The organism is Enterobacter sp. BNK-22 (genome assembly GCF_048684805.1).
Classification (GTDB): Bacteria; Pseudomonadota; Gammaproteobacteria; order Enterobacterales; family Enterobacteriaceae; genus Enterobacter; species Enterobacter quasiroggenkampii.
This window is the reverse complement of the sequence record NZ_JBLQTT010000001.1, coordinates 2632815-2690485: the sequence shown is the minus strand read 5'-3', so window position 1 is coordinate 2690485 and position 57671 is coordinate 2632815. Positions and strand designations below refer to the sequence as shown.

Here is a 57671-nt window from a genome sequence, read left to right as displayed (position 1 = left end):
CACCACCGATGCCCACGCCGCCGGACAGGTGAACGTTTTTACCGATCTGCGCACAGGAACCGACAGTTGCCCAGGTGTCGACCATGGTACCTTCGTCAACGTAGGCACCGATGTTCACGTAGGATGGCATCAGCACGGTATTACGTGCGATGAAGGCGCCCTGGCGCACTGCCGCAGGCGGTACCACGCGGAAACCTTCTTTCTGGAAACGCGCTTCGTCGTAGTCAGCGAACTTCATTGGCACTTTATCGAAGTAGCGGCTTTCTGCTCCGTCGATAACCTGGTTATCGTTGATGCGGAAAGAGAGCAGCACGGCTTTCTTCAGCCATTGATGAGTGACCCACTGACCGTCGATTTTTTCTGCCACGCGCAGCGCGCCGGAATCCAGCAGGGAAATCACCTGGTTTACCGCTTCACGGGTCACGGTATCCACATTTGCCGGGGTAATCTCGGCGCGACGCTCAAAAGCGGACTCAATAACGTTCTGTAACTGCTGCATTGTTTACTCTTTCCATTTCACTAAAAAACATATCACCCTTTATCGTTTGGATTGAGGGCTGCTGTCAACCGTTGTTGCACTTCAAGCTGCAGGTCATTATTAAGGGCACGCCGGTCGGCGGTGGCGATTATAAATAAATCTTCTACTCGCTCGCCAATGGTTGTAATTCGGGCTCCATGAAGCGAAATTCCCAGATCGGCAAAAACCTGGCCGACGCGGGCGAGCAGCCCCGGCTGGTCGAGCGCGATCAGCTCAAGGAACGATTTACGATCGGTGTGGGTTGGCAGGAAATTGACCTCGGTATCCACGGTGAAGTGGCGCAATTTCGCCGGCTGGCGACGCGGCTGCGGGGGTTGCCAGCTGCGCTGGGTGATCGCCTGCTCCAGACCAAAACGTATCCCTTCATGCCTGTCCGACGACAGCGGGCTGCCGTCCGGCTCCAGCACAATAAAGGTGTCCATTGCCATGCCGTCGCGGGTGGTGAAAATCTGCGCATCGTGCACGCTCAGGTTACGCCTGTCCAGCTCGGCGCAGACCGCAGCAAACAGATAAGGGCGGTCCGGGCTCCAGATGAAAATCTCCGTCCCGCCGCGGGTGGCCTGCGGGCTCAGCAGGATCATCGGCTGGGACAGATCGTGCTTGAGCAGATGCCGCGCGTGCCACGCAAGCTGGTTTGGGCTGTGGCGGACAAAATAGTTGGCGCGGCAGCGGGCCCAAATCTGATGTAACGCCTCTTCATCAATGTTATCCATCCGCAGCAGCGCCAGCGCCTGCAGCTGGTGGTGACGCACGCGCTCGCGCATATCCGGCGTGTTCTGCATCCCGCGACGCAGCTGTTTTTCGGTGGCGAAGTACAGCTCGCGCAGCAGGCTTTGCTTCCAGCTGTTCCACAGGGTTTCGTTGGTGGCGCAGATATCGGCCACCGTCAGGCAGACCAGATAGCGCAGGCGGTTTTCCGTCTGGATCTCTTCGGCGAACTGTTTTATGACTTCCGGGTCCTGAATGTCACGGCGCTGGGCGGTGACCGACATCAGCAGGTGATGGCGCACCAGCCAGGCCACCAGCTGCGTTTCACGTGAGTTCAGGCCGTGCAGCTCGGCAAATTTCAGCACGTCCTGCGCGCCGAGCACCGAGTGGTCGCCGCCGCGACCTTTGGCGATGTCGTGGAACAGGGCGGCAATCAGGATCAGCTCCGGATGGGTCAGGCGCGGCCACAGCTCGACGCACAGCGGGTGGCGGGAGCGCGTCTCTTCTTTCGCAAAGCTTTCCAGCTTAAGCATCACGCGGATCGTGTGTTCATCCACCGTGTAGGCGTGGAACAGATCGAACTGCATCTGCCCGACGATGTGCGACCACTGCGGCATATAGGCCCACAGCACGCTGTGACGGTGCATCGGCAGCAGGCCTCGGCTGACGGCGCCCGGGTGGCGGAGCATGCTCAGGAACAGCGAACGGGCTTCCGGGATATAGCACAGCGGCTCCGTCAAATGGCGGCGCGCGTGGCGCAGATGGCGCAGGGTGGTGGAGTAGATCCCGGTGATGGTACTGTTGCGCACCATGGTATAGAACATCCGCAGAATCGCTTCCGGCTCGCGGATAAACAGCGTTTCGTCGCGCAGATCGATAAGCGTGCCGCGCAGCTGGAATTCGTCATCAATCGGGCGCGGCTTTTCGTCGGCCGTCAGGGCCAGAATGGCCTCGTCGAACAGCTGCAACAGCATCTGGTTCAGCTCGGTCACCCGGCGGGTTACGCGGAAGAAATCCTTCATCATGTGCTCAACCGGCTCGTTACCCTCGCCCTGGTAATTCAGGCGCTGCGCCACGCTGAGCTGGCGGTCAAACAGCAAACGGTTATCGTAGCGCGTAACTTCCAGATGCAGGGCAAAGCGGATGCGCCAGAGCAGGTGCAGACACTCGTTGAGCTCGTTACGCTCCGCCTCGGTTAAAAAGCCGAAGCCAACCATTTCGTCCAGCGAGGTGGCGCCAAAATGGCGGCGGGCGACCCACTGTAGCGTGTGGATGTCGCGCAGGCCGCCGGGGCTGCTTTTAATATCGGGTTCAAGGTTATAGCTGGTGCCGTGGTAGCGCTGGTGGCGCTGGTTTTGCTCCTCGACTTTCGCGGCAAAGAACTTTTCTGACGGCCAGAAGCCGTCGCTGAAGATGTGTTTTTGCAGCTCCAGGAACAGCGCGACGTCGCCAATCAGCAGGCGGGTTTCAATCAGGTTGGTGGCGACGGTCAGGTCCGACAGCCCTTCCAGCAGACACTCTTCCAGGGTACGCACGCTGTGGCCGACTTCCAGTTTTACGTCCCAGAGCAGGGTCAGCAGCTCGCCGATTTTTTGCGCCTGTTCGTCCGGCAGCTTTTTGCGGCTTAAGATCAGGAGATCGATATCGGAAAGCGGATGCAGCTCACCGCGGCCATAGCCTCCGACGGCAACCAGCGCAACATCGCTGATTTGTCCAAATCCGTAATCGATCCACAGGCGCTGCAGCAGCTGGTCGATAAATTCGGTGCGCGCCTCAATCAGCTGTTCTGCTGATATGCCCGCATCAAATGCGCTGCCCAGCCAGCGGTGAAAGACATCCATGTGCGCCTTGATGCCGGCACAGGTCAGCTCGTGCTGCGGCCAGACGCCCGGGTTATCGGGCTGGTCGGGGAGGGTGGGAAGGGCTGTGTTAGCATACTGTTCGGGTAAAAGATTACTCATCGTGCGCCACCCATAAGAAAAAGCTATAGCCATTAAAAAAGCCGGCATTTGCCGGCTTTTTTATCATTCGTCGTGCGTCAGTATCGCCGGGATGGTGTCATCCTTGCGCAACGTCATAATTTCGCAGCCGTTGTCTGTTACCACAATAGTATGCTCGTACTGCGCAGACAAGCTTCTGTCTTTGGTTTTCACCGTCCAGCCGTCTTTCATGGTACGGATGCGGTAATCACCCGCGTTGACCATTGGCTCAATGGTAAAGGTCATGCCTTTTTGCAGCACCACGCCGCCGTCATCGGCATCATAGTGCAGAACCTGCGGCTCTTCGTGGAAGACGCGGCCAATGCCGTGACCGCAGTACTCGCGTACCACGGAGAACCCTTCTGCTTCGACAAATTTCTGGATTGCCGCGCCGATGGTGCGCAGGCGAATACCCGGTTTCACCATTTTCAGCGCCAGGTAGAGGCTTTCCTGGGTAACTTTGCACAGACGCTCGCCAAGAATGGTCGGCTTGCCAACGATGAACATTTTTGAGGTGTCACCGTGGTACTCGTCTTTAATGACGGTCACGTCGATGTTAACGATGTCGCCGTCTTTCAGCAGTTTTTCATCGTCCGGAATACCGTGACACACCACTTCATTAATAGAGATGCAGACGGATTTCGGGAAACCGTGGTAGCCGAGGCAGGCGGAAACCGCGTGTTGCTCGTTCACGATATAGTCGTTACAGATGCGGTCCAGTTCACCGGTGCTGACGCCCGGCTTCACGAACGGCTCGATCATTTCCAGCACTTCCGCGGCCAGACGACCGGCGATGCGCATCTTTTCAATTTCTTCAGGTGTCTTAATAGAGATAGCCATGTAATCTGTCCATCGGTGTCGATTTTTTCGACAATACTAGTCTAAGTGTCGTCAATGGTATCAGTCAGGCACGCTTCGTGCCAAATTGAGAATCATTAACAGCACACTCCGCCAACAACTGTTGGTTTCTGGTCGTGTTTTGTGGTATAAAGCGCGCCGGACTTCCGATCCATCTCAGATACACAGGCTGGACGGGAGCGACAAATCTCACTTTGTGTAACAACACACACGTATCGGCACATATTCCGGGGTGCCCTTCGGGGTCGGTAATATGGGATACGTGGAGGCATAACCCCAACTTTCAATATAGAGGTTTTAAACATGGCAACTGTTTCCATGCGCGACATGCTCAAGGCTGGTGTTCACTTTGGTCACCAGACCCGTTACTGGAACCCGAAAATGAAGCCTTTCATCTTCGGCGCACGTAACAAAGTTCACATCATCAACCTTGAGAAAACGGTACCAATGTTCAACGAAGCCCTGGCTGAGCTGAACAAGATCGCTTCCCGTAAAGGTAAGATTCTGTTCGTTGGTACTAAGCGCGCTGCAAGCGAAGCTGTGAAAGATGCTGCTAACAGCTGCGACCAGTTCTTCGTGAACCATCGCTGGTTGGGCGGCATGCTGACCAACTGGAAAACTGTTCGTCAGTCCATCAAGCGCCTGAAAGATCTGGAAACCCAGTCTCAGGACGGTACTTTCGACAAGCTGACTAAGAAAGAAGCGCTGATGCGCACTCGTGAACTGGACAAGCTGGAAAACAGCCTGGGCGGTATCAAAGATATGGGCGGCCTGCCAGACGCGCTGTTCGTAATCGATGCAGACCACGAGCACATCGCAATCAAAGAAGCTAACAACCTGGGTATCCCGGTATTCGCTATCGTTGATACCAACTCCGATCCGGACGGTGTTGACTTCGTTATCCCGGGTAACGACGACGCAATCCGTGCTGTTAGCCTGTACCTGAGCGCTGTAGCTGCTACCGTTCGTGAAGGCCGTTCCCAGGATCTGGCTTCTCAGGCGGAAGAAAGCTTCGTAGAAGCTGAATAATAAGGTTTTACCCCTTATTAGTACCGTGTATGAATAGGGGCCCATTACCGGCCCCTTTTTTCAATTTACACTGTTTGGCCCCCGGCCGGGCAGTTCACATCTCCCGAGGATTTAAGAATGGCTGAAATTACCGCATCCCTGGTAAAAGAGCTGCGCGAGCGTACTGGCGCAGGCATGATGGATTGCAAAAAAGCGCTGACTGAAGCGAACGGCGACATCGAGCTGGCAATCGAAAACATGCGTAAATCCGGTGCGATCAAAGCAGCTAAAAAAGCAGGCAACGTTGCTGCTGACGGCGTGATCATCACTAAAATCGACGGCACCTACGGCATCATTCTGGAAGTTAACTGCCAGACTGACTTCGTTGCTAAAGATGGTGGTTTCCAGGCATTTGCTAACAAAGTTCTGGACGCAGCGGTTGCTGGCAAAATCACTGACGTTGAAGTTCTGAAAGCACAGTTCGAAGAAGAACGTGTTGCGCTGGTTGCTAAAATCGGTGAGAACATCAACATCCGTCGCGTTGCTTCTCTGGAAGGCGACGTTCTGGGCTCTTACCAGCACGGTGCACGTATCGGTGTTCTGGTTGCGGCTAAAGGCGCTGACGAAGAGCTGGTTAAACAGCTGGCTATGCACATCGCTGCAAGCAAGCCAGAATTCGTTAAGCCAGAAGACGTGTCTGCTGAAGTGGTAGAGAAAGAGTACCAGGTTCAGCTGGACATCGCGATGCAGTCTGGTAAACCAAAAGAAATCGCAGAGAAAATGGTTGAAGGCCGCATGAAGAAATTCACCGGCGAAGTTTCTCTGACTGGCCAGCCATTCGTTATGGATCCAAGCAAGTCTGTTGCTCAGCTGCTGAAAGAGCACAACGCTGACGTAACTGGCTTCATCCGCTTCGAAGTGGGCGAAGGCATCGAGAAAGTTGAGACTGACTTCGCAGCAGAAGTTGCTGCAATGTCCAAGCAGTCTTAATGATTGAAAAGGAGCCGCCTGAGGGCGGCTTCTTTTTGTCACCCGTCACAGGAAATCAGACAGGCTCCAGTATCGCTGTACTGATTTGCGGCATATCATGTCGCCAGAATTAACCCCCATCTTAATCGTTGACAGTCTCAGGAAAGAAACATGGCTACCAATGCAAAACCCGTGTACAAACGCATTCTGCTTAAGCTGAGTGGCGAAGCGCTGCAGGGATCGGAAGGCTTCGGTATTGACGCAAGCATCCTTGATCGCATGGCACAGGAAATCAAAGAACTGGTCGAACTGGGCATCCAGGTTGGCGTGGTCATTGGCGGTGGCAACCTTTTCCGTGGTGCTGGTCTGGCGAAAGCGGGGATGAACCGCGTTGTGGGCGACCACATGGGTATGCTGGCAACCGTGATGAATGGCCTGGCGATGCGCGATGCGCTCCATCGCGCCTATGTGAACGCCCGCCTGATGTCCGCGATCCCCCTGAATGGCGTATGCGATAATTACAGCTGGGCAGAAGCTATCAGCCTGCTGCGCAACAACCGCGTGGTGATCCTCTCCGCCGGTACGGGTAACCCGTTCTTTACGACCGATTCCGCTGCCTGCCTGCGCGGTATCGAGATCGAAGCTGATGTGGTACTGAAAGCGACCAAAGTCGATGGCGTGTTTACTGCCGACCCGGCAAAAGATCCGTCTGCAACCATGTACGATCAGCTGAGCTACAGCGAAGTGCTGGATAAAGAGCTGAAAGTGATGGATCTTGCCGCCTTCACGCTGGCTCGTGACCACAAACTGCCGATCCGTGTCTTCAACATGAACAAACCTGGCGCACTGCGTCGCGTGGTCATGGGCGAAAAAGAAGGCACTTTGATCACGGAATAATTTCCGTTGACGATAAATACAGGTAAGATTCCGCTTTATTTTGTAGTGGTATCTTACCCGGGCGCGCCTTTGGCGTTGTCATGAATTAAACGCGACTATACTTAGCACACCTGTAGCGCTGTGCTGGCGGATAGTCTGCCTGAGACAAGTTTTCAAGGATTCGTAACGTGATTAACGACATCAGAAAAGATGCTGAAGTACGCATGGAAAAATGCGTAGAAGCGTTCAAAACCCAAATCAGCAAAATCCGTACTGGCCGTGCTTCCCCAAGCCTGCTGGATGGCATCATCGTCGAGTACTACGGTACGCCAACCCCTCTGCGTCAGCTGGCGAGCGTGACGGTAGAAGATACCCGTACGCTGAAAATCAACGTATTCGATCGTTCTATGGGCCCGGCGGTTGAGAAAGCGATCATGGCGTCTGACCTCGGTCTGAACCCAAGCTCTGCGGGTGCTGACATCCGCGTTCCACTGCCACCGCTGACCGAAGAGCGTCGTAAAGACCTGATCAAAGTGGTGCGTGGCGAAGCTGAGCAGGGTCGTGTCTCCGTGCGTAACGTTCGCCGCGACGCGAACGATAAAGTCAAAGCGCTGCTGAAAGAAAAAGAGATCAGTGAAGATGACGATCGTCGTTCCCAGGACGACATTCAGAAAATGACTGACGCTGCCATCAAGAAAATTGATGCGGCGCTGGCAGATAAAGAAGCGGAACTGATGCAGTTCTGATTTCTGTCGTACACTGATAAACGCCGTTCAGAGAGACTTAGGGTCTTGCTGGCGGCGTTTTGCTTTTATCTGGTCTAACTTTTCGGGCATCTCATGAAGCATTTAACACTCCTCGGCTCAACCGGCTCTATCGGTTGCAGTACTCTCGACGTCGTTCGCCATAATCCTGAACTTTACACCGTGACAGCGCTGGTGGCCGGTAAGAATGTGCAGCGAATGGTTGAGCAGTGCCTGGAGTTTACGCCCCGCTATGCGGTGATGGATGACGAAGAGAGCGCGCGCCTGCTGAAAGCACAGTTGCTTGAGAAGGGCAGCGTAACCGAGGTGCTGAGTGGTCAACAGGCGGCCTGCGAGATGGCGGCGCTGGATGACGTGGATCAGGTGATGGCGGCCATCGTCGGGGCGGCAGGATTATTGCCGACGCTTGCCGCGATTGATGCCGGTAAGGACGTTCTGCTGGCCAATAAAGAGTCGCTGGTGACATGCGGACGCTTGTTTATGGAGGCGGTGAAGCAGCACGGGGCGCGTCTTTTGCCCGTCGACAGCGAGCACAACGCGATTTTTCAGAGTTTACCGCAACCTTTTCAACAGAACCTGGGGTACGCTGACCTGGAGCAGAATGGCGTCGTGTCTATTCTGCTTACCGGGTCTGGTGGCCCGTTCCGTGAAACGCCACTGTCTGAACTGCGTGCCATGACGCCGGATCAGGCGTGCCGTCATCCGAACTGGTCGATGGGGCGTAAAATCTCCGTTGACTCTGCCACCATGATGAACAAAGGTCTGGAATACATTGAAGCGCGCTGGCTGTTCAATGCGTCAGCGAAACAGATGGAAGTACTGATTCACCCACAATCGGTGATTCATTCGATGGTGCGTTATCAGGATGGCAGCGTGCTGGCGCAGTTGGGCGAACCGGATATGCGTACGCCAATTGCCCATTCCATGGCGTGGCCGAATCGAGTGAAGTCCGGCGTGAAGCCGCTTGATTTCTGCAAGCTAAGTTCCCTGACGTTCAGTGAGCCAGACTACGACCGTTACCCTTGTCTGAAGCTTGCGATGACGGCCTTTGACCAGGGGCAGGCGGCGACAACGGCACTGAATGCAGCCAATGAAATTACCGTTGAAGCATTTCTGAATCAGCAAATTCGTTTTACCGATATCGCGGCGTTGAATTTAGCGGTACTGGAGATGATGGATTTGCGCGAACCACAGAGCGTGGAAGAGGTGCTGGCGGTGGATGCAGCTGCGCGTAATATTGCGCGCCAACAGGTGACACGTCTCGCAAGCTGGTGATAAAGCAACCACTAGTCGTCGTGCTATTTGTTAGCGTTGGGCTTCAGTGATATAGTCTGCGCCACCTGATCGCAGGTATTTGACTTTACGTGGTCAGGTGAGCCGTGGTTTTACACGGCTTTTTTATGTATCGGCTTCAGTATTCCTGAGTACCGTTAAATCCTTTTCAGGGACAAAAAACGCGTTATGTTGTCTGCGAATCAACCAATAAGCGAAAACTTGCCAGCGCATGGCTGCCGTCATGTAGCAATCATTATGGATGGCAATGGCCGCTGGGCGAAAAGACAAGGGAAAATACGAGCCTTTGGGCATAAAGCTGGGGCGAAATCTGTTCGCCGCGCCGTTTCTTTTGCCGCCAATAACGGCATTGATGCGTTAACGCTCTATGCTTTTAGCAGTGAAAACTGGAATCGACCACTGCAGGAAGTGACTGCGTTGATGGAATTGTTTGTGTGGGCGCTAGACAGCGAAGTAAAAAGCCTGCACCGCCACAACGTCCGCCTGCGTATCATTGGCGATACCAGTCGTTTTAACTCACGTTTGCAGGAACGGATTCGCAAAGCAGAAGCGCTGACGGAAAATAATACCGGACTGACGCTGAATATTGCGGCGAATTACGGCGGACGCTGGGATATTATCCAGGGCGTTCGGCATCTGGCCGAACAGGTTCAGGAAGGGCTGTTGAGACCCGACCAAATTGATGAAGAGGCGCTGAGCAAGCAAATCTGCATGAATGAACAGGCACCTGTGGATTTGGTAATTAGGACAGGGGGGAACATCGCATAAGTAACTTTTTGATATGGCAAATTGCCTATGCTGAACTTTACTTTACGGATGTTCTTTGGCCCGATTTTGATGAACAAGACTTTGAAGGTGCGCTGCATGCCTTTGCCAATCGAGAGCGTCGTTTCGGCGGCACCGAGCCTGGTGGCGATAACGCCTGATGGGGGTAGCTTTTGCTGAAGTATCGCCTGATTTCCGCTTTTGTATTAATACCCATTGTCATTGCGGCGCTGTTTTTACTGCCCCCGGTGGGATTCGCTATTGTTACGCTGGTGGTGTGCATGCTCGCCGCGTGGGAATGGGGACAGTTTAGCGGCTTTACCTCGCGCACGCAGCGAGTATGGCTTGCGGTACTGTGTGGCTTTATTCTGGCCATAATGCTGTTTACGTTGCCTGAATATCATCATGATATTCATCAGCCCCTGGTGGCCGGTTCCTTGTGGATATCGTTGGCCTGGTGGGTGGCCGCGCTGTTGCTGGTGCTGTTTTATCCCGGCTCCGCGGCGTTATGGCGTCATTCAAAAGTGCTGCGACTGATTTTTGGTTTGCTCACCATTATTCCTTTTTTCTGGGGTATGGTTGCGCTGCGCGCCTGGCACTACGACGAAAACCACTACAGCGGTGCGATCTGGCTGCTTTATGTGATGATTCTCGTCTGGGGGGCTGACTCCGGGGCCTATATGTTTGGTAAACTGTTTGGCAAACATAAGCTGGCGCCGAAGGTTTCTCCGGGCAAAACCTGGCAAGGATTCATCGGCGGTTTGTTTACGGCCGCGATCATCTCCTGGGGCTACGGCGTCTGGGCGAATCTTGAAGTGGCACCGTCAATACTGCTGGTGTGCTCGATTTTTGCTGCGCTTGCCTCCGTGCTCGGTGATTTAACCGAAAGTATGTTCAAGCGTGAAGCAGGGATTAAGGACAGTGGACACCTGATTCCAGGGCATGGCGGTATACTGGATCGCATTGATAGCCTGACAGCGGCTGTTCCCGTGTTTGCGTGTTTGCTTTTACTGGTATTCGGGACGATTTAACGGAAGGTTTTATGCTGAGCATTCTCTGGAATCTGGCGGCGTTCATAGTTGCACTGGGTGTACTGATTACCGTGCATGAATTTGGCCATTTCTGGGTTGCTCGCCGCTGTGGTGTGCGCGTAGAGCGGTTTTCCATCGGTTTTGGTAAATCACTCTGGACGCGCACCGATCGCCACGGCACGGAATTTGTCATCGCCCTTATCCCGCTGGGCGGCTACGTCAAAATGCTCGACGAACGCGTCGAGCCTGTCGCGCCTGAGCTGCGACACAGCGCATTCAACAATAAAACCGTTGGACAACGCGCCGCCATCATCGCTGCCGGACCGGTAGCCAACTTCATCTTTGCGATTTTCGCTTACTGGCTGGTGTTTATCATCGGCGTCCCTGGCGTACGTCCGGTTGTCGGTGAAATTGCCCCCAACTCCATCGCGGCGAGTGCGCAAATTACATCCGGGATGGAACTTAAAGCGATTGATGGTATCGAAACCCCTGATTGGGATGCCGTGCGACTGCAGCTGGTTGCTAAAATTGGCGATCCGCAGACCACCATCAGCGTATCGCCGTTTGGGTCAGACGCCCGTCAGGACAAAGTGCTCGATTTACGTCACTGGCGTTTCGAGCCGGACAAAGAGGATCCCGTCGCTGCGCTGGGCATTCGTCCACGCGGCGCACAGATCGAGCCGGTATTAGCCGAAGTCCAGGCCAACTCGGCGGCGAGCAAAGCGGGTTTGCAAGCAGGCGACAGGATCGTTAAAGTCGATGGTCAACCATTAACAGAGTGGATGACCTTTGTTACTCTGGTGCGCGATAATCCGGGTACGTCTCTCGCGCTGGAAGTTGAAAGGCAGGGCAGTCCGCTTTCGCTGACGCTGATCCCGGATACGAAGTCGGTCGGCAAGAAGGCAGAAGGGTTTGCAGGCGTTGTGCCAAAAGTGATCCCGCTGCCAGATGAGTACAAGACAATACGCCAGTATGGGCCGTTCAGCGCCATCCTTGAAGCCACGGATAAAACATGGCAACTGATGAAGCTGACGGTCAACATGTTGGGGAAATTGATAACCGGTGATGTGAAACTGAACAACCTCAGTGGGCCAATTTCGATTGCTCAGGGGGCTGGGATGTCAGCGGAATTCGGGGTGATTTACTATCTCATGTTCCTCGCGCTCATTAGCGTGAACCTTGGGATAATCAACCTGTTCCCGCTTCCCGTTTTAGACGGGGGTCATCTGCTGTTTTTAGCGATTGAAAAGCTAAAAGGCGGACCGGTATCCGAGCGAGTTCAAGACTTTAGTTATCGCATTGGCTCGATTTTGCTGGTGCTGTTAATGGGGCTTGCACTTTTCAATGATTTCTCTCGGTTGTAAGAGAGTTAGTTAGGAAGAACGCATAATAACGATGGCGATGAAAAAGTTGCTCATAGCGTCGCTGCTGTTTAGCAGCGCCACCGTATACGGTGCTGACGGGTTCGTAGTGAAAGACATTCATTTCGAAGGCCTTCAGCGTGTCGCCGTTGGTGCGGCCCTCCTCAGTATGCCTGTGCGCCCCGGCGATACGGTTAATGATGATGATATCAGTAACACCATCCGTGCTCTGTTTGCCACCGGCAACTTCGAGGATGTCCGCGTCCTGCGCGATGGTGATACGCTGCTGGTACAGGTAAAAGAACGTCCAACGATCGCCAGTATCACTTTCTCCGGCAACAAGTCGGTGAAAGATGACATGCTCAAGCAAAACCTTGAAGCATCCGGTGTTCGTGTGGGGGAGTCTCTGGACCGCACAACCCTTTCAGACATTGAAAAAGGTCTGGAAGACTTCTACTACAGCGTCGGTAAATACAGCGCCAGCGTGAAAGCGGTTGTTACTCCGCTGCCACGTAACCGTGTTGACCTGAAGCTGGTCTTCCAGGAAGGTGTTTCTGCGAAGATCCAGCAGATCAACATTGTCGGCAACCACGCGTTCAGCACCGACGAACTGATCTCCACCTTCCAGCTGCGCGATGAAGTGCCATGGTGGAACGTGGTAGGCGATCGCAAATACCAGAAACAGAAACTGGCGGGCGACCTTGAAACCCTGCGCAGCTACTATCTGGATCGTGGTTACGCGCGTTTCAATATCGACTCGACTCAGGTGAGTCTGACGCCGGACAAGAAAGGCATCTACATTACGATCAACATCACTGAAGGCGATCAGTACAAGCTTTCGGGTGTTGAGGTAAGTGGTAACCTGGCGGGGCATTCTGCTGAAATCGAATCGCTGACCAAAATTCAGCCAGGCGATCTCTATAGCGGTTCCAAGGTCACCAAAATGGAAGACAGCATTAAGAAGCTGCTCGGCCGTTATGGTTATGCCTATCCGCGCGTACAGACTCAGCCGGAAATCAATGACGCGGATAAAACCGTTAAGCTGCACGTGAATGTTGACGCGGGTAACCGTTTCTACGTGCGTAAGATCCGCTTCGTCGGTAACGACACCTCCAAAGACTCCGTTCTGCGTCGCGAAATGCGTCAGATGGAAGGCGCATGGTTAGGTAGCGATCTCGTTGATCAGGGTAAAGAGCGTCTGAACCGTCTGGGCTATTTTGAAACGGTGGACACCGACACCCAGCGCGTACCGGGCAGCCCGGATCAGGTTGATGTCGTTTATAAAGTGAAAGAGCGTAACACCGGTAGCTTCAACTTCGGTGTGGGCTACGGTACCGAAAGCGGCGTCAGCTTCCAGGTCGGCGTGCAGCAGGATAACTGGCTGGGTACGGGTTACTCTGTCGGAATTAACGGTACCAAAAACGACTACCAGACTTACTCTGAGTTCTCTGTAACGAACCCATACTTCACCGTTGACGGTGTGAGCCTGGGCGGTCGTATCTTCTATAACGACTTTAAAGCAGACGATGCGGATCTGTCCTCGTACACCAACAAGAGTTACGGTGTGGACGGTACGCTTGGCTTCCCGATCAACGAATACAACACCCTGCGTGCGGGCTTAGGTTACGTGCATAACGACCTGTCCAATATGCAACCGCAGGTGGCGATGTGGCGTTATCTGGATTCTATTGGCCAGTCAGCGAGCACCACCAGCGATAATAACGGTTTTGCGGCGGATGACTTCACCTTCAACTACGGCTGGACCTATAACCGTCTCGACCGTGGCTACTTCCCAACGGAAGGTTCTCGCGTCAACCTGAACGGTAAAGTCACCGTGCCGGGCTCCGATAACGAGTTCTATAAGGTGACGCTGGATACCGCGTCCTACTTCCCGATCGATGACGATCATAAGTGGGTGGTTCTGGGACGTACCCGCTGGGGCTATGGTGATGGTTTAGGCGGCAAAGAACTGCCGTTCTATGAAAACTTCTATGCCGGTGGTTCCAGCACCGTACGTGGCTTCCAGTCCAACAACATTGGTCCGAAAGCGGTTTACTACGGCGGGAACGACAAGGATAACTGCGATAAATCCGCTACAGATGCAAACGGTAATAAAAATGTCTGTAGCTCCGATGACGCAGTCGGCGGTAATGCTATGGCCGTTGCCAGCCTGGAGTTCATCACTCCAACGCCGTTTATCAGCGATAAATACGCGAACTCCGTCCGTACGTCCTTCTTCTGGGATGCGGGCACGGTGTGGGATACCAACTGGCAGAATACGGCCCAGATGCGTGCGGCAGGTGTTCCTGACTACAGCGATCCGAGCAATATTCGCATGTCTGCCGGTATCGCATTACAATGGATGTCACCGCTGGGGCCGTTGGTCTTCTCTTACGCCCAGCCGTTTAAGAAATATGATGGAGATAAGTCGGAGCAATTCCAGTTTAACATTGGTAAAACCTGGTAATAATCCGCAGCAAAGGAATGCGTTGGCAGTGTAGCGCTGACAACTGGCGATCGGTAAAACGATCGCCTTGCCACGCAAAGAACGGTACCTTCTGGTGCCAATGGGATGGTAAGGAGTTAATTGTGAAAAAGTGGTTATTAGCTGCAGGTCTCGGTTTAGCGATGGCAACTTCTGCTCAGGCAGCAGACAAAATTGCAATCGTCAACATGGGTAATTTGTTCCAGCAGGTTGCACAGAAAACAGGTGTTTCTGCGACTCTGGAAAACGAATTCAAAGGCCGTGCAAGCGAACTGCAGGGTATGGAAAATGATCTTCAGTCCAAAATGCAGCGTCTGCAGCGTGATGGTTCTACCATGAAAGCAAGCGACCGCAGCAAGCTGGAAAAAGACGTAATGGCTCAGCGCCAGACGTTCTCCCAGAAAGCGCAGGCTTTCGAGCAGGATCGTCAGCGTCGTTCTAACGAAGAACGCGGCAAGCTGGTGACTCGCATTCAGACCGCTGTTAAAGCAGTGGCTGCCGATCAGAGCATCGATCTGGTTGTTGATGCGAACGCCGTTGCTTTCAACAGCAAAGATGTTAAAGACATCACTGCTGATGTTCTGAAACAGGTTAAATAAGTAATGCCTTCAATTCGACTGGCTGATTTAGCTCAGCAGTTGGATGCAGAATTACACGGTGATGGCGATATCGTCATCACCGCTGTTGCGTCCATGCAATCTGCTAAAGCTGGCACGATTACCTTCATGGTAAGCCCTAAGTACCGTGAGCAACTGGCTCAATGCCAGGCGTCAGCTGTTGTTCTGACGCAGGACGATCTTCCATTTGCCACTGTAAGCGCGCTGGTAGTGAAAAACCCCTACCTGACGTATGCACGCATGGCTCAAATTCTTGATACCACGCCGCAACCGGCCCAGAACATTGCTGCCAGCGCAGCGATTGATGAGACGGCCAGGCTGGGTAACAACGTCGCCGTTGGGGCGAATGCGGTTATCGAATCCGGCGTTGTGCTGGGCGATAACGTCGTCATTGGCCCAGGCTGCTTCGTTGGGAAAAATACGAAAATCGGCGCGGGGACCCGTTTGTGGGCCAATGTGTCCGTTTATCATGACGTGGAAATTGGCGAAAACTGCCTCGTTCAGTCCAGCACCGTGATTGGTTCTGATGGCTTTGGTTACGCCAACGATCGCGGTAACTGGGTGAAGATCCCGCAGCTTGGTCGCGTCATTATTGGCGATCGCGTGGAGATCGGCGCCTGTACCACCATTGACCGTGGCGCGCTTGACGACACGATCATTGGCAATGGTGTTATCATCGATAACCAGTGCCAGATTGCGCATAACGTTGTGATTGGCGACAATACCGCGGTTGCAGGTGGCGTCATCATGGCGGGCAGCCTGAAAATTGGCCGTTATTGCATGATTGGCGGTGCGAGCGTGATTAATGGCCATATGGAAATTTGCGACAAGGTGACCGTGACGGGAATGGGCATGGTAATGCGTCCTATCACTGAACCTGGCGTCTATTCGTCCGGCATTCCGCTTCAGCCCAACAAGGTATGGCGTAAAACAGCAGCTCTGGTGATGAACATTGATGATATGAGCAAGCGCCTCAAGTCTCTTGAGCGTAAGATCGATCAACAAGACTAAGCGTCATCCGTTGAACGCTATTTTTCCCGGCCTGTCGGCTTTCTAATAAACCGGCAGGCCGTGTTATTATTGTTATCAGTACATTTTGACAGGAAGAGTATTTTGACTACTGACACTCATACTCTGCATATTGAAGAGATTTTAGAACTTCTGCCGCACCGCTACCCGTTTCTGCTGGTAGACCGTGTGCTGGATTTTGAAGAAGGTCGTTTTCTGCGCGCAGTGAAAAATGTTTCCGTGAACGAGCCGTTCTTCCAGGGGCACTTCCCTGGTAAGCCTATCTTCCCGGGTGTGTTGATTCTGGAAGCGATGGCTCAGGCTACCGGTATTCTGGCGTTCAAAAGCGTCGGTAAACTGGAGCCAGGTGAGCTGTATTACTTCGCGGGTATTGATGAAGCGCGCTTTAAGCGCCCTGTCGTGCCTGGTGATCAGATGATCATGGAAGTCACTTTTGAAAAAACGCGTCGTGGCCTGACTCGCTTCAAAGGCGTAGCGCTGGTTGACGGCAAAGTTGTTTGCGAAGCGACGATGATGTGTGCTCGTAGCCGGGAGTCCTGATACGTGATTGATAAATCCGCCTTTATTCATCCTACCGCGATTGTGGAAACCGGTGCCATCATTGGTGCTAACGTCCACATTGGCCCGTTTTGTATTGTTGGACCCCATGTCGAAATTGGTGAGGGTACAGTACTGAAATCTCACGTTGTCGTGAATGGTCACACGACCATTGGCTGCAATAACGAGATCTATCAGTTCGCCTCCATCGGCGAAGTTAACCAGGATCTGAAATATGCTGGTGAGTCGACCCGTCTGGAAATTGGCGATCGTAACCGTATTCGCGAAAGCGTCACCATTCATCGTGGAACAGTACAGGGTGGTGGGTTGACGAAGGTGGGCAGCGATAACCTGTTTATGGTGAATGCGCATATCGCGCACGACTGTACCGTGGGTGACCGCTGTATTCTTGCCAACAACGCCACGCTGGCAGGACACGTATCGGTTGATGACTTCGCCATCATTGGTGGCATGACCGCAGTCCATCAGTTCTGCATCATTGGTGCGCACGTGATGGTCGGTGGATGCTCCGGTGTGGCGCAGGACGTCCCACCGTATGTGATTGCGCAGGGCAACCATGCCACGCCGTTTGGTGTGAACATCGAAGGCCTCAAGCGTCGTGGCTTTAGTCGCGAAGCGATTACTGCCATCCGCAACGCGTACAAACTGCTGTATCGCAGCGGTAAAACGCTGGAAGAGGCGAAGCCGGAAATTGCCGAACTGGCGAAAAAGCACCCGGAAGTGGACGCGTTCATGGAGTTCTTTGACCGTTCAACAAGGGGTCTGATTCGTTAATGGTCGACAGTCGTCCGCTTACGATAGCCCTGGTCGCCGGAGAAACCTCCGGCGATATTCTTGGTGCAGGTCTCATCCGTGCGCTTAAGGCGCGTGTACCCAATGCTCGCTTTGTCGGCGTTGCTGGCCCGCTGATGCAGGCTGAAGGCTGTGAAGCCTGGTACGAAATGGAAGAGCTGGCCGTGATGGGTATCGTTGAGGTGCTGGGACGGCTGCGCCGTTTGCTGCACATTCGTGCCGATCTCACCCGCCGCTTTACCGAACTCAAACCCGATGTGTTTGTCGGTATCGATGCACCTGATTTCAATATTACCCTCGAAGGGAACCTGAAAAAGCAGGGCATTAAAACCATTCACTACGTCAGTCCGTCCGTCTGGGCGTGGCGACAGAAACGCGTTTTCAAAATCGGACGGTCCACCCACCTGGTGCTGGCTTTCCTGCCTTTCGAAAAAGCGTTTTACGACAGATTTAATGTTCCGTGCCGTTTTATCGGTCATACCATGGCGGATGCAATGCCACTGGATCCGGATAAAAACGCGGCGCGCGACATGCTGGGCATTCCCCATGATGTGCACTGTCTGGCCTTGCTGCCGGGCAGCCGTGGCGCAGAAGTGGAGATGCTGAGCGCTGATTTCCTCAAGACAGCGCAAATTCTTCGCCAGACGTACCCCGATCTCGAAGTGGTCGTGCCGCTGGTGAATGCCAAACGCCGCGAGCAGTTTGAGCGCATCAAAGCAGACGTCGCCCCGGATCTTCACGTCCGTCTTCTGGACGGGCAAGGGCGGGAAGCAATGTATGCGAGCGATGCCGCACTGCTGGCCTCCGGCACGGCGGCGCTGGAATGTATGCTGGCGAAATGCCCGATGGTGGTCGGTTATCGCATGAAGCCGTTTACCTTCTGGCTGGCAAAACGTCTGGTGAAAACGGATTATGTCTCCCTGCCAAACCTGCTTGCCGGGCGCGAGTTGGTGAAAGAGCTGCTGCAGGATGAGTGCCAGCCGCAGGCGCTTGCGGAGGCGCTGCTGCCGCTGCTGGCCAACGGTAAAACCAGCCACCAGATGCACGATACCTTCCGCGAACTGCATCAACTGATCCGCTGTCATGCTGATGAGCAAGCGGCCGATGCGGTGCTGGAGTTAGCAAAATGATGGAATTTGTTTATCCTCACACCCACCTTGTGGCGGGCGTGGATGAAGTGGGTCGTGGTCCGTTAGTGGGAGCCGTGGTGACCGCTGCGGTGATCCTCGACCCGGCTCGGCCGATCGTCGGGCTGAACGACTCTAAAAAATTGTCTGAAAAGCGCCGGCTAGCGCTGTTTAGTGAGATTCAGGAGAAAGCGCTGGCCTGGAGCCTCGGGCGCGCTGAACCGCATGAGATAGACGAGCTGAATATTTTGCACGCCACGATGCTGGCGATGCAGCGTGCGGTAGCGGGGCTGAAAATCGCCCCTGAATATGTCCTGATTGACGGCAACCGCTGTCCGGCACTGCCCATGCCTTCAATGGCAGTGGTCAAAGGCGATAGCCGGGTCGCAGAAATTAGCGCAGCTTCTATTATTGCCAAAGTGACACGCGACGCCGAAATGGCTGCGCTGGACCTCACTTACCCTCAGTATGGTTTCGCCCAGCATAAGGGATATCCCACACCTTTCCACCTGGAGAGGCTGGCTGAACATGGCGCAACCGAACACCATCGGCGCAGTTTTGGCCCGGTAAAACGCGCCCTGGGACGGGTGTCCTGAATCATTACGCAAGCAATTAAGTAACGCGGAATCTGAAGATGGCTGAACCACGTTTCGTACACCTGCGGGTGCATAGCGACTACTCCATGATCGATGGGCTGGCGAAGACCGGGCCGCTGGTAAAAAAGGCGGCCTCTCTTGGCATGCCCGCGCTGGCGATCACCGATTTTACCAACCTGTGTGGCCTGGTGAAGTTCTACGGAACGGCGCACGGCGCGGGGATGAAGCCCATCGTCGGTGCAGATTTTCATGTGCAGAGCGATCTCATCGGCGATGAAATGACGCAAATCTCCGTGCTGGCGATGAACAACACGGGTTATCAAAACCTCACCCTGCTTATCTCAAAAGCCTATCAGCGCGGCTATGGCGCGCTGGGGCCGTGGATCGACCGTGACTGGCTGGCCGAGCTGAACGAAGGGCTGCTGCTGATATCGGGTGGCCGTATGGGTGACGTCGGCAAATGTCTGCTGCGCGGCAATAGTGCGCTGGTGGATCAATGCGTCTCGTTCTATGAAGAATATTTCCCGAATCGCTATTACCTGGAGTTGATCCGTACCGGCCGTCAGGATGAAGAGAGCTATCTTCATGCCGCGGTGGCGCTCGCAGAAGAGCGCGGGTTGCCCGTGGTGGCCACCAACGACGTGCGGTTCCTTGAGGCGGGTGATTTCGACGCGCATGAGATTCGCGTGGCGATCCACGATGGTTTCACCCTCGACGATCCGAAGCGACCGCGTAATTACTCTGCACAACAGTACATGCGCAGCGAAGAGGAGATGTGTGAGCTCTTCTCCGATATCCCCGAAGCGCTGGAAAACAGCGTAGAGATTGCCAAGCGCTGCAACGTCACCGTCCGCCTCGGCGAATACTTTCTGCCGCAGTTCCCGACGGGAGATATGACCACGGAAGATTTCCTGGTCGCGAAATCAAAAGAAGGTCTGGAAGAGCGTCTGGAATTCCTGTTCCCGGATGAAGAAGAGCGTAAAAAGCGTCGCCCTGAATATGACGAACGGCTGGACATTGAACTCCAGGTGATCAACCAGATGGGCTTCCCGGGCTACTTCCTGATCGTTATGGAGTTTATCCAGTGGTCGAAGGATAACGGCGTGCCGGTCGGACCGGGGCGTGGCTCCGGTGCAGGTTCGCTGGTGGCGTATGCACTGAAAATTACCGACCTCGATCCGCTGGAATTCGACCTGCTGTTCGAACGTTTCCTCAACCCGGAACGTGTCTCGATGCCCGACTTCGACGTCGACTTCTGCATGGAGAAACGCGATCAGGTGATCGAGCACGTGGCCGATATGTACGGCCGTGACGCGGTATCGCAGATCATTACCTTCGGTACGATGGCGGCGAAAGCGGTTATCCGTGACGTGGGCCGCGTGCTGGGCCACCCGTACGGGTTTGTTGATCGCATCTCTAAACTGGTGCCGCCCGATCCGGGCATGACGCTGGCAAAAGCCTTTGAGGCTGAACCGCAGCTGCCGGAAATCTACGAAGCGGACGAAGAAGTCAAAGCGCTGATCGACATGGCGCGCAAGCTGGAAGGCGTCACGCGAAACGCCGGTAAGCATGCAGGGGGCGTGGTTATCGCCCCGACTAAAATTACGGATTTTGCACCGCTTTACTGCGATGAAGCGGGCCAACACCCGGTTACCCAGTTTGACAAGAACGACGTAGAATACGCCGGGCTGGTGAAGTTCGACTTCCTTGGCCTGCGTACGTTGACCATCATCAACTGGGCGCTGGAGATGATCAACGCCCGCCGCGAGAAGAACGGCGAGCCGCCGTTGGATATCGCGGCCATCCCGCTGGATGACAAGAAAAGTTTCGACATGCTGCAGCGCTCGGAGACCACCGCCGTCTTCCAGCTTGAATCCCGCGGCATGAAAGATCTGATTAAGCGTCTGCAGCCCGACTGCTTCGAAGATATGATCGCGCTGGTGGCCCTGTTCCGTCCGGGCCCGCTGCAGTCAGGGATGGTAGATAACTTTATCGACCGTAAGCACGGGCGCGAAGAGATTTCCTACCCGGACGTTCAGTGGCAGCACGAAAGCCTGAAGCCGGTGCTGGAGCCCACCTACGGCATCATCCTGTACCAGGAACAGGTGATGCAGATCGCCCAGGTGCTTTCCGGCTATACCCTCGGCGGCGCGGACATGCTGCGTCGTGCGATGGGTAAGAAAAAGCCGGAAGAGATGGCCAAGCAGCGCTCCATCTTTGAAGACGGTGCGAAGAAAAACGGCGTTGACGGCGAACTGGCGATGAAAATTTTCGACCTGGTGGAGAAATTCGCCGGGTACGGATTTAACAAATCCCACTCCGCCGCCTATGCTTTGGTGTCGTATCAAACGCTGTGGCTGAAGGCGCACTATCCTGCTGAGTTTATGGCTGCGGTAATGACCGCGGATATGGACAACACCGAGAAGGTGGTGGGGCTGGTGGATGAGTGCTGGCGCATGGGGCTGAAGATCCTGCCGCCGGATATCAACTCGGGTCTTTACCATTTCCACGTTAATGACGACGGGGAGATCGTTTACGGGATTGGCGCGATCAAGGGCGTAGGTGAGGGGCCGATCGAGGCGATCATCGAAGCGCGCAACAACGGCGGCTATTTCCGCGAACTGTTCGATCTTTGCGCCCGTACCGATACCAAAAAACTGAACCGCCGCGTGCTGGAAAAACTGATCATGTCCGGCGCGTTCGACAGGCTGGGGCCGCACCGCGCCGCGCTAATGAACTCGCTGGGCGACGCCCTGAAAGCGGCGGATCAGCACGCGAAAGCGGAAGCCATTGGCCAGGCGGATATGTTCGGGGTGCTGGCGGAAGAGCCGGAGCAGATTGAACAGTCGTATTCCAACTGCCAGCCGTGGCCAGAACAGGTGGTGCTGGACGGCGAGCGTGAAACGTTAGGCTTGTACCTGACGGGTCACCCGATCAACCAGTACATTAAAGAAATTGAGCGCTATGTCGGCGGCCACAGGCTAAAAGACATGCATCCGACAGAACGTGGTAAAATCACCACGGCTGCGGGGCTCGTGATTGCTGCAAGGGTTATGGTCACCAAGCGCGGCAATCGTATCGGCATCTGTACGTTGGATGACCGTTCCGGGCGTCTGGAGGTGATGCTGTTCACCGACGCGCTGGATAAATACCAGCAATTGCTGGAAAAAGACCGCATACTTATCGTCAGCGGACAGGTCAGCTTTGATGACTTCAGTGGGGGGCTTAAAATGACCGCCCGCGAAGTGATGGACATTGACGAAGCCCGGGAAAAATATGCTCGCGGGCTTGCTATCTCGCTGACGGACAGGCAAATTGATGACCAGCTTTTAAACCGACTCCGTCAGTCTCTGGAACCCCACCGCTCGGGGACAATTCCAGTACATCTCTACTATCAGAGGGCGGATGCACGTGCGCGGTTGCGCTTTGGTGCAACGTGGCGTGTCTCTCCGAGCGATCGTTTACTGAACGATCTCCGTGGCCTCATTGGTTCGGAGCAGGTGGAACTGGAGTTTGACTAATACAGGAATACTATGAGTCTGAATTTCCTTGATTTCGAACAGCCGATTGCTGAGCTGGAAGCGAAAATCGATTCTCTGACAGCGGTAAGCCGTCAGGATGAAAAACTGGATATTAACATCGACGAAGAAGTGCATCGTCTGCGCGAGAAAAGCGTAGAGCTGACGCGCAAAATCTTTGCCGATCTCGGCGCATGGCAGGTGGCCCAGCTGGCTCGCCATCCACAGCGTCCGTACACCCTGGATTATGTCCGCCTGGCGTTTGACGAATTTGACGAACTGGCAGGCGATCGCGCATACGCTGACGACAAAGCTATCGTTGGCGGTATCGCGCGTCTGGACGGACGCCCGGTGATGATCATTGGTCATCAGAAAGGTCGTGAAACCAAAGAGAAAATCCGTCGTAACTTCGGTATGCCAGCCCCAGAAGGCTACCGTAAAGCCCTGCGTCTGATGGAGATGGCTGAGCGTTTCAACATGCCAATCATCACCTTCATCGACACCCCGGGTGCCTACCCTGGCGTGGGCGCGGAAGAGCGCGGTCAGTCTGAAGCCATCGCACGCAACCTGCGCGAGATGTCTCGTCTGAAGGTGCCGGTCATCTGTACCGTTATCGGTGAAGGGGGTTCCGGTGGCGCGCTGGCGATTGGCGTGGGCGATAAAGTGAATATGCTGCAGTACAGCACCTATTCCGTTATCTCCCCGGAAGGCTGTGCGTCCATTCTGTGGAAAAGTGCCGACAAAGCACCTCTGGCTGCCGAAGCGATGGGCATCATTGCGCCACGTCTGAAAGAGCTTAAGCTGATCGATTCCATCATCCCTGAACCGCTGGGTGGTGCACATCGTAAGCCAGAAGTGATGGCCGCGTCCCTGAAAGCGCAGCTGCTGGCCGATCTGGCCGACCTAGACATGCTGAGCAAAGAAGATCTGCTCAACCGCCGTTACCAGCGTCTGATGACTTACGGCTACGCGTAAGCTTCACAATTATCTGAAAAGCCGCACAATGTTGCGGCTTTTTTTATACCTGCGGTTTAGCCGGACTATGCTTAGCTAATGTTTTTTAAGGAGGAAGCCCATGAATATCATTGCCGTTATGGGGCCACACGGCGTCTTTTATAAAGATGAGCCGATTAAGGAGCTGGAGCAAGCCCTGCAGTCGCGCGGGTATCAGCTAATCTGGCCGCACAACAGCGCCGATCTGCTGAAGTTCATCGAGCATAACCCGCGTATCTGCGGCGTGATCTTCGACTGGGATGAATATGACCTCGAACTGTGCAGCGATATCAACAAGTTGAACGAATATCTCCCGCTGTACGCCTTTATTAATACCCACTCAACCATGGACGTCAGCGCCAATGATATGCGTATGGCGCTGTGGTTCTTTGAATATTCACTCGGCGTGGCGGAAGACATTGCGACCCGCATTCAGCAGTACACGAATGAATATCTCGATAACATTACGCCACCGTTTACCCGGGCGCTCTTCACCTACGTGAAAGAGGGAAAATATACCTTCTGTACGCCGGGCCATATGGCGGGAACGGCCTACCAAAAAAGCCCGGTCGGCTGCCTGTTCTATGATTTCTTTGGTGGCAACACGCTGAAAGCGGACGTGTCCATTTCAGTCACCGAACTAGGCTCGCTGCTGGATCATACCGGCCCGCATCTGGAAGCTGAAGAGTATATCGCCCGCACCTTTGGGGCCGAGCAGAGCTATATGGTGACCAACGGCACTTCGACCTCGAACAAAATCGTCGGGATGTACGCCGCGCCTGCGGGCAGCACCTTGCTGATTGACCGTAACTGCCATAAATCGCTGGCGCACCTGCTGATGATGAGTGACGTCGTACCGCTCTGGCTGTCACCCACGCGTAACGCGCTCGGTATTCTTGGCGGCATTCCGCGCCGGGAGTTCATGCATGAAGCCATTGAAAGCAAGGTCGCGGCAGTGGCCGGCGCAGGCTGGCCTGTCCATGCGGTGATCACCAACTCGACCTATGACGGTCTGCTGTACAACACGAACTGGATCAAAAAGACGCTGGATGTGCCGTCGATCCACTTCGATTCCGCGTGGGTACCGTACACCAATTTTCACCCGATTTACGCGGGTAAGAGCGGCATGAGCGGTGAGCGCGTGCCGGGTAAAGTGTTCTTCGAAACGCAGTCGACGCACAAAATGCTGGCGGCGTTTTCCCAGGCTTCACTGATTCACATCAAAGGCGAGTATGACGAAGAGACCTTTAACGAAGCCTTTATGATGCATACCACCACCTCACCGAGCTATCCGCTGGTGGCGTCTATCGAAACGGCCGCGGCGATGCTGCGTGGCAATCCGGGCAAACGTCTCATCAACCGTTCGGTGGAGCGCGCGCTGCATTTCCGCAAAGAGGTTCAGCGGCTGAAAGAGGAAGCCGACGGCTGGTTCTTTGATATCTGGCAGCCGGAAGAGATTGATGAGGCGGAGTGCTGGCCCGTCTCGCCCGGCGAAGACTGGCATGGTTTCCGGGATGCCGATTGCGACCATATGTTCCTCGACCCGGTAAAAGTGACGATCCTGACGCCAGGCATGGATGAGCAGGGAAAGATGAGCGAGGAAGGTATTCCGGCCGCGCTGGTCGCGAAATTCCTTGATGAACGTGGCGTGGTGGTGGAGAAGACCGGGCCCTATAACCTGCTGTTCCTGTTCAGTATCGGGATCGATAAAACCCGGGCGATGGGGCTGTTGCGCGGTCTGATGGAGTTCAAGCGCGCCTACGATCTCAACCTGCGGGTAAAGAACATGCTGCCGGATCTCTATGCGGAGGATCCCGACTTCTACCGTAATATGCGCATTCAGGATCTGGCCCAGGGGATCCACAGGCTGATCCGTCAGCACGATCTGCCGCGTCTGATGCTTCAGGCGTTTGATGTGTTGCCGGAGATGAAGTTTACCCCGCACAAGGCGTGGCAGCGCCAGGTGAGAGGGGAGGTCGAAACCGTCGAGCTGGAAAATCTGGTTGGACGCGTATCGGCCAACATGATCTTGCCTTACCCGCCGGGCGTACCGCTCCTGATGCCAGGAGAGATGATTACCGAGGAGAGTCGGGCGGTGCTCGATTTCCTGCTGATGCTCTGTTCGGTAGGGCGTCACTACCCCGGTTTTGAGACGGATATCCACGGTGCGAAGCGCGACGAAAACGGCGTTTACTGGGTGCGAGTCCTAAAATAAGGGTGACCGCTTGCATGGTGCGGGTTTTCGGTTGTAACGTTCAGGCATCATAAAAAGGAGAAGCTATGCTGGGTTTAAAACAGGTTCATCATATTGCGATCATTGCGACCGATTACGCGAAGAGTAAGGCCTTCTACTGCGACATTCTCGGCTTTACGCTGTTGAGCGAGGCGTACCGCGAGGAGCGCGACTCCTGGAAGGGCGATCTGGCGTTAAACGGGCAGTATGTGATTGAACTGTTCTCTTTTCCTTTTCCGCCTGCGCGTCCGTCCCGCCCGGAAGCCTGCGGCCTGCGCCATCTCGCCTTCAGCGTCGATGACCTGGATAGCGCAGTAAAACATCTGGAAGCGCACGGCGTGACGTGTGAAGCAATCCGCGTCGATCCGTTCACCGACAAGCGCTTTACCTTTTTCAACGACCCGGACGGCCTGCCGCTGGAGCTTTATCAGCAGTAATCTTCGTCCTGTGTGATAATGCCCGCTCAGTTCGGGCATTTTTTATGTGTAATTCCCTATGACCTTACCCGCTATCGCACACGCCGTTTCACCGTACCGCCAGTTGCTGGTGGGGTTTAGCGGTGGCCTGGATTCCACCGTTCTGCTCCATCGTCTTAAGCGTTGGCGCGACCAGGAGCCTGACGTCCAGCTGCGGGCGATACATGTTCATCACGGATTAAGTCCTCACGCAGAGGAGTGGGTGGCGCACTGCGAAGCCTTGTGTGCGGCATGGGCGATCCCGCTCCTCGTCGAGCGCGTCACGCTGGTAGAGGAAGGGCTGGGCATCGAGGCGCAGGCGCGTAAAGCCCGCTATGCCGCGTTTGCCGGGGCATTACATGCTGGAGAAGCGCTGGTCACGGCCCAGCATCTGGACGATCAGTGTGAAACCTTTCTGCTGGCGCTTAAGCGGGGAAGCGGACCAGCGGGGCTTTCTGCCATGCCGGCGCGTTCGGTATTTGCCGGCACAACGTTACTGCGTCCGCTGCTTGGCGAGACGCGCGCCTCGCTTGAAGCCTGGGCGCGAGAACATCAGCTGAGCTGGATCGAAGATGAGAGTAACCAGGATGACGGCTATGATCGTAACTTTCTGCGTCTGCGCGTCCTCCCGCTATTGAGCGAGCGCTGGCCGCATTTTGCCGACGCGACGGCAAGAAGCGCTATGCTGTGCGCCGAACAGGAAACGCTGCTGGACGAGCTGTTGAGTGACGAGCTGGCTGAACTGATTTCTAAAGACGGTGCGCTGGCGATTGCACCGCTGACAGCGATGAGCCCGGTACGTCGCGCCGCGCTGCTACGACGCTGGCTGGCCTCTCATCACGCTGCGATGCCGTCGAGGGCGATGCTGAGCCGTATCTGGGACGAGGTTGCCCTGGCGCGGGACGATGCTTCCCCGCGCGTCCATCTGAACGGTTTTGACGTAAGACGCTATAAAGGGGAACTCTGGTGGGTAAAATCAACGCCCTGCCTGACGGATGTGGTGCTCGACTGGCTTTCTCCTGAGCTTCCGCTGATATTGCCCGCTGAGGCTGGACGTATCTCCCTCATACCGTCTGGTCATGTGCGGCCGCCGAAGCCCGGTGAACCGGTAACGGTACGCTTTAAGGCTGGCGGCATGCTGCATATTGTCGGGCGCAACGGGGGCCGCAAGCTGAAGAAAATCTGGCAGGAGTGCAATGTGCCACCGTGGCTGCGCGACACCACGCCGCTGCTGTTCTATGGTGAAACGTTGATTGCTGCGGCAGGGGTTTTCATCACGGAAGCGGGATGGGCGGAAGACGGGGTCAGGTTTGATTGGCAGAAAGCGTAACGGGCAGCCTGGCTGCCCGTTAGTGTCATCAGGATTCGCTCACCACGACGGTGCCGATTTGCGGGTGGCTGAAGCTGGCTATTTTATCCAGACGCAGCTCACGCGTCGCACCGGCATCTTCCACTATCAGGTATTCCACGTTCTTACGTGAAACCAGATCGTTGGCTTTCGCCTTCAACACTTCGCCATCTTTTAGCTCCAGCGTCAGTAATAAATGATGCTGGCAGGCGAGTTCGAGGTTGTCATAGTCATCACAATTGATGGGTTGATAAGTATCATTCATCGACATAATCGCTCACCAGTAAATTCGCCGCAGCATACGCTGCTTTTTCCCTGACCGACTCTGAAAGGCTCTCATCAGAGGCCACTTCATTAAGCACTTTCAATACACAGCCCAACGCGTCCGGGACATACCCCAGATCTCCGCTGGCGATTTCCGCATACCGTTTGCGAATTAACTCACAATAATTATTCACATCCCCTCCCGCCAGCGCACTGACTTACTGTGAGATATCATTAAGCCTACGAAGATAAACTCGGTTTAGCAAGGTGACTATACCATACTCATTTAAGCAATATCAGCGCCTTGATAGCGGTGTATTTATCACCCTACAACAGCCTTTTGCCGCGGTTTTCGCTACAATGAGCGCCTGATTCGAATGGAGTTCTCTCATGGCGCTGAAAGCGACAATCTATAAAGCAGTGGTCAATGTGGCCGATCTTGATCGCAACCAGTTCCTGGACGCCTCGCTGACGCTGGCACGCCACCCCTCCGAAACCCAGGAGCGCATGATGCTGCGCCTGCTGGCGTGGATTAAATACGCTGACGAGCGTCTGCAGTTTACCCGTGGGTTAAGCGCAGAAGACGAGCCTGAAGCCTGGCTGCGCAACGATCATCTGGGTATCGATTTGTGGATCGAACTCGGACTGCCGGACGAGCGCAGAATTAAGAAGGCCTGCACCCAGTCCGCTGAAGTGGCCTTATTCGCGTATAATCAGCGTGCTGCAGAGATTTGGTGGCAGCAAAACAAGAGCAAGTGCGGGCAGTTTAAAAATCTCACCGTCTGGTATCTGGATGATGAGCAACTGGCGCAGCTGAGCGACTTTGCCAGCCGGACCATGGTGTTGCAGGCGACGATTCAGGACGGTGCAATCTGGCTTTCTGATTCTCAGAATAATCTGGAAATTCATTTAACGGCGTGGCAACCGGCCTCATGATCGTCTTGTCCCGAAACGTCAGCATTCCGGACAACGAGCTGGAGATCACCGCCATCCGTGCTCAGGGGGCCGGTGGGCAGCACGTTAACAAGGCCTCAACGGCTATCCATTTGCGTTTTGACATTCGGGCCTCAAGCCTGCCAGAGTATTATAAAGAAAGTCTGCTTGCTGCCAGCCATCACCTCATCACCAGCGATGGCGTGATGGTGATCAAAGCCCAGGAATACCGCAGCCAGGAGCTCAACCGGGAAGCGGCCATCGCCAGGCTGGTGGCGGTCATCAAAGAATTAACGGCAGTACAAAAAAGCCGCCGGGCAACGCGGCCAACCCGCGCATCGAAAGAGCGTCGGCTGTCCTCGAAGGCCCAAAAATCCACAGTGAAAGCATTACGCGGTAAAGTTCGTCGCCCGACAGAGTGACGAAAGGGAACACAAATTTCATAAGGAATTCATTGTGAAAAAAGCATTATGGTCAGCGCTGGCAGTGAGTACGCTGTTTGCGCTTTTCGGGTGTAACAACCGTTCAGAAACGCAGGTTTTGCAACCCACGCAAACGGAAGAATTAAAACCAATGCAGCAGAGCTGGCGCGGCGTATTGCCTTGCGCGGACTGTGAAGGCATTGAAACGTCCCTGTTCCTGCAAAAAGACGGCACCTGGGTGATGAACCAGCGCTATCAGGGCGGGAAAGCGCCTTCTTCTTTTGCGACTTATGGAACATGGGCGCGTACAGCGGAGAAGCTTGTCCTCACCGATACCTCCGGCGAGAAAACCTGGTTCCGCCCTAAAGGTGACAGCATGGAGATGCTCGACCGCGAAGGTAATCCTATTGAATCCCAGTTCAACTACACGCTGGCGCCGGTGAAAGCGGCTCTGCCCGCGACGCCGATGGCAATGCGCGGGATGTACTTCTATATGGCGGATGCGGCGATCTTTACCGACTGCGCAACCGGCAAGAAGGTCAGCGTGGCAAACAATGCCCAGCTTGAGCGTGATTACGCTGTGGCGCGCGGCAATGACAGCAAGCCGATATTGCTGACGGTGGACGGTCACTTTACGCTGGAGCCAAACCCGGATAGCGGAGAGATGGTGAAAACGCTGGTGGCGGACAAAGACGCGAAATTTATTGCGGGCAAAGACTGTAACAGCAAATAAGCTGACGTAGCGCCATTAAAAAACCCCGCCTGAGCGGGGTTTTTTTGTTTAGCCTTTGATGGCTTTCACCAGGTAATCAAGAATGTCGCCGGTCTTGATCATCTGTTTTTCGCCACTACGACGGTATTTGTATTCAATCTCGTCGCTATCGAGGTTACGGTCGCCGATCACGACGGTGTGTGGGATACCGATCAGTTCCATATCGGCAAACATCACGCCCGGACGCTCTTTACGGTCATCCATCAGCACTTCGATACCCTGCGCACGCAGCTCGGCATACAGCTTCTCGGCCAGCTCCTGCACGCGGTAAGACTTGTGCATGTTCATTGGCAGAATAGCGACCTGGAACGGTGCGATGTTGTCCGGCCAGACGATGCCGCGCTCGTCGTAGTTCTGCTCAATCGCCGCAGCTACCACGCGCGTTACCCCGATACCGTAGCAACCCATGGTCAGGATCTGGTTACGGCCATCTTCACCCTGAACGGCGGCGTTCAGCGCGCGCGAGTATTTATCGCCCAGCTGGAAGATGTGACCCACTTCGATACCGCGCTTGATCATCAGGGTACCCTGACCGTCCGGGCTTGGGTCGCCTGCGACCACGTTACGGATGTCAGCCACTTCCGGCGTCGCCACGTCGCGATCCCAGTTGATGCCGAAGTAGTGTTTACCGTCGATGTTCGCACCAGCGGAGAAGTCGCTCATCGCGGCTACCGTGCGGTCAATAACAACGGGCACCGGCAGATTGACTGGACCCAGTGAACCTGGCCCAGCATTGACCACGGCGCGGATTTCCGCTTCAGTGGCGAACGTCAGCGGGCTGGCGACCTGCGGCAGCTTCTCGGCCTTCACTTCGTTCAGCTCGTGATCGCCACGCACCAGCAGGGCAACCAGCGGGTAAGCGCTCCCTTCGGTGGATTTCACCAGCAGGGTCTTAACGGTTTTTTCGATCGGCAGATTGAACTGCTCAACCAGCTCGGCAATGGTTTTCGCGTTTGGCGTATCAACCAGCGTCATCTCTTGCGTTGCCGCAGCACGCGGTTCTTTTGGTGCCAGCGCTTCTGCAAATTCGATGTTCGCCGCGTAATCAGAGGAGTCAGAGAAGATCACATCGTCTTCACCGCTCTGCGCCAGAACCTGGAACTCATGGGATGCGCTACCGCCGATGGAGCCGGTATCAGCCTGCACCGCGCGGAAATCCAGACCCATGCGGGAGAAGATTTTGCTGTATGCCGCGTACATTGCGTCGTACGTCTCTTGCAGGGATTCCTGAGAGGTATGGAAAGAGTAGGCATCTTTCATCAGGAATTCGCGAGAGCGCATAACGCCGAAACGTGGGCGAACTTCGTCACGGAACTTGGTCTGGATCTGGAAAAAGTTCAGCGGCAGCTGTTTGTAAGAGCTCAGCTCATTACGAATCAGGTCGGTAATGACTTCTTCATGCGTTGGGCCGAGAACAAACGGACGCTCGCCGCGATCGACGAAGCGCAGCAGTTCAGGGCCATATTGTTCCCAACGGCCACTCTCCTGCCACAGGTCAGCGGGCTGAACCACAGGCATGGACACCTCGATAGCACCGGCGTTGTTCATCTCTTCACGCACGATGTTTTCGACTTTTTTCAGGACGCGCACGCCGGTCGGCAGCCAGGTGTATAACCCGGAGGCCAGCTTGCGGATCATCCCGGCGCGCAGCATCAGCTGATGGCTGATCACTTCGGCGTCGGCAGGCGTCTCCTTCAGAGTGGAGAGCAGATATTGGCTAGTACGCATGTTGTTACGGTTCCATTTCGACGATTGGAACAGGCTGAAACACCAGCCTGACACAAAAAAAGTGGTTTAGTTTACCAGTGTGGCAAAGATGCCAAAAGAGAGGAGAACAAAATTACCTGGGTTCCAGGGCAAACACTTCAAAACCTGCCCCGGTGACGCGCCAGCGAACGTTAAAATCCAGCAGCCAGACGGCGTACGTTTTTCCTGCTTCCTCTTCTTTACGGTAGGCCGGTCGCGGGTCCTGTGCCAGCACTTCGGTGATGAAATCCCGTAAGCGAGGATAGCGTTTCTCCAGTTGACCGAGCTGCGAGGCGAGCTCAGGGGTAAAATACACCGGCATATCCGCCTGTGGTGCGTCCTGGGCATAGCTTGCACGCGCGTCCGGAAGGGCTTCGGCGAAGGGTAAATAGGGTTTGATGTCGATCACCGGCGTGCCGTCGACCAGGTCCAGGCTACCTAACTCAAGTATCACCTGATCTTTCTGGCAGCGTATGCCTTTCAGTTCAACCAGCGACATGCCAACCGGGTTTGGACGAAAGGTCGAGCGCGTCGCAAACACCCCCATTCTCGCATTGCCGCCAAGACGAGGAGGACGCACGGTAGGACGCCAGCCGCCTTCCATCGTCTGGTGAAACACGAACACCACCCACAGATGGCTGAACGCCTCGAGCCCGCGTACCGCATCGGCCTGATTGTAAGGCGCAATCAGGTGAAGCTCACCGCGTCCGCTGGTGACAAGGCCGGGCTGGCGGGGGACGGCGAACTTCTCTTTATAAGGAGAGTGGATAACGCCTATCTGCTCGAACTGAAATGCACTCATTTCGCCGTGATATTCAGCGCAGAACCGATGCACACCGCCTGACGGTAGCAGCCCGGCGTGCCGCTGGTGACTTCACAGCTGTGCAGCAGGACCGCGTTAGCTTTCATTTTTGCGGCATTAATCTGCATGCGTTTACGCGCAGTCGGAATATTCGGTGGTGAGTCCTGATTAGTCGCCTGACAGGATTCGCCGCTCACTTCGCCCAGTTCACGGAACGGTTTACCGACGAGTTCGTCCGCTTTCGTGATAATGCGAACCGGCGCAGGGCGAACCACTTTCGGTTTCGCAGGCTCGGTCTTTGGCGGGGTTGCCGTGCTTTGAACAGGTTCAACGGGAGATCTGCTTAGCATAGAACAGCCGCTCAGCATGAGTGCTAAAAGACAGATCGGTAAAGCACGCATAATATTTCCTCAATGGATAATCAAAACGTCAGATATTGAATCAGTTGACTGCACAAATGACAAGACGGGCATAAGCCCGTCCTGATGATATTACACTGAGGTGAGATTACCAGCCTTTAACAGCGCCGCCGTTAAACACTTTGTTGGCTTCCTGGTAAACTTCGTCTGACTGATAGGCCTGAACGAATTTCTTCACGTTTTCCGCGTCCTTGTTGTCTTCGCGAGTCACGATCAGGTTAACGTACGGGGAGTCTTTATCTTCAACGAAGATACCGTCTTTGGCTGGCGTCAGGCCAATCTGGCTGGCGTACGTGGTGTTGATAACGGCCAGAGCAATCTGCGCATCGTCCAGAGAACGTGGCAGCTGCGGTGCTTCCAGTTCAACGATTTTCAGATTTTTCGGGTTCTCGGTGACGTCCAGAACGGTTGGCAGCAGGCCAACACCGTCTTTCAGTTTGATCAGGCCCACTTTCTGCAGCAGCAGCAGGGAACGACCAAGGTTAGTTGGGTCGTTAGGCACGGCAACCTGAGAGCCCGGCTGCAGTTCGTCCAGTGATTTAATTTTCTTAGAGTAACCGGCAATCGGATAAACGAAGGTGTTACCGACACCCACCAGTTTATAGCCGCGATCTTTGATCTGCTGGTCCAGGTATGGCTTATGCTGGAAGGCGTTCGCGTCGATATCGCCTTTGCTCAGCGCTTCGTTCGGCAGAACGTAATCGTTGAAGGTCACCAGCTCCACGTCCAGGCCATACTTCTCTTTTGCCACTTTCTGAGCAACTTCCGCAACCTGCTGTTCTGCACCTACGATAACGCCCACTTTAATGTGGTTTGGATCCTTTTCGTCCTGACCGCAACCCACCAGTGCCAGAGAGCCGATCAGCGCGCCTACTGCTGCGAAGGTCTTTAATTTTAACGCCATGTTTTATCCTTAACTCGTAGAGTTTGTGTTGTGTGTAACGTTATTTATGCGTAACAGCCCGGACGATGCGATCGCCAGAGAACTGGATTAAGTAAACCAGAACAACCAGCAATACCAGAACGGTATTCATCACGGTCGCGTTATATCCAATATAGCCGTACTGGTAACCAATCTGACCTAAACCGCCCGCGCCTACGGCACCGCCCATCGCCGAATAACCGACCAGGGTGATAAGCGTAATGGTTGCCGCATTCACCAGCCCTGGCAGTGCCTCCGGCAGCAGAACCTTGCGGACGATCTGCATCGGCGTGGCACCCATCGCACGGGAAGCTTCGATCAAACCGGTTGGGATTTCCAGCAGGGCGTTTTCCACCATACGGGCGATAAACGGCGCAGCGCCAACGGTCAGCGGAACGATCGCCGCCTGCAGACCGATAGACGTTCCGACGATCACGCGGGTAAACGGAATCATCCACACCAGTAAAATAATGAACGGGATAGAACGGAAGATGTTCACCAGCGCAGAGAGCGTACGGTACAGCTTCGCGTTCTCAATGATTTGACCCGGACGCGTCACGTACAGCAACACGCCGACCGGCAGGCCAATCACAAAACCAAAGAAGCCAGAGACAAAGGTCATTGCCAGCGTTTCCCAAACGCCGCGAACCAGCAGCCACATCATCGGCTCAGACATAACCCAGTACCTCTACTTTTACGTGATGTTCTTGCAGCCAGGCAATGGCTGCCTGGGTTTCTTCTTGTGTGCCGTGCATTTCTGTCAGCATGATGCCGAACTTGACGCCACCGGCGTAATCCATCTGCGCGCTGATGATGTTGTTGTTCACGTTAAAGCGACGTGCGGTTTCGGAAAGCAGGGGAGCATCAACGGACTGACCGGTGAACTCCATGCGCAGCATCGGGACGCTGTCAGCAGCGGGTTCGGTTTTCAAACGCTCCAGATAGTCTTCCGGAATATCCAGATGCAGCGTGGACTGGATGAACTGCTGCGCCAGCGGGGTTTTCGGATGCGAGAACACTTCACTTACCGTGTCCTGCTCGATCAGTTCACCGTTGCTGATGACCGCCACGCAGTCACAGATGCGTTTCACCACGTCCATCTCGTGCGTAATAAGGAGGATCGTCAGGCCCAGGCGACGATTAATGTCCTTCAGCAGTTCCAGAATCGAACGCGTGGTTGCCGGATCCAGTGCGCTGGTGGCTTCATCGCACAGCAGTACCTTAGGATTGCTTGCCAGCGCGCGGGCAATGGCCACACGTTGTTTTTGCCCACCTGACAGATTTGCCGGGTAGCTATCATGTTTGTCGCCCAGACCCACGAGGTCGAGCAGCTCGGTGACGCGACGCTTCACTTCTTCTTTCGGCGTGTTATCCAGCTCAAGCGGTAAGGCAACGTTGCCGAACACGGTGCGGGAGGCCAGCAGGTTAAAGTGCTGGAAAATCATGCCAATCTGACGACGCGCTTTGGTGAGTTCTTTCTCTGAAAGGGCGGTAAGTTCCTGGCCGCCAACTTCTACGCTGCCCTGGGTTGGGCGCTCAAGCAGGTTAACACAACGGATCAGCGTGCTTTTACCTGCACCCGATGCGCCAATGACGCCATAAATTTGACCAGCAGGAACATGCAGGCTGACGTTGTTCAGCGCCTGAATGGTTCGGTTCCCCTGCTGGAACACTTTGGTGATATTGGAAAGTTTAATCATTAGATTATTTTTATCGTATGTAAGTTAGCCGTGGCATTTTCTTCTGCCAGATACGGGTGATGACCGTAAACAAAACGGATGTTAAGGCATCCAGACGTCTAAATCAATCCAACTCTGTACGATGAGCACTTTATTGCGCTGCGATTCATGAGATACTAGTCGAACATGCCTTTTTCAGGAGCAAACCGGTGGCAAAATCAGTACCCGCAATTTTCCTCGATCGTGACGGCACTATTAATGTGGATCACGGTTATGTCCATGAGATTGATGAGTTCGAGTTTATCGAGGGCGTAATAGATGCCATGCGCCAGCTGAAAGAGATGGGTTATGCGCTGGTGGTGGTGACGAACCAGTCCGGTATTGCACGCGGTAAATTTACCGAAGCGCAGTTTGAGACGCTGACGGAATGGATGGACTGGTCACTGGCCGACCGCGGTGTGGATCTCGATGGCATCTACTATTGTCCGCATCACCCACAGGGAACCGTAGAAGAATATCGTCAGACCTGTGATTGCCGTAAGCCGCATCCGGGAATGTTCATCTCTGCGCAGGAGTTCCTGCACATTGATATGGCGGCTTCTTATATGGTGGGCGATAAACTGGAAGATATGCAGGCAGCTGCAGCAGCGGGTGTAGGGACCAAAATATTAGTGCGCACCGGCAAGCCTGTGACGCCAGAAGCTGAGAATGCGGCGGATTGGGTAATTAATAGTCTGGCCGAGCTGCCAAAAGAGATTAAAAAGCACCAAAAATAGCCTTTCTGGCGAAAAGATGAGCGGTTGAAATAAAAATGCATTTTTCCGCTTGTCATTCCTCGGCGGCCCCCTATAATGCGCCTCCATCGACACGGCGGATGTGAATCACTTCACAAACACCGCGGTCGGTTGAAGAGAAAAAATCCTGAAATAACGGGTTGACTCTGAAAGAGGAAAGCGTAATATACGCCACCTCGCAACGGTGAGCGAAAGCCGCGTTGCACTGCTCTTTAACAATTTATCAGACAATCTGTGTGGGCACTCAAAGTGACATGGATTCTTAACGTCCTCGGACGAAAAATGAATACTCAAGTCTCTGAGTGAACATACGTAATTCATTACGAAGTTTAATTCACGAGCATCAAACTTAAATTGAAGAGTTTGATCATGGCTCAGATTGAACGCTGGCGGCAGGCCTAACACATGCAAGTCGAGCGGCAGCGGAAAGTAGCTTGCTACTTTGCCGGCGAGCGGCGGACGGGTGAGTAATGTCTGGGAAACTGCCTGATGGAGGGGGATAACTACTGGAAACGGTAGCTAATACCGCATAACGTCGCAAGACCAAAGAGGGGGACCTTCGGGCCTCTTGCCATCAGATGTGCCCAGATGGGATTAGCTAGTAGGTGGGGTAACGGCTCACCTAGGCGACGATCCCTAGCTGGTCTGAGAGGATGACCAGCCACACTGGAACTGAGACACGGTCCAGACTCCTACGGGAGGCAGCAGTGGGGAATATTGCACAATGGGCGCAAGCCTGATGCAGCCATGCCGCGTGTATGAAGAAGGCCTTCGGGTTGTAAAGTACTTTCAGCGGGGAGGAAGGTGTTGAGGTTAATAACCTCAGCAATTGACGTTACCCGCAGAAGAAGCACCGGCTAACTCCGTGCCAGCAGCCGCGGTAATACGGAGGGTGCAAGCGTTAATCGGAATTACTGGGCGTAAAGCGCACGCAGGCGGTCTGTCAAGTCGGATGTGAAATCCCCGGGCTCAACCTGGGAACTGCATTCGAAACTGGCAGGCTAGAGTCTTGTAGAGGGGGGTAGAATTCCAGGTGTAGCGGTGAAATGCGTAGAGATCTGGAGGAATACCGGTGGCGAAGGCGGCCCCCTGGACAAAGACTGACGCTCAGGTGCGAAAGCGTGGGGAGCAAACAGGATTAGATACCCTGGTAGTCCACGCCGTAAACGATGTCGACTTGGAGGTTGTGCCCTTGAGGCGTGGCTTCCGGAGCTAACGCGTTAAGTCGACCGCCTGGGGAGTACGGCCGCAAGGTTAAAACTCAAATGAATTGACGGGGGCCCGCACAAGCGGTGGAGCATGTGGTTTAATTCGATGCAACGCGAAGAACCTTACCTACTCTTGACATCCAGAGAACTTTCCAGAGATGGATTGGTGCCTTCGGGAACTCTGAGACAGGTGCTGCATGGCTGTCGTCAGCTCGTGTTGTGAAATGTTGGGTTAAGTCCCGCAACGAGCGCAACCCTTATCCTTTGTTGCCAGCGGTCCGGCCGGGAACTCAAAGGAGACTGCCAGTGATAAACTGGAGGAAGGTGGGGATGACGTCAAGTCATCATGGCCCTTACGAGTAGGGCTACACACGTGCTACAATGGCGCATACAAAGAGAAGCGACCTCGCGAGAGCAAGCGGACCTCATAAAGTGCGTCGTAGTCCGGATTGGAGTCTGCAACTCGACTCCATGAAGTCGGAATCGCTAGTAATCGTAGATCAGAATGCTACGGTGAATACGTTCCCGGGCCTTGTACACACCGCCCGTCACACCATGGGAGTGGGTTGCAAAAGAAGTAGGTAGCTTAACCTTCGGGAGGGCGCTTACCACTTTGTGATTCATGACTGGGGTGAAGTCGTAACAAGGTAACCGTAGGGGAACCTGCGGTTGGATCACCTCCTTACCTTAAAGAACCTGCCTTTGCAGTGCTCACACAGATTGTCTGATGAAAAACAGCAGTAAAAATCTCTGCAGGCTTGTAGCTCAGGTGGTTAGAGCGCACCCCTGATAAGGGTGAGGTCGGTGGTTCAAGTCCACTCAGGCCTACCAAACTCCTTTTAAAGGATGAGCGGTACAGAGATTGCAAAACGATGGGGCTATAGCTCAGCTGGGAGAGCGCCTGCTTTGCACGCAGGAGGTCTGCGGTTCGATCCCGCATAGCTCCACCATCTTTTACTGCGAACCCAAGAAAACTTCAGAGTGAACCTGAAAAGGTGCACTGCGAAGTTTTGCTCTTTAAAAATCTGGATCAAGCTGAAAATTGAAACGACACATCTTTAAGGTGTGTTCGAGTCTCTCAAATTTTCGCAATCATGAAGTGAAACATCTTCGGGTTGTGAGGTTAAGCGACTAAGCGTACACGGTGGATGCCCTGGCAGTCAGAGGCGATGAAGGACGTGCTAATCTGCGAAAAGCGCCGGCGAGGTGATATGAACCTTTGACCCGGCGATGTCCGAATGGGGAAACCCAGTGCAATTCGTTGCACTATCGTTAACTGAATACATAGGTTAACGAGGCGAACCGGGGGAACTGAAACATCTAAGTACCCCGAGGAAAAGAAATCAACCGAGATTCCCCCAGTAGCGGCGAGCGAACGGGGAGCAGCCCAGAGTCTGAATCAGCTTGTGTGTTAGTGGAAGCGTCTGGAAAGTCGCACGGTACAGGGTGACAGTCCCGTACACGAAAATGCACAGGTTGTGAACTCGAAGAGTAGGGCGGGACACGTGGTATCCTGTCTGAATATGGGGGGACCATCCTCCAAGGCTAAATACTCCTGACTGACCGATAGTGAACCAGTACCGTGAGGGAAAGGCGAAAAGAACCCCGGCGAGGGGAGTGAAAAAGAACCTGAAACCGTGTACGTACAAGCAGTGGGAGCACCTTCGTGGTGTGACTGCGTACCTTTTGTATAATGGGTCAGCGACTTATATTCTGTAGCAAGGTTAACCGTATAGGGGAGCCGAAGGGAAACCGAGTCTTAACTGGGCGTTAAGTTGCAGGGTATAGACCCGAAACCCGGTGATCTAGCCATGGGCAGGTTGAAGGTTGGGTAACACTAACTGGAGGACCGAACCGACTAATGTTGAAAAATTAGCGGATGACTTGTGGCTGGGGGTGAAAGGCCAATCAAACCGGGAGATAGCTGGTTCTCCCCGAAAGCTATTTAGGTAGCGCCTCGTGAATTCATCTTCGGGGGTAGAGCACTGTTTCGGCTAGGGGGCCATCCCGGCTTACCAACCCGATGCAAACTACGAATACCGAAGAATGTTATCACGGGAGACACACGGCGGGTGCTAACGTCCGTCGTGAAGAGGGAAACAACCCAGACCGCCAGCTAAGGTCCCAAAGTCATGGTTAAGTGGGAAACGATGTGGGAAGGCACAGACAGCCAGGATGTTGGCTTAGAAGCAGCCATCATTTAAAGAAAGCGTAATAGCTCACTGGTCGAGTCGGCCTGCGCGGAAGATGTAACGGGGCTAAACCATGCACCGAAGCTGCGGCAGCGACGCTTATGCGTTGTTGGGTAGGGGAGCGTTCTGTAAGCCGTTGAAGGTGTGCTGTGAGGCATGCTGGAGGTATCAGAAGTGCGAATGCTGACATAAGTAACGATAAAGCGGGTGAAAAGCCCGCTCGCCGGAAGACCAAGGGTTCCTGTCCAACGTTAATCGGGGCAGGGTGAGTCGACCCCTAAGGCGAGGCCGAAAGGCGTAGTCGATGGGAAACAGGTTAATATTCCTGTACTTGGTGTTACTGCGAAGGGGGGACGGAGAAGGCTATGTTAGCCGGGCGACGGTTGTCCCGGTTTAAGCATGTAGGCGGAGGTTCCAGGTAAATCCGGTACCTTTTAACGCTGAGGTGTGATGACGAGGCACTACGGTGCTGAAGTAACAAATGCCCTGCTTCCAGGAAAAGCCTCTAAGCATCAGGTAACATCAAATCGTACCCCAAACCGACACAGGTGGTCAGGTAGAGAATACCAAGGCGCTTGAGAGAACTCGGGTGAAGGAACTAGGCAAAATGGTGCCGTAACTTCGGGAGAAGGCACGCTGATATGTAGGTGAAGCCCCTGCGGGTGGAGCTGAAATCAGTCGAAGATACCAGCTGGCTGCAACTGTTTATTAAAAACACAGCACTGTGCAAACACGAAAGTGGACGTATACGGTGTGACGCCTGCCCGGTGCCGGAAGGTTAATTGATGGGGTTAGCGGCAACGCGAAGCTCTTGATCGAAGCCCCGGTAAACGGCGGCCGTAACTATAACGGTCCTAAGGTAGCGAAATTCCTTGTCGGGTAAGTTCCGACCTGCACGAATGGCGTAATGATGGCCAGGCTGTCTCCACCCGAGACTCAGTGAAATTGAACTCGCTGTGAAGATGCAGTGTACCCGCGGCAAGACGGAAAGACCCCGTGAACCTTTACTATAGCTTGACACTGAACACTGGTCCTTGATGTGTAGGATAGGTGGGAGGCTTTGAAGTGTGGACGCCAGTCTGCATGGAGCCGTCCTTGAAATACCACCCTTTAATGGCTGGTGTTCTAACGTAGACCCGTGATCCGGGTTGCGGACAGTGTCTGGTGGGTAGTTTGACTGGGGCGGTCTCCTCCCAAAGAGTAACGGAGGAGCACGAAGGTTAGCTAATCCTGGTCGGACATCAGGAGGTTAGTGCAATGGCATAAGCTAGCTTGACTGCGAGAGTGACGGCTCGAGCAGGTGCGAAAGCAGGTCATAGTGATCCGGTGGTTCTGAATGGAAGGGCCATCGCTCAACGGATAAAAGGTACTCCGGGGATAACAGGCTGATACCGCCCAAGAGTTCATATCGACGGCGGTGTTTGGCACCTCGATGTCGGCTCATCACATCCTGGGGCTGAAGTAGGTCCCAAGGGTATGGCTGTTCGCCATTTAAAGTGGTACGCGAGCTGGGTTTAGAACGTCGTGAGACAGTTCGGTCCCTATCTGCCGTGGGCGCTGGAGAATTGAGGGGGGCTGCTCCTAGTACGAGAGGACCGGAGTGGACGCATCACTGGTGTTCGGGTTGTCATGCCAATGGCACTGCCCGGTAGCTAAATGCGGAAAAGATAAGTGCTGAAAGCATCTAAGCACGAAACTTGCCCCGAGATGAGTTCTCCCTGACTCCTTGAGAGTCCTGAAGGAACGTTGAAGACGACGACGTTGATAGGTCGGGTGTGTAAGCGCAGCGATGCGTTGAGCTAACCGATACTAATGAACCGTGAGGCTTAACCTTACAACGCCGAAGATGTTTCGGCGAAGAGACGCACAATCAAAATTCAGCCTTGATACAGATGAACAGAATTTGCCTGGCGGCTTTAGCGCGGTGGTCCCACCTGACCCCATGCCGAACTCAGAAGTGAAACGCCGTAGCGCCGATGGTAGTGTGGGGTCTCCCCATGTGAGAGTAGGGAACTGCCAGGCATCAAATTAAGTAGTAAGCCGGTGCATTAATCCGGTGGTTACAAGCAGTCTTCGGTGGAGCGGTAGTTCAGTCGGTTAGAATACCTGCCTGTCACGCAGGGGGTCGCGGGTTCGAGTCCCGTCCGTTCCGCCACTTATTAAAAGCCCTGAGTTAACGCTCAGGGCTTTTTTCTTATCTGACGTTTAATTATTGCGAAATCAGCAAAAATCCTCTGCGTTTTACGATCTTTTTCTCTATAACACCGCCAGCGATAATCGTCCTCAGTTTACGAACATAACGATTGAGGAAAATTATGACTCTCCCTGCATTTGGTCTGGGCACATTCCGCCTGAAAGACGACGTTGTTATCGCATCAGTTAAAACCGCACTCGAGCTGGGCTATCGCGCAGTTGATACGGCGCAGATCTATGAAAACGAAGCTGCCGTTGGACAAGCTCTCGAAGAGAGCGGTGTACCGCGTAATGAGCTGTTCATTACCACGAAAATCTGGATTGAGAATCTCAGCAAAGACAAGCTGATCCCAAGCCTGAAAGAAAGCCTGAAAAAACTGCGTACTGACTACGTTGATCTGACTCTGATCCACTGGCCATCACCAAACGATGCCGTCTCCGTGGAAGAATTCATGCAGGCGCTGCTGGAAGCGAAAAAGCAGGGCTTAACCCGCGAAATTGGGATCTCCAACTTCACGATCCCGCTGATGGAAAAAGCCATTGCGGCTGTAGGTGCAGAAAATATTGCGACCAACCAGATTGAACTGTCTCCTTACCTGCAGAACCGCAAAGTCGTGGACTGGGCAAAACAGCACGGGATCCACATCACCTCATACATGACGCTGGCCTATGGTAAAGCGCTGAAAGATGAAGTGATTACGCGTATCGCTGAGAAACATAACGCGACTGCCGCGCAGGTTATTCTGGCATGGGCAATGGGTGAAGGTTATGCCGTGATCCCATCTTCAACTAAACGTGAAAACCTGGCGAGCAACCTGTTAGCAACGGATCTTCACCTGGATGCTGAAGATAAAAAAGCGATCGCAGCCCTGGAATGCAACGATCGCCTGGTCAGCCCGGAAGGCTTAGCTCCTCACTGGGATTAAGTTTGACTCATCCTCTGTAGCCTGAACCCTCACACAGCTCCTCCGGGAGCTGTTTTTATATGTTCACTCAGAAAATCAATAAAGGCACGAATGCGCGTACTCACCGCTCTGTCACTGTAATATACCGCGCTAAAAGGCATTTCGACCGGCAGGCGTTTATCGGCCATCAATTCCACCAGTTCACCCCGCGCAATCTCCTTATCGATCATATAGTCTGACAGGCAGGCGATACCATTGCCTTCGAGGCACAGCTGCTTCAGCGTTTCCCCGCTGTTAGACGACAATCCGCTTGTAATTTCATGAAGTTGCCCATCATGGCAGGCGACAGGCCAGGTGTTCAGCGATACCGGCTCCGTAAAGCCCAGGCACAGATGCTGCTTCAGTTCTTCAACCGTCTCCGGTTTACCATGTTCAGCAATATACTGTGGCGACGCGATAATTTTTCGGTAGCTGGCAAACAGAGGGCGGGCACGCAAGCTTGAATCGGTCAGCGTTCCCGCCCGGATAGCCACATCTACCTTTCGCTCGATGAGGTTGATAAACGTCTCTGAGGAGACCAGAGAGAGCGTCATCTCCGGATAACGTTCGCGGAAAGGTTTAATCAGCGGCATCAGAAAGTGAAGCACAACCGGCGTGGCCGCATCAATGCGCAGTAACCCACGCGGCGTGCTGCGGGTTTCCATAATCTCGGTCTCGGCTGCGGCCATCTCCTGCAGTACCGACTGCACGCGGCGAAAATAACGCTCTCCTTCTTCCGTCAGGCTCAGTTGCCGCGTCGTTCGGTTAAGCAGGCTCACCCCAAGCTTCATCTCCAGCTTTTTAACCGAGCGGCTAATGGCTGAGTTAGCCTGTCCCAGCTGTTCGGCCGCGCGGCTAAAGCTGCCGCTTTCGACGACGGCGACAAAGATTGTCAGCTCTTCTGACGTTGCTTTCATTGTTGCATCACTCGCAAAATTCTATTGATATTTTGACCGTTTTTGTTATTTAAGCACTGGCGCATACTGCCTGTCATCTTAATCCTGATGATACGGAGTATTTTATGCCACTGGCGCTTCTTGCCCTGACGATCAGTGCCTTTGCAATTGGCACGACCGAATTTGTTATCGTGGGACTGGTTCCCACCATTGCTAACCAGCTTGCGATCTCATTGCCCTCCGCCGGATTGCTGGTGTCCATCTATGCCCTGGGTGTTGCCGTCGGTGCCCCCGTGCTGACGGCCCTGACCGGACGCTTTCCGCGTAAGCAGCTGTTAGTTGCATTAATGGTGCTGTTCACCGCCGGCAACGTGCTGGCCTGGCAGGCGCCGGACTACACCACGCTGGTCATCGCTCGTCTGTTGACCGGCCTTGCACACGGGGTGTTCTTCTCGATTGGTTCCACTATTGCAACCAGCCTGGTACCAAAAGAGAAAGCGGCCTCCGCCATTGCGATCATGTTCGGTGGGCTGACCGTTGCACTCGTCACAGGCGTACCGTTGGGCACGTTTATCGGACAACACTTCGGCTGGCGTGAAACGTTCCTGGCCGTCTCCTTACTGGGCGTCATTGCCCTGGTGACCAGCCTGCTGCTGGTGCCGTCGAATATTCCTGGCCGGGCCAGCGCCAGCCTGAGCGATCAGCTGAAGGTGCTCACGCATCCGCGTTTGCTGATCATCTACGCGGTTACGGCGCTGGGCTATGGTGGCGTATTCACCGCCTTCACTTTCCTTGCACCGATGATGCAGGACCTGGCGGGTTTCTCCCCCAATGCCGTGAGCTGGATTTTGCTGGGATACGGTATTTCCGTTGCGATTGGCAATATCTGGGGCGGCAAGCTTGCGGATAAGCATGGTGCGGTACCGGCGCTGAAATTCATTTTCGCCGCGTTGGTCGTTCTGTTGATGATTTTCCAGTTCACGGCTTCGCTACAGTACGCCGCGCTGGTCACGGTACTGGTCATGGGGATCTTCGCCTTTGGTAATGTGCCCGGGCTTCAGGTCTACGTTGTACAGAAAGCCGAGCTTTATACGCCCAATGCGGTGGATGTGGCTTCCGGCCTGAATATTGCCGCTTTTAATATTGGTATCGCGCTGGGCTCCATCATTGGTGGGCAAACCGTCGAACATTTCGGATTAACCCAGACGCCATGGATTGGCGCGGTGATTGTCCTGGTCGCTTTCCTGTTGATTGGGCTGAGCGGACGTCTTGATAAACCCACCCGCGTCGCGCTGGGTTAACATCAGTAAGCGCTTGCTTACAAAACTGGAAAGCGGTTTCTCAGAAATTGCGTTGAAAGTGTGACCTAAAGTCCCTATAACATTAGAACCAGTCCGTTTTCCGGACTGGTTCATGTTACAGAGGCTGTTTCCAAAAGTGCGAAAAAATACCTATGCCATGCGTTATGTAGCCGGAATGCCCGCGGAGAGGATCTTGCCTCCGGGGTCATTTGCGAGCATAAGCCAGGCATTACCCGCCGGCACGCCGTTAAGCAGCGATGAAAAAATCCGTGTACTGGTGTGGAATATCTTTAAGCAGCAGCGTGCGGAGTGGTTATCGGTCCTCAAGAATTTTGGCAAAGATGCCCATCTGGTCCTGCTCCAGGAGGCGCAAACCACGCCTGAACTCGTTCGGTTTGCTACCACTCACTATCTTGCCGCCGACCAGGTACCCGCCTTTGTTCTGCCGCAGCATCCCTCGGGCGTGATGACGCTTTCAGCGGCACATCCCGTCTATTGTTGTCCACTGCGCGAACGAGAGCCTATTCTGCGCCTGGCGAAATCGGCGCTGGTGACGGTCTATCCGCTGCCGGATACCCGTATGCTGATGGTCGTGAATATCCACGCGGTGAACTTCAGCCTGGGCGTGGATGTGTACAGTAAGCAGTTACTTCCGATTGGTGATCAGATAGCGCATCACAGCGGGCCCATCATTATGGCCGGCGATTTCAATGCCTGGAGCCGTCCGCGCATGAATGCGCTGTACCGCTTTGCGCGCGAAATGTCGCTGCGTGAAGTTCGTTTTAGCGATGACCAGCGCAAAAAAGCCTTTGGTCGTCCTCTTGACTTTGTCTTCTATCGTGGGTTGAGCGTGCACGATGCCTCCGTGCTGGTGACGCGCGCCTCCGATCATAACCCTCTACTCGTCGAATTCAGTCCCGGCAAACCTGATAAATAATGGTGTGTCAGGTCTGCCGTGGGGCAGGCCTGTGCAGGTGCTGCCCTTTTATTTTTAACCCACAAAGGACAGTACGATGACAACAACACACTCCCATCATGACAACGTAGAAAAACAGTTTGGTTCGCAGGCAAATGCGTATCTGAGCAGCGCCGTACACGCTTCAGGCCGCGATCTGGTACGCCTCGGTGAGCGCCTGTCGGCATTTCCGCAGGCGCACGTGCTGGATTTAGGCTGCGGGGCAGGGCATGCCAGCTTCACGGCTGCGCAGCAGGTGGCGCAGGTTACCGCATATGACTTATCCAGCCAGATGCTGGAGGTGGTTGCTGAAGCGGCGAAAGCGAAGGGGCTGGACAACATTGATACGCGTCAGGGCTATGCCGAATCCTTACCTTTTGATGATGCCGCGTTTGAGGTGGTGATCAGCCGTTATTCCGCGCACCACTGGCACGATGTTGGCCAGGCATTACGTGAAGTCAAACGCGTTCTGAAGCCGGGTGGCATCTTCATTATTATGGATGTGATGTCGCCTGGACATCCGGTGCGCAATATCTGGCTGCAAACGGTGGAAGCGCTGCGCGACACCTCGCATGTGCAAAACTACGCCAGCGGAGAGTGGTTATCGCTTATCACGGAAGCGGGACTGATTACACGCTCGTTAATCACAGACCGTTTGCCGCTGGAGTTTAGCTCGTGGATTGCGCGTATGCGCACCCCGGAAGCGTTAAGTCAGGCAATCAGGCTGTATCAGGAGAGTGCGTCCGCAGAGGTGAAGGCGTACTTTGAACTGCAGGACGATGGTTCATTTACCAGCGATACCATCATGGCGGAAGCGCAAAAAGCGGGATAAACAAAAAAGGCACCGAGGGGAATCGGTGCCTTTTTATCTTTCGGTCGTGTTATCAGGAGTCTGGCGTCGCGCTGTTCTTCACAAACAGCGTCAGCTGGTCGCCTGGTTTCAGATTGTCAGTATCATTGTTCCAGCGCATCACATCTTTGATGTTCACGCCGTGACGTTTTGCGATACTGGACAGCGAATCACCCTTACGCACGCGATAGGTAATGCTATCGCTGTTGTTGGCAAGACGCTGCGCACTGCTACCTGCGCCAACCGTCAGATTCTGACCCACTTTCAAGCCCGATCCGCGCAGATTGTTCCACTGCTGGAGATCTTTTGCGCTCACGCCAAGACGTGATGCAATGCCTGAAAGCGTATCACCTGAACGAACCTTATAACTGCGGCTGTTGACGGGTGAGGCATCCGCGATCAGCGTTGACTGAACGGCAGCGATTTCACCCGAAGCTAAAGACTCACGTAACTGCTCAGCATGTTTCTGCGGAACCATTACATACTGCGGACCACTCGCCCCCAGGGTTGAGCCTTTAACGCCAGCATTAAAGGTTTTCAGTTTACTTACCGACATACCCGTCATATCAGCAACCTGTTGAATATCAACCGGATTGCTGAGGCGAACACGCGCCAGTGCACGACTTTCGTCTGGTGTTGGCAGTTGCACACCGTAACGCTTGCTGTTCTTGAGAATATCGCTCAGTGCCAGCATTTTCGGTACGTAAATCTTTGTTTCCTGTGGCAGTGAGAGCGACCAAAAATCGGTGGATTTACCCCGTGCTTTATTCGCTTTCATTGCCTTCAGTACACGACCTTCGCCGCTATTGTACGCTGCGACCGTTAACAGCCAGTCGCCGTCAAACATCTTGTTCAGACGTTGCATCATGTCGAGAGCGGCTGTCGTTGAAGCGACAACATCGCGACGCGCATCATAGTTGCGGGTCTGTTTCAGACCATAGTTTCGCCCGGTGCTCGGAATGATCTGCCAAATGCCTGCGGCATTGGCGCCAGACGTCGCGTGTGGGTCAAAAGCGCTCTCCACTATGGGTAGGAGTACCAGCTCCATAGGCATGTTACGTTTCTTAACTTGCCCGGCTATCCAGTACATATACGGCTCTGCCCGTAACGTTACATCGTGGAGATAGCTCTTATTACTTAAATACTTCTGTTTCTGTTCGCGAATCCGGGTATTTTCCGGAATTCCCATCTTTAGCTCGTCGCCAATAGAGGTCCACAAGTCTTGATCCTGCGCGAAAGATGTTCCATCGTCCATCCAGCGCGCCGAACTTGTAAACTTCCCTGCTTCCCCTTGACCAGCTGCAGAAAGGCTCTGTGCGTGCTGTTGTACGTTGCTGCCGTTCTGCGACTGGCAACCTACAAGCAGGACAGAGGCGAGTAATATCGCTTTTGCCTTCATGTGTGTGTCAATAGTTGCTTAAAAGACGAGCGATGATAACGGCGAAATTTTGAAAAGGCAACCCGCAATTATCTGAAGTTATCTTTCTTTGACCTTAACCATGCAAATCGCTGTTCTGGTTGTTGCAAATTTGTTTCTTGGTTAATTTTATTAATTAAATCAATATCATCTGTTCGTAAAAATAAATTAATTTGGCGCTCGTTTTTCAGAATTACGGGGAGTGTTTTTTGGTTTTTTGCACGTAACTCCTTCACTTTGTGATAATAATCCTGAATCGCCCGATCCTCAGGCAACAGGCTGACGGCAAACTTCATATTTCCTAATGTATACTCATGCGCGCAACAAATAACGGTATCATCGGGTAATGCGTTAATCTTCTGTAAAGACTGATACATTTGTGCTGGTGTGCCTTCAAACAGTCTTCCGCAGCCTCCGGAGAACAGCGTGTCGCCGCAAAAAAGATAAGGCTTACTGTAGAAACACAGATGTCCCAAAGTGTGACCCGGTGTAGCAAATACGGAAAACTCCCACTCACGTATGAGGATTTTTTCGCCTTCTTCGACTACTTGCGTGAGTCCCTTATCTTGTGCCTCTGCCGGTCCGTAAACCACAATATGCGGAAAGTGGGCGCGCAGTTCAGGCACGCCGCCCGTATGATCGTGATGATGATGCGTTAACAGAATGGCTTCCGGCTGCCAGCCGTTCTCTTTTATTGCGCGCAGTACGGGGGCGGATTCTCCGGGATCGACAATGACGCATCGACGTTCATCGTCCACCAAAACCCAGATGTAATTGTCCTCAAAAGCGGAAATACTGATAAGATTCATACATTACCTCTAATAGCGTGGCGGGTGTGTTGATGAAACCGGCAAGGATACCTCAGACTGTCGCAGCACCGGAACGTTGGGCGGAATTGCCCTGGGGTGAATACTATCGCGAAGCGTTAGAGCAACAGCTGAAGCCCTGGCTGGCGAAAATGTATGGCTTTCACCTGCTTAAGATTGGCAATCTCAGCGCGGAAATCAATACCGAAAGCTGCGCTATCTCGCATCAGGTCAACGTCTCTCTCGGCGGATCGCCGGTTCAGGTGAAAGCAGACCCGTTACATCTGCCGTTTGCGGAAAAATCCGTTGATGCGTGTTTGCTCTCACATACGTTACCCTGGTGCAGCGATCCGCACCGTCTGCTTCGCGAAGCCGATCGCGTGCTGATTGATGACGGCTGGCTGGTACTGAGCGGATTCAATCCGCTGAGCCTGATGGGCCTGCGTAAGCTGGTACCGGTGCTGCGTCGGACGCCGCCTTACAACAGCCGGATGTTCACCATGATGCGCCAGCTCGACTGGCTGTCACTGCTGAACTTCGAAGTGCTCTGCTACGGCGGTTTTCAGGTGCTGCCCTGGGCGCGGCAGGGGGGCGTCTTGTTGAGCACGCATTTGCCTGCCTTAGGCTGCATGCAGTTTATCGTCGCGCGTAAGCGAACCATTCCCCTTACGCTTAATCCCATGAAGCAGAGCAAATCGAAAACGCCAATCCGTCAGACCGTTGGCGCCACGCGGCAATACAAAAAGCCGTGATCAGGATTCAGGCTGATAACCCGCGTCCTCATGCGCTGGGTTAGCGGCCGCCGCACGCGCCAGCTCGTCACAGCGTTCGTTTTCCGGATGGCCGGCGTGCCCTTTAACCCACTCCCACTTAATCTGGTGCTGGCCCAGCGCAGCATCAAGACGTTTCCAGAGATCGACGTTCTTGACCGGTTTCTTATCGGCCGTCTTCCAGCCGCGTTTTTTCCAGTTATGGATCCACTGGGTAATTCCCTGGCGGACGTACTGACTGTCGGTACTTAACACCACGTCACAATGTTCTTTTAACGCCTCCAGCGCCACAATGGCCGCCATGAGCTCCATCCGGTTGTTGGTGGTCAGAAAATAGCCTTCGCTAAAAGTTTTTTCGTGCTGGCGATAACGCATAATCGCGCCGTAGCCGCCGGGACCTGGGTTGCCGAGACAAGATCCATCGGTGAAAATTTCTACCTGTTTACGCATCTCTGGTAGACTTCCTGTATTTGAAACGTTCAGTTAAACGATAAGTCTGACATAAATGACCGCTATGAGCACTGCAATTACTCGCCAGATCGTCCTCGATACCGAAACCACCGGTATGAACCAGATCGGCGCGCACTACGAAGGGCATAAGATCATCGAGATCGGCGCCGTTGAAGTGGTGAACCGTCGTCTTACGGGGAACAACTTCCACGTCTACCTCAAGCCCGATCGGCTGGTGGATCCCGAAGCGTTCGGCGTTCACGGTATTGCCGATGAGTTCTTGCTGGATAAGCCGACGTTTGCGGATGTGGCTGACGAGTTCCTGGAATACATCAAGGGTGCCGAGCTTGTCATCCATAACGCCTCGTTCGATATCGGCTTTATGGACTATGAATTCAGCAAGCTTAATCGTGATATCCCGAAGACGAACACCTTCTGTAAGGTAACAGACAGTCTGGCGCTGGCGAGGAAGATGTTCCCCGGCAAGCGTAACAGCCTGGATGCACTTTGTTCGCGCTACGAGATAGACAATACCAAACGAACGCTCCACGGGGCGTTGCTCGATGCCCAGATCCTCGCCGATGTCTATCTGACGATGACCGGCGGGCAGACGTCAATGAAGTTCAGTATGGAAAATGAGTCTCAGCAGACGCAGGGCGAAGCGGGTATTCAGCGTGTTGTCCGTCAGGCAAGCCGACTACGGGTTGTTTTAGCCAGTGATGAAGAGCTGCTTAACCACGAATCCCGTCTTGATCTGGTGCAGAAGAAAGGCGGCAGCTGTCTCTGGCGTGCCTGAAAAAACGCCGGAATGCCTGTAAAATCATCGTTTGGGCGAATTTTGCAGCAAACGATTCAAAACGCGAGAAAAAGCGTTGACGAGATCGGAGGCGCACCGTAATATGCGCCTCGTTCCCCAAACGGGAACAGTGGAGCGGTAGTTCAGTCGGTTAGAATACCTGCCTGTCACGCAGGGGGTCGCGGGTTCGAGTCCCGTCCGTTCCGCCACTATTCAGAAGGCCTGAATCAGAAATGATTCAGGCCTTCGTCGTTTCAGCGTTCTGTAATCCCATACTCTCACTTATCGTTAACAAAAAGTTAATATCAATGGTGCAATTAATTAACAATTGCACGGTTGCAGTGCGTTATTTGCACTATCGTTGTGCATTTTGCCACCATGCCTCTCTTCAGAACTCATTCAGAATGTGTCTTTCTGTAAAAATAATTCACGCAGAATCATTTGGTTATCTCCCGCTTGCCAAAAAAATAGCGAACCAATTACGTATTGGTTTGGTTATTGCTTAATCATTAGCACGATAAGCTTCATTCCATATCAATAACTTATCGTTAATAAAAATAAAGCAATGATGAAAGCGAGCGAACCAATATGGAAAAGCCGTCACGGTTTCTGGCCAATTCCAGCACCGCGCTTGAGCAGTTGCGCGGGCTAATCAACCAGCATGAGTCAACACCAGGCATTCCGCTGCCCACGGAACGTGAGCTGTCGGACACTCTCGGCGTAGGGCGACGTGAAGTCCGTCGTGCGCTGGACGTACTGGAAGAGGAGGGGCGTATCTGGCGTAAGCAGGGCAAAGGGACCTTTATCGGCCCGTCAGCACCTGTTGAACCGCTGGCCCTTCAGGGACTGGTGCAGCAAACCAACCTGCTGGAAGTGATGGAAGCTCGTCTTCAGCTTGAACCCGGCCTGGCCCGGCTTGCGGCACTGCGTGCCACCAGGGAAAACCTCGCGCTTATGCAGCGCATGCTGGAACGCATCGATAAGGTCAGCCCGGATGACCGCGATCTCAACGAACTCTGGGATAGCGCCTTTCACCGGGCAATTGCCGAGGCTGCGGGCAACCGTCTGATGCTCGGCCTGTTTGATGCGATTGATGCCGTCAGACGTGAACCGGGCTGGCAGCATCTGCGCGAATTAGCCCGCACGCCCGAACGTGTCGATAGCTATAACGACCACCATCACAAGATCATGGCGGCGATTATCCATCGCCAGCCTAATGAAGCTGCGGCCGCCATGCGCGAACACCTGCTCAGCCTGCAAACCGCCCTGATTCAGGCGATCCACCTTGAGGACGACTTCACGCCATGACGACAATCCCCTTTAAGGACGCCACGCCCGTACTGCAAGTACAAAACCTCAACGTTACGTTCGCGGGCTCGCCGGTTAGCGTGCTTGACGGTATCTCATTGACCGTCAGGGCGGGTGAAACGCTGGCGCTGGTGGGAGAGTCCGGCTGCGGGAAAAGTATCACCTCACTGGCGCTGATGGGGTTACTGCCCGCCAGCGCACGGATCGTCAGCGGGGAGATGCAGTTTCGCCGCCACGATCTGCGCAAGCTCTCGCCGCGGGAATATGCCGATCTGCGCGGCAGCGAGCTGGCGATGATTTTCCAGGAGCCGATGACCTCGCTCAATCCGGCGTTTACGCTGGGCGATCAGCTGAGTGAAGCGGTCATGCGACACCAGGACGTCTCGCGCGCAGAGGCGATGAAGGTCGCGCTGCAGATCCTCGAGAAAGTGCAGATCCCGGCGGCAGAGATGCGTCTCAAGGCTTATCCTCACCAGCTTTCCGGCGGCATGCGCCAGCGCGTGATGATTGCCATGGCGCTGATCAACCATCCCAAATTGCTGATTGCCGACGAACCGACCACCGCGCTCGACGTCACCATCCAGGCGCAAATCCTCGCCTTGCTCAACGCCCTCAAAGAAGAGACCGGCACGGCGGTGCTGATGATCACCCACGATTTAGGCGTGGTGGCCGAAGTGGCGCAGCAGGTGGCGGTGATGTATGCCGGACAGGTGGTAGAGCAGGGAAGCGTTGAGGCGATATTTGCCGATCCGCAGCACCCGTACACCATCGGCCTGATGGGGTCGATTCCCTCCCTTGGCGCACGTAAAGGCCCGCTTTCCACCATTCCCGGTTCGGTACCTCTGCCGGAATCCATGCCGAAGGGCTGTCGTTTTGCCACCCGCTGTCCGTTTGCGCAGGCGCGCTGCCATGATGAAAAACCGCAGCTCGCCACGCTCGGCGCGGGCCATCAGGTTGCCTGCTTCCGCGTGCCGCTCGAACACCACATCGCCCTGGGAGAGACCGCATGACCACGCCCATTCTTGAAGCACGGGACCTCAGCAAGCAGTTCCCCGGTCCGAAAAAACTCTTTACCCCGGCCCGGTTTGTGACGGCGGTCGATCGCGTGTCGCTTGCCGTGATGCCGGGCGAAACGCTGGCGATTGTCGGCGAGTCCGGTTCCGGAAAATCCACGCTTGGCCGCCTGCTGCTGCGCCTGCTGGCCGCCAGCGAAGGGCGCGTGTTTTATCAGGGGGAAGAGATCACCCATGCCTCGGGCGCGCGGCTCAATCAGCTCCGCCGCGAGCTGCAGATCATCTTTCAGGATCCCTTCGCCTCCCTGAACCCGCGCATGACGGTGGAGGAGATCGTCGGCGAGCCGCTGTGGCTGCACCAGAACATGAAGAAAGCGGACCGCCAGTACCGCGTTGCCGAGCTGCTTAAAACCGTAGGCCTGCCCGCCGCCTGGGCCGGGCGCTACCCGCACGAGTTTTCCGGCGGGCAGCGCCAGCGTATCGGCATTGCGCGCGCGCTGGCCTCGGGACCGAAGCTGCTGCTGGGCGATGAGCCGGTATCCGCGCTGGACGTCTCCGTTCAGGCGCAGGTGGTCAATTTGCTGGAAAGCCTGAAGCACCAGCTGGGGTTGACAATGGTGATTGTCGCCCATGGTCTGGCGGTGATCCGCCACATGAGCGACCGCGTGGCGGTCATGTACCTTGGGCAAATCGTCGAGCTCGCCACCGTGGATGAGATCTTTGACGCGCCGCTGCATCCTTATACGCAGGCGCTGATCGCCTCGGCGCCGCAGATGCAGCCGGGCGCTGAACGCGCCGCGCCGCTGCTGCTGGGGGACTTACCGAACTCTGCCAGCCCGCCGTCCGGCTGTCGTTTCCACACCCGCTGCCCGTACGTTACCGACGAATGCCGCCAGGTCGAGCCGATTAATCAGGTGCTCGATGGCGGGCGTCAGGTTGCCTGCCACCGCTGGCAGGAGATCAACCGCGATCGCAGCGTTATCCAGATCGCACCGCCATCCGCCGCTTTTCTGCGCCGCCGCGCGCTGTTTGAACACGCGGCCACCCACTCATCCCTTCCTTCAAGGAACTCATGATAATGACAATGCGTAATTCTCTTTTGACCGTACTGGGAAGTGTTATGTTGCTTGGCGCGGCGCTGCCCGCCCATTCTGAAAGCGTGCTGCGTATTGGCCTGGGGGCAGATCCGGACATGCTCGACCCACATCTGGCGCGCACCTACTATGGCCGCTTCGTCTTTGCCTCCCTGTGCGACAGGCTGGTGGACGTGGATGAAAACCTGAAGGTCGTCCCCGGTCTGGCCAAAGACTGGGCGTGGAGTGACGACGGTAAAACCCTGACGCTTAATCTGCGCGAAGGTGTGACCTTCCACGACGGTGAGAAATTCGATGCCGCTGCGGCAAAATACAACCTCGACCGCGCCCTGATCCTGAAAGGCTCCCTGCGTAAGAGCGAGATCTCCTCCGTTGAATCGGTCGAGGTCACCGGCCCGATGCAGATTGCGCTGCACCTGAAGACCCCCGATGCCGCGCTGCTGATGCAGCTTACCGACCGCGCGGGCGCAATGATGGCCCCCGAGGCGGCGAAAAAGCCTGACTTTGCCGCCCATCCCGTCTGTTCCGGCCCGTATAAATTCGACAGCCGCGTGTCCCAGGACCGCATCGTGCTGACCCGCTTCGAAAACTACTGGAACAAAGACGCCTACCACTTCGACAAAATCATCTATCTGCCGATCCCGGATGCCTCCGTGCGCCTCGCGAACCTGCGCGCGGGCGATCTCGATCTGACCGAAGGGATTGCCGCCAGCGACGTGAAAACCGTCGAAGCCGACAGCAAGCTGGCGCTGGCGAAGGTAACGGGCCTGGGCTATCAGGGCATCACCTTCAACATCAACAACGGCAAGGTGCCGGCCAACGACCCGTTCAAAGATGCCCGCGTGCGCGAGGCCTTCTCGCAGGCTATCGACCGCGATGCGCTAAACCAGGTGGTCTTTGAAGGACTGTATACGCCAGCCAACCAGGCGTTTTCGACGGTCAGCCCGTATCACGTCAACCTGCCGGTCCCGCCGCGTGACGTCGACAAGGCCAAAGCGCTGCTCAAAGCGGCTGGCGTCAGCGCGCCGCTGACCGTCAACCTGCTGGTGCCGAACAACCCCACCTCACAGCAGGTGGGGCAGGTGCTGCAGGCGATGGTCGCCGAGGCGGGCTTTAACCTGAACCTGCAGATGACCGAATTCGCCACGCTGCTGGACCGCCAGCAGAGCGGGGACTATCAGCTGAGCTTCTCCGGCTGGTCGGGGCGCCCGGATCCGGACGGCAGCATCTACGGCTTTATCAACAGCAAAGGCACCCTGAACGACGGCCGCTACAGCAATGCGCAGGTCGATGAGTGGCTGACCCAGGCGCGCCAGAGCACCGACCAGGCTGCGCGCCAGCCGCTGTACGACAAGGTGGTGAAACAGCTGCAAACGGATATGCCGATTGCCTACCTCTACTTCGAGCCGCGTATTTTTGGCCTGAACAAAAGCGTGCAGGGCTTCAAGCCTTACCCGGACGGCATCGTGCGTCTGGCTGGCTTAACGCTGGCGAAATAACCGTCCTGAGGAGAACCCATGCTGGAACTGATTTGCAAACGTCTGCTGCTGGCCGTTCCGACGCTACTGCTGGTGAGCATGATGGTGTTTGGGCTGCAAAAGCTGCTGCCCGGCGACCCGCTGATCGCCATGGCCGGCGAGGAGCGCGACCCGGCAGTTATCGCTCAGCTGCGCGCGGAGCTGAACCTCGATGCGCCGATCCCCGTGCAGTATTTCCACTGGCTGACGCGGGCGCTGCAGGGCGATCTGGGCGTCTCCTTACGCACGCACGAGCCGGTGACGCAGCTGATTGCCAGCAAACTGCCGGTGACGCTGGAGCTGTCGCTGCTGGCGATGATTATCGCGCTGGTGTTTGGCATCAGCATGGGGATCCTCGCGGCGGTGAACAAAAACAGCTGGGTCGATCACGGGGCGAACTTCGTGGCGATCTCGGGGATCTCGATCCCGCACTTCTGGCTGGGGATCCTGCTGATTCTGGTCTTCTCGGTGAACCTGCAATGGCTCCCCGCGTCCGGCTATGTGCCGTTCAGTGAAGATCCGCTCCAGAACCTGCGCACGCTGCTGCTGCCCGCGTCCGTGCTCGGAACGGGCCTCGCGGCAACGCTGATGCGCCATACCCGCGCCTCGATGATTGCCGTGCTGAAAGCGGATTACATCCGCACCGCGCGGGCGAAAGGGCTGCTGCCGAAAGCGGTGATCCTGAAGCACGCGTTTCGCAACGCGCTGGTGCCGGTAATCACCCTCACCACGCTGCTGTTTGGCGAGCTGCTGGGCGGTGCGGTGCTGACCGAGCAGGTTTTCACCATTCCGGGCTTTGGCAAGATGATCGTCGACTCGGTTTTCAACCGTGACTATGCGGTGGTGCAGGGCGTGGTGCTGATCGTGGCGATTGGTTTCCTGATGCTGAACCTTCTGGCCGACGTGCTCTACGTCCTCATCAACCCGAAAATGCGAGGTTAACCATGGCGGAACTGACGACGCAAACCGTTGTGCCTGCGCTGCCGGGGGCGCAAAACCGGGTGCTGAAGAAATTCCTCGGCAATAAAAGTGCGGTCATTGGCGCGGCGGTGGTGGGCTTCTTTGTGCTGGTGGCGCTGCTGGCGCCGTGGATCGCCCCGTTCGATCCGGTCAAGGCCAACTTCCTGGCGGTGCGCAAAGCGCCGTCGGCGATGTACTGGTTCGGCACCGACGAGCTGGGGCGCGATATCCTGTCCCGCATTATCTGGGGGGCGCGCACCTCGCTGATGGCGGGCTGCTTGTCTGTGGTAATTGCCGTGGTTATCGGCGTACCGCTGGGGCTGGTGGCGGGCTACTTCCAGAAGATG

50 protein-coding genes, 4 tRNA genes, 3 rRNA genes and 1 pseudogene (2 of these 58 cut by a window edge) are annotated in these 57671 nt (G+C 54.8%); 43 read left to right on the top strand and 15 right to left on the bottom strand.

The genetic code is table 11. From position 1 onward, the window contains the following. From dapD to map, 3 genes are all read right to left on the bottom strand, one after another. Positions 1–499, bottom strand: partial view of a 2,3,4,5-tetrahydropyridine-2,6-dicarboxylate N-succinyltransferase gene (dapD, locus tag ACMGGE_RS12760; protein WP_008501915.1) — the 5' portion only. The gene continues 326 nt to the left of window position 1, outside the view; 499 of the gene's 825 nt are visible here — the first part of the coding sequence; it begins with the start codon at positions 497–499; the stop codon falls past the left edge of the window. Between the two features lie 32 nt (positions 500–531). Beyond that, the gene (gene glnD / locus ACMGGE_RS12755; RefSeq protein ID WP_420293824.1) at positions 532–3207 is read right to left on the bottom strand and encodes a bifunctional uridylyltransferase/uridylyl-removing protein GlnD; all 2676 of its coding nucleotides are present in this window, start codon (positions 3205–3207) and stop codon (positions 532–534) included. Between the two features lie 63 nt (positions 3208–3270). After that, positions 3271–4065 (bottom strand): type I methionyl aminopeptidase, encoded by a 795-nt coding sequence (gene map / locus ACMGGE_RS12750; protein WP_045907833.1) that lies wholly within the window; start codon positions 4063–4065, stop codon positions 3271–3273. Between the two features lie 321 nt (positions 4066–4386). Between map and rpsB the strand changes: the two genes are divergently transcribed. From rpsB to tilS, 20 genes and pseudogenes are all read left to right on the top strand, one after another. Further along, the gene (gene rpsB / locus ACMGGE_RS12745) at positions 4387–5112 is read left to right on the top strand and encodes a 30S ribosomal protein S2 (protein WP_013095653.1); all 726 of its coding nucleotides are present in this window, start codon (positions 4387–4389) and stop codon (positions 5110–5112) included. Between the two features lie 117 nt (positions 5113–5229). Continuing rightward, complete coding sequence (gene tsf, locus ACMGGE_RS12740; protein ID WP_014830708.1) at positions 5230–6081, top strand: translation elongation factor Ts; 852 nt, start codon at positions 5230–5232, stop codon at positions 6079–6081. Positions 6082–6231: 150 nt separating this feature from the next. Then, positions 6232–6957: a UMP kinase gene (gene pyrH, locus ACMGGE_RS12735; RefSeq protein WP_008501910.1), complete on the top strand. Its 726-nt coding sequence runs from the start codon at positions 6232–6234 to the stop codon at positions 6955–6957. Positions 6958–7124: 167 nt separating this feature from the next. Then, positions 7125–7682, top strand: coding sequence for a ribosome recycling factor (gene frr, locus ACMGGE_RS12730; RefSeq protein WP_008501909.1), 558 nt, complete (start codon positions 7125–7127; stop codon positions 7680–7682). 93 nt (positions 7683–7775) lie between these two features. Further along, positions 7776–8975: a 1-deoxy-D-xylulose-5-phosphate reductoisomerase gene (gene ispC, locus ACMGGE_RS12725; RefSeq protein WP_262806088.1), complete on the top strand. Its 1200-nt coding sequence runs from the start codon at positions 7776–7778 to the stop codon at positions 8973–8975. A 186-nt stretch (positions 8976–9161) separates the two neighbouring features. Next, a pseudogene (ispU, locus tag ACMGGE_RS12720) lies at positions 9162–9919 on the top strand ((2E,6E)-farnesyl-diphosphate-specific ditrans,polycis-undecaprenyl-diphosphate synthase). 12 nt (positions 9920–9931) lie between these two features. Beyond that, positions 9932–10789 (top strand): phosphatidate cytidylyltransferase, encoded by an 858-nt coding sequence (cdsA, locus tag ACMGGE_RS12715; RefSeq protein WP_045907836.1) that lies wholly within the window; start codon positions 9932–9934, stop codon positions 10787–10789. A gap of 11 nt (positions 10790–10800) precedes the next feature. Beyond that, on the top strand, positions 10801–12153 hold the full coding sequence (gene rseP, locus ACMGGE_RS12710; RefSeq protein WP_024907524.1) for a sigma E protease regulator RseP: 1353 nt from the start codon (positions 10801–10803) through the stop codon (positions 12151–12153). Positions 12154–12184: 31 nt separating this feature from the next. Further along, entirely contained in the window at positions 12185–14617 is a 2433-nt protein-coding gene (bamA, locus tag ACMGGE_RS12705) for an outer membrane protein assembly factor BamA (RefSeq protein ID WP_048028440.1), read from the top strand. A 122-nt stretch (positions 14618–14739) separates the two neighbouring features. Continuing rightward, positions 14740–15234, top strand: a complete 495-nt coding sequence (skp, locus tag ACMGGE_RS12700) for a molecular chaperone Skp (protein WP_045907838.1) — start codon at positions 14740–14742, stop codon at positions 15232–15234. A gap of 3 nt (positions 15235–15237) precedes the next feature. Further along, on the top strand, positions 15238–16263 hold the full coding sequence (lpxD, locus tag ACMGGE_RS12695) for a UDP-3-O-(3-hydroxymyristoyl)glucosamine N-acyltransferase (RefSeq protein WP_023345460.1): 1026 nt from the start codon (positions 15238–15240) through the stop codon (positions 16261–16263). A 102-nt stretch (positions 16264–16365) separates the two neighbouring features. Continuing rightward, positions 16366–16821 (top strand): 3-hydroxyacyl-ACP dehydratase FabZ, encoded by a 456-nt coding sequence (gene fabZ, locus ACMGGE_RS12690; protein ID WP_010426706.1) that lies wholly within the window; start codon positions 16366–16368, stop codon positions 16819–16821. A gap of 3 nt (positions 16822–16824) precedes the next feature. Next, complete coding sequence (lpxA, locus tag ACMGGE_RS12685) at positions 16825–17613, top strand: acyl-ACP--UDP-N-acetylglucosamine O-acyltransferase (RefSeq protein WP_045907839.1); 789 nt, start codon at positions 16825–16827, stop codon at positions 17611–17613. Beyond that, the gene (gene lpxB / locus ACMGGE_RS12680; protein ID WP_069720180.1) at positions 17613–18761 is read left to right on the top strand and encodes a lipid-A-disaccharide synthase; all 1149 of its coding nucleotides are present in this window, start codon (positions 17613–17615) and stop codon (positions 18759–18761) included. The genes lpxA and lpxB overlap by 1 nt, the downstream gene beginning before the upstream one ends. Continuing rightward, complete coding sequence (rnhB, locus tag ACMGGE_RS12675) at positions 18758–19354, top strand: ribonuclease HII (RefSeq protein WP_045907841.1); 597 nt, start codon at positions 18758–18760, stop codon at positions 19352–19354. The genes lpxB and rnhB overlap by 4 nt, the downstream gene beginning before the upstream one ends. 38 nt (positions 19355–19392) lie before the next feature. Continuing rightward, positions 19393–22875 (top strand): DNA polymerase III subunit alpha, encoded by a 3483-nt coding sequence (dnaE, locus tag ACMGGE_RS12670; protein WP_045355195.1) that lies wholly within the window; start codon positions 19393–19395, stop codon positions 22873–22875. A gap of 12 nt (positions 22876–22887) precedes the next feature. Beyond that, the gene (accA, locus tag ACMGGE_RS12665) at positions 22888–23847 is read left to right on the top strand and encodes an acetyl-CoA carboxylase carboxyl transferase subunit alpha (protein WP_420293823.1); all 960 of its coding nucleotides are present in this window, start codon (positions 22888–22890) and stop codon (positions 23845–23847) included. A 100-nt stretch (positions 23848–23947) separates the two neighbouring features. After that, a complete protein-coding gene (locus tag ACMGGE_RS12660) occupies positions 23948–26080 on the top strand; it encodes a lysine decarboxylase LdcC (protein WP_420293822.1) in 2133 nt (710 codons plus the stop codon). Positions 26081–26145: 65 nt separating this feature from the next. Next, the gene (locus ACMGGE_RS12655) at positions 26146–26535 is read left to right on the top strand and encodes a VOC family protein (RefSeq protein ID WP_023293230.1); all 390 of its coding nucleotides are present in this window, start codon (positions 26146–26148) and stop codon (positions 26533–26535) included. A 58-nt stretch (positions 26536–26593) separates the two neighbouring features. Then, a complete protein-coding gene (gene tilS, locus ACMGGE_RS12650; protein ID WP_420293821.1) occupies positions 26594–27883 on the top strand; it encodes a tRNA lysidine(34) synthetase TilS in 1290 nt (429 codons plus the stop codon). Positions 27884–27911: 28 nt separating this feature from the next. Here tilS and rof read toward each other — a convergent pair whose 3' ends face one another. After that, entirely contained in the window at positions 27912–28172 is a 261-nt protein-coding gene (gene rof / locus ACMGGE_RS12645) for a Rho-binding antiterminator (protein WP_024907532.1), read from the bottom strand. Further along, positions 28159–28359: a YaeP family protein gene (locus ACMGGE_RS12640; RefSeq protein ID WP_008501889.1), complete on the bottom strand. Its 201-nt coding sequence runs from the start codon at positions 28357–28359 to the stop codon at positions 28159–28161. Before ACMGGE_RS12640 ends, rof begins: the two co-directional genes overlap by 14 nt. Before the next feature lie 196 nt (positions 28360–28555). Here ACMGGE_RS12640 and ACMGGE_RS12635 point away from each other — a divergent pair, with 196 nt between their 5' ends. Genes ACMGGE_RS12635 through nlpE form a run of 3 tightly spaced genes read left to right on the top strand, consistent with a single transcriptional unit; the run spans position 28556 to position 30253 of the window. Further along, on the top strand, positions 28556–29101 hold the full coding sequence (locus ACMGGE_RS12635) for a YaeQ family protein (RefSeq protein ID WP_021240481.1): 546 nt from the start codon (positions 28556–28558) through the stop codon (positions 29099–29101). Next, positions 29098–29520 (top strand): alternative ribosome rescue aminoacyl-tRNA hydrolase ArfB, encoded by a 423-nt coding sequence (gene arfB, locus ACMGGE_RS12630; protein WP_028018285.1) that lies wholly within the window; start codon positions 29098–29100, stop codon positions 29518–29520. The genes ACMGGE_RS12635 and arfB overlap by 4 nt, the downstream gene beginning before the upstream one ends. A 34-nt stretch (positions 29521–29554) precedes the next feature. Further along, entirely contained in the window at positions 29555–30253 is a 699-nt protein-coding gene (gene nlpE / locus ACMGGE_RS12625; RefSeq protein WP_262767155.1) for an envelope stress response activation lipoprotein NlpE, read from the top strand. 48 nt (positions 30254–30301) lie between these two features. On the opposite strand, the gene proS is transcribed toward nlpE, so the two are convergent. The 6 genes from proS to metN form a co-directional block, all read right to left on the bottom strand. Further along, a complete protein-coding gene (gene proS / locus ACMGGE_RS12620) occupies positions 30302–32020 on the bottom strand; it encodes a proline--tRNA ligase (protein WP_111963984.1) in 1719 nt (572 codons plus the stop codon). A 112-nt stretch (positions 32021–32132) separates the two neighbouring features. Then, positions 32133–32840 carry a tRNA (N6-threonylcarbamoyladenosine(37)-N6)-methyltransferase TrmO gene (tsaA, locus tag ACMGGE_RS12615; protein WP_063620854.1) on the bottom strand — a complete coding sequence of 236 codons (708 nt, stop codon included), beginning with the start codon at positions 32838–32840 and terminating at the stop codon, positions 32133–32135. Then, a complete protein-coding gene (gene rcsF / locus ACMGGE_RS12610; RefSeq protein ID WP_008501883.1) occupies positions 32837–33241 on the bottom strand; it encodes an Rcs stress response system protein RcsF in 405 nt (134 codons plus the stop codon). The genes tsaA and rcsF overlap by 4 nt, the downstream gene beginning before the upstream one ends. 106 nt (positions 33242–33347) lie before the next feature. Further along, the gene (metQ, locus tag ACMGGE_RS12605; RefSeq protein WP_420293820.1) at positions 33348–34163 is read right to left on the bottom strand and encodes a methionine ABC transporter substrate-binding lipoprotein MetQ; all 816 of its coding nucleotides are present in this window, start codon (positions 34161–34163) and stop codon (positions 33348–33350) included. A gap of 40 nt (positions 34164–34203) precedes the next feature. Then, a complete protein-coding gene (locus ACMGGE_RS12600) occupies positions 34204–34857 on the bottom strand; it encodes a methionine ABC transporter permease MetI (RefSeq protein ID WP_003856130.1) in 654 nt (217 codons plus the stop codon). Next, positions 34850–35881, bottom strand: coding sequence for a methionine ABC transporter ATP-binding protein MetN (metN, locus tag ACMGGE_RS12595; RefSeq protein WP_023310475.1), 1032 nt, complete (start codon positions 35879–35881; stop codon positions 34850–34852). Before metN ends, ACMGGE_RS12600 begins: the two co-directional genes overlap by 8 nt. A 188-nt stretch (positions 35882–36069) precedes the next feature. On the opposite strand from metN, the gene gmhB reads away from it, so the two are divergent. From gmhB to dkgB, 8 genes are all read left to right on the top strand, one after another. Then, positions 36070–36636: a D-glycero-beta-D-manno-heptose 1,7-bisphosphate 7-phosphatase gene (gene gmhB, locus ACMGGE_RS12590; protein ID WP_045907848.1), complete on the top strand. Its 567-nt coding sequence runs from the start codon at positions 36070–36072 to the stop codon at positions 36634–36636. A gap of 369 nt (positions 36637–37005) precedes the next feature. Beyond that, positions 37006–38547, top strand: a 16S ribosomal RNA gene (locus tag ACMGGE_RS12585). A gap of 69 nt (positions 38548–38616) precedes the next feature. Continuing rightward, positions 38617–38693: transfer RNA gene (locus tag ACMGGE_RS12580), tRNA-Ile, on the top strand. Between the two features lie 43 nt (positions 38694–38736). Next, positions 38737–38812, top strand: a tRNA-Ala gene (locus ACMGGE_RS12575). A 171-nt stretch (positions 38813–38983) separates the two neighbouring features. Then, a 23S ribosomal RNA gene (locus tag ACMGGE_RS12570) occupies positions 38984–41888 on the top strand. A gap of 72 nt (positions 41889–41960) precedes the next feature. Further along, a 5S ribosomal RNA gene (gene rrf / locus ACMGGE_RS12565) occupies positions 41961–42076 on the top strand. The 16S, 23S and 5S rRNA genes sit together here with 3 tRNA genes alongside, the layout of an rRNA operon. A 56-nt stretch (positions 42077–42132) precedes the next feature. Continuing rightward, positions 42133–42209, top strand: a tRNA-Asp gene (locus ACMGGE_RS12560). Between the two features lie 160 nt (positions 42210–42369). Beyond that, the gene (gene dkgB, locus ACMGGE_RS12555; RefSeq protein WP_420293819.1) at positions 42370–43173 is read left to right on the top strand and encodes a 2,5-didehydrogluconate reductase DkgB; all 804 of its coding nucleotides are present in this window, start codon (positions 42370–42372) and stop codon (positions 43171–43173) included. A gap of 29 nt (positions 43174–43202) precedes the next feature. On the opposite strand, the gene yafC is transcribed toward dkgB, so the two are convergent. Beyond that, entirely contained in the window at positions 43203–44108 is a 906-nt protein-coding gene (yafC, locus tag ACMGGE_RS12550; RefSeq protein ID WP_045909864.1) for a DNA-binding transcriptional regulator YafC, read from the bottom strand. A 104-nt stretch (positions 44109–44212) separates the two neighbouring features. On the opposite strand from yafC, the gene ACMGGE_RS12545 reads away from it, so the two are divergent. The 3 genes from ACMGGE_RS12545 (at position 44213) to ACMGGE_RS12535 (ending at position 47175) form a co-directional block, all read left to right on the top strand. Further along, positions 44213–45388, top strand: coding sequence for an MFS transporter (locus tag ACMGGE_RS12545; RefSeq protein ID WP_048029941.1), 1176 nt, complete (start codon positions 44213–44215; stop codon positions 45386–45388). A gap of 136 nt (positions 45389–45524) precedes the next feature. Continuing rightward, positions 45525–46325 carry an endonuclease/exonuclease/phosphatase family protein gene (locus ACMGGE_RS12540; protein WP_025912579.1) on the top strand — a complete coding sequence of 267 codons (801 nt, stop codon included), beginning with the start codon at positions 45525–45527 and terminating at the stop codon, positions 46323–46325. A 76-nt stretch (positions 46326–46401) separates the two neighbouring features. Then, positions 46402–47175, top strand: coding sequence for a class I SAM-dependent methyltransferase (locus ACMGGE_RS12535; RefSeq protein WP_196351995.1), 774 nt, complete (start codon positions 46402–46404; stop codon positions 47173–47175). A 52-nt stretch (positions 47176–47227) separates the two neighbouring features. On the opposite strand, the gene mltD is transcribed toward ACMGGE_RS12535, so the two are convergent. Together mltD and gloB are read right to left on the bottom strand one after the other, a co-directional pair. Next, a complete protein-coding gene (gene mltD, locus ACMGGE_RS12530; RefSeq protein ID WP_045909861.1) occupies positions 47228–48592 on the bottom strand; it encodes a murein transglycosylase D in 1365 nt (454 codons plus the stop codon). A 68-nt stretch (positions 48593–48660) separates the two neighbouring features. Beyond that, positions 48661–49419 (bottom strand): hydroxyacylglutathione hydrolase, encoded by a 759-nt coding sequence (gene gloB, locus ACMGGE_RS12525; protein WP_126534498.1) that lies wholly within the window; start codon positions 49417–49419, stop codon positions 48661–48663. Between the two features lie 32 nt (positions 49420–49451). Between gloB and ACMGGE_RS12520 the strand changes: the two genes are divergently transcribed. Continuing rightward, positions 49452–50168 carry a class I SAM-dependent methyltransferase gene (locus ACMGGE_RS12520; protein WP_353143014.1) on the top strand — a complete coding sequence of 239 codons (717 nt, stop codon included), beginning with the start codon at positions 49452–49454 and terminating at the stop codon, positions 50166–50168. Here ACMGGE_RS12520 and rnhA read toward each other — a convergent pair whose 3' ends face one another. Further along, on the bottom strand, positions 50169–50636 hold the full coding sequence (gene rnhA, locus ACMGGE_RS12515; RefSeq protein WP_008500276.1) for a ribonuclease HI: 468 nt from the start codon (positions 50634–50636) through the stop codon (positions 50169–50171). A gap of 64 nt (positions 50637–50700) precedes the next feature. Between rnhA and dnaQ the strand changes: the two genes are divergently transcribed. The 8 genes from dnaQ to ACMGGE_RS12475 form a co-directional block, all read left to right on the top strand. Next, positions 50701–51432 (top strand): DNA polymerase III subunit epsilon, encoded by a 732-nt coding sequence (dnaQ, locus tag ACMGGE_RS12510; protein WP_048029949.1) that lies wholly within the window; start codon positions 50701–50703, stop codon positions 51430–51432. Between the two features lie 132 nt (positions 51433–51564). Continuing rightward, positions 51565–51641, top strand: a tRNA-Asp gene (locus ACMGGE_RS12505). Positions 51642–52020: 379 nt separating this feature from the next. Further along, positions 52021–52740 (top strand): FadR/GntR family transcriptional regulator, encoded by a 720-nt coding sequence (locus ACMGGE_RS12500; RefSeq protein ID WP_045909857.1) that lies wholly within the window; start codon positions 52021–52023, stop codon positions 52738–52740. Further along, the gene (locus ACMGGE_RS12495; protein WP_111967260.1) at positions 52737–53750 is read left to right on the top strand and encodes an ABC transporter ATP-binding protein; all 1014 of its coding nucleotides are present in this window, start codon (positions 52737–52739) and stop codon (positions 53748–53750) included. The genes ACMGGE_RS12500 and ACMGGE_RS12495 overlap by 4 nt, the downstream gene beginning before the upstream one ends. Then, the gene (locus tag ACMGGE_RS12490) at positions 53747–54829 is read left to right on the top strand and encodes an ABC transporter ATP-binding protein (RefSeq protein WP_420293818.1); all 1083 of its coding nucleotides are present in this window, start codon (positions 53747–53749) and stop codon (positions 54827–54829) included. Before ACMGGE_RS12495 ends, ACMGGE_RS12490 begins: the two co-directional genes overlap by 4 nt. A 2-nt stretch (positions 54830–54831) precedes the next feature. Next, positions 54832–56346: an ABC transporter substrate-binding protein gene (locus ACMGGE_RS12485; RefSeq protein WP_420293817.1), complete on the top strand. Its 1515-nt coding sequence runs from the start codon at positions 54832–54834 to the stop codon at positions 56344–56346. A gap of 18 nt (positions 56347–56364) precedes the next feature. Beyond that, on the top strand, positions 56365–57306 hold the full coding sequence (locus ACMGGE_RS12480) for an ABC transporter permease (protein WP_008500268.1): 942 nt from the start codon (positions 56365–56367) through the stop codon (positions 57304–57306). 2 nt (positions 57307–57308) lie between these two features. After that, positions 57309–57671 carry the 5' end (the start) of an ABC transporter permease gene (locus ACMGGE_RS12475; RefSeq protein ID WP_420293816.1) on the top strand. 513 nt of this gene lie beyond the right edge of the window, so 363 of the gene's 876 nt are visible here — the first part of the coding sequence; its start codon is at positions 57309–57311; its stop codon lies beyond the right edge, outside the window.

Bases quoted from the DNA above. Each gene is read 5' to 3' on its own strand.
- ispC (WP_262806088.1), top strand. From the start codon at position 7,776: ATGAAGCATTTAACACTCCTCGGCTCAACCGGCTCTATCGGTTGCAGT.
- rseP (WP_024907524.1), top strand. From the start codon at position 10,801: ATGCTGAGCATTCTCTGGAATCTGGCGGCGTTCATAGTTGCACTGGGT.
- tsf (WP_014830708.1), top strand. From the start codon at position 5,230: ATGGCTGAAATTACCGCATCCCTGGTAAAAGAGCTGCGCGAGCGTACT.
- ACMGGE_RS12545 (WP_048029941.1), top strand. From the start codon at position 44,213: ATGCCACTGGCGCTTCTTGCCCTGACGATCAGTGCCTTTGCAATTGGC.
- ACMGGE_RS12600 (WP_003856130.1), bottom strand. From the start codon at position 34,857: ATGTCTGAGCCGATGATGTGGCTGCTGGTTCGCGGCGTTTGGGAAACG.
- metN (WP_023310475.1), bottom strand. From the start codon at position 35,881: ATGATTAAACTTTCCAATATCACCAAAGTGTTCCAGCAGGGGAACCGA.
- ACMGGE_RS12520 (WP_353143014.1), top strand. From the start codon at position 49,452: ATGAAACCGGCAAGGATACCTCAGACTGTCGCAGCACCGGAACGTTGG.
- arfB (WP_028018285.1), top strand. From the start codon at position 29,098: ATGATCGTCTTGTCCCGAAACGTCAGCATTCCGGACAACGAGCTGGAG.
- rcsF (WP_008501883.1), bottom strand. From the start codon at position 33,241: ATGCGTGCTTTACCGATCTGTCTTTTAGCACTCATGCTGAGCGGCTGT.
- tsaA (WP_063620854.1), bottom strand. From the start codon at position 32,840: ATGAGTGCATTTCAGTTCGAGCAGATAGGCGTTATCCACTCTCCTTAT.
- dkgB (WP_420293819.1), top strand. From the start codon at position 42,370: ATGACTCTCCCTGCATTTGGTCTGGGCACATTCCGCCTGAAAGACGAC.
- glnD (WP_420293824.1), bottom strand. From the start codon at position 3,207: ATGAGTAATCTTTTACCCGAACAGTATGCTAACACAGCCCTTCCCACC.
- ACMGGE_RS12655 (WP_023293230.1), top strand. From the start codon at position 26,146: ATGCTGGGTTTAAAACAGGTTCATCATATTGCGATCATTGCGACCGAT.
- ACMGGE_RS12490 (WP_420293818.1), top strand. From the start codon at position 53,747: ATGACCACGCCCATTCTTGAAGCACGGGACCTCAGCAAGCAGTTCCCC.
- ACMGGE_RS12635 (WP_021240481.1), top strand. From the start codon at position 28,556: ATGGCGCTGAAAGCGACAATCTATAAAGCAGTGGTCAATGTGGCCGAT.
- ACMGGE_RS12495 (WP_111967260.1), top strand. From the start codon at position 52,737: ATGACGACAATCCCCTTTAAGGACGCCACGCCCGTACTGCAAGTACAA.
- metQ (WP_420293820.1), bottom strand. From the start codon at position 34,163: ATGGCGTTAAAATTAAAGACCTTCGCAGCAGTAGGCGCGCTGATCGGC.
- pyrH (WP_008501910.1), top strand. From the start codon at position 6,232: ATGGCTACCAATGCAAAACCCGTGTACAAACGCATTCTGCTTAAGCTG.
- rnhB (WP_045907841.1), top strand. From the start codon at position 18,758: ATGATGGAATTTGTTTATCCTCACACCCACCTTGTGGCGGGCGTGGAT.
- accA (WP_420293823.1), top strand. From the start codon at position 22,888: ATGAGTCTGAATTTCCTTGATTTCGAACAGCCGATTGCTGAGCTGGAA.
- mltD (WP_045909861.1), bottom strand. From the start codon at position 48,592: ATGAAGGCAAAAGCGATATTACTCGCCTCTGTCCTGCTTGTAGGTTGC.
- gloB (WP_126534498.1), bottom strand. From the start codon at position 49,419: ATGAATCTTATCAGTATTTCCGCTTTTGAGGACAATTACATCTGGGTT.
- yafC (WP_045909864.1), bottom strand. From the start codon at position 44,108: ATGAAAGCAACGTCAGAAGAGCTGACAATCTTTGTCGCCGTCGTCGAA.
- dnaE (WP_045355195.1), top strand. From the start codon at position 19,393: ATGGCTGAACCACGTTTCGTACACCTGCGGGTGCATAGCGACTACTCC.
- ACMGGE_RS12535 (WP_196351995.1), top strand. From the start codon at position 46,402: ATGACAACAACACACTCCCATCATGACAACGTAGAAAAACAGTTTGGT.
- ACMGGE_RS12660 (WP_420293822.1), top strand. From the start codon at position 23,948: ATGAATATCATTGCCGTTATGGGGCCACACGGCGTCTTTTATAAAGAT.
- lpxB (WP_069720180.1), top strand. From the start codon at position 17,613: ATGGTCGACAGTCGTCCGCTTACGATAGCCCTGGTCGCCGGAGAAACC.
- proS (WP_111963984.1), bottom strand. From the start codon at position 32,020: ATGCGTACTAGCCAATATCTGCTCTCCACTCTGAAGGAGACGCCTGCC.
- dnaQ (WP_048029949.1), top strand. From the start codon at position 50,701: ATGAGCACTGCAATTACTCGCCAGATCGTCCTCGATACCGAAACCACC.
- ACMGGE_RS12480 (WP_008500268.1), top strand. From the start codon at position 56,365: ATGCTGGAACTGATTTGCAAACGTCTGCTGCTGGCCGTTCCGACGCTA.
- lpxD (WP_023345460.1), top strand. From the start codon at position 15,238: ATGCCTTCAATTCGACTGGCTGATTTAGCTCAGCAGTTGGATGCAGAA.
- tilS (WP_420293821.1), top strand. From the start codon at position 26,594: ATGACCTTACCCGCTATCGCACACGCCGTTTCACCGTACCGCCAGTTG.
- bamA (WP_048028440.1), top strand. From the start codon at position 12,185: ATGGCGATGAAAAAGTTGCTCATAGCGTCGCTGCTGTTTAGCAGCGCC.
- rnhA (WP_008500276.1), bottom strand. From the start codon at position 50,636: ATGCGTAAACAGGTAGAAATTTTCACCGATGGATCTTGTCTCGGCAAC.
- rpsB (WP_013095653.1), top strand. From the start codon at position 4,387: ATGGCAACTGTTTCCATGCGCGACATGCTCAAGGCTGGTGTTCACTTT.
- ACMGGE_RS12500 (WP_045909857.1), top strand. From the start codon at position 52,021: ATGGAAAAGCCGTCACGGTTTCTGGCCAATTCCAGCACCGCGCTTGAG.
- ACMGGE_RS12485 (WP_420293817.1), top strand. From the start codon at position 54,832: ATGACAATGCGTAATTCTCTTTTGACCGTACTGGGAAGTGTTATGTTG.
- map (WP_045907833.1), bottom strand. From the start codon at position 4,065: ATGGCTATCTCTATTAAGACACCTGAAGAAATTGAAAAGATGCGCATC.
- rof (WP_024907532.1), bottom strand. From the start codon at position 28,172: ATGTCGATGAATGATACTTATCAACCCATCAATTGTGATGACTATGAC.